Origin of the sequence: Streptomyces sp. NPDC003720 (assembly GCF_042875075.1) — a bacterium.
Classification (GTDB): domain Bacteria; phylum Actinomycetota; class Actinomycetes; order Streptomycetales; family Streptomycetaceae; genus Streptomyces.
The window spans coordinates 257,439-314,870 of the sequence record NZ_JBIANZ010000003.1 but is presented as its reverse complement, the minus strand read 5'-3'; the positions used below and the strand labels follow the sequence as shown (position 1 = coordinate 314,870).

46 protein-coding genes and 1 pseudogene (1 of these 47 cut by a window edge) are annotated in these 57,432 nt (G+C 74.0%); 33 read left to right on the top strand and 14 right to left on the bottom strand.

Annotated elements, in window-relative coordinates; genetic code table 11:
- The 3 genes from ACFYU0_RS10325 to ACFYU0_RS10315 form a co-directional block, all read left to right on the top strand.
- Positions 1-690, top strand: partial view of a TauD/TfdA dioxygenase family protein gene (locus ACFYU0_RS10325; protein WP_389299467.1) — the 3' portion only. The gene continues 201 nt to the left of window position 1, outside the view; only the last 690 of its 891 coding nucleotides appear in the window; its start codon lies beyond the left edge, outside the window; it ends in the stop codon at positions 688-690.
- A 118-nt stretch (positions 691-808) separates the two neighbouring features.
- The gene (locus ACFYU0_RS10320) at positions 809-2,191 is read left to right on the top strand and encodes an amino acid permease (RefSeq protein WP_389299465.1); all 1,383 of its coding nucleotides are present in this window, start codon (positions 809-811) and stop codon (positions 2,189-2,191) included.
- A 126-nt stretch (positions 2,192-2,317) separates the two neighbouring features.
- Positions 2,318-2,965 carry a superoxide dismutase gene (locus ACFYU0_RS10315; protein ID WP_351659255.1) on the top strand — a complete coding sequence of 216 codons (648 nt, stop codon included), beginning with the start codon at positions 2,318-2,320 and terminating at the stop codon, positions 2,963-2,965.
- A gap of 110 nt (positions 2,966-3,075) precedes the next feature.
- Here the strand turns inward: ACFYU0_RS10315 and ACFYU0_RS10310 are convergent, their stop codons facing one another.
- Positions 3,076-3,738, bottom strand: a complete 663-nt coding sequence (locus tag ACFYU0_RS10310) for a DsbA family protein (RefSeq protein ID WP_389299461.1) — start codon at positions 3,736-3,738, stop codon at positions 3,076-3,078.
- 164 nt (positions 3,739-3,902) lie between these two features.
- Between ACFYU0_RS10310 and pepN (ACFYU0_RS10305) the strand changes: the two genes are divergently transcribed.
- Positions 3,903-6,485 carry an aminopeptidase N gene (gene pepN / locus ACFYU0_RS10305; RefSeq protein WP_389299459.1) on the top strand — a complete coding sequence of 861 codons (2,583 nt, stop codon included), beginning with the start codon at positions 3,903-3,905 and terminating at the stop codon, positions 6,483-6,485.
- A 207-nt stretch (positions 6,486-6,692) separates the two neighbouring features.
- Positions 6,693-7,730, top strand: a complete 1,038-nt coding sequence (locus ACFYU0_RS10300) for a hypothetical protein (RefSeq protein WP_389299456.1) — start codon at positions 6,693-6,695, stop codon at positions 7,728-7,730.
- A gap of 57 nt (positions 7,731-7,787) precedes the next feature.
- Here ACFYU0_RS10300 and ACFYU0_RS10295 read toward each other — a convergent pair whose 3' ends face one another.
- From ACFYU0_RS10295 to ACFYU0_RS10275, 5 genes are all read right to left on the bottom strand, one after another.
- On the bottom strand, positions 7,788-8,942 hold the full coding sequence (locus ACFYU0_RS10295) for a serine hydrolase domain-containing protein (RefSeq protein ID WP_389299453.1): 1,155 nt from the start codon (positions 8,940-8,942) through the stop codon (positions 7,788-7,790).
- A 93-nt stretch (positions 8,943-9,035) separates the two neighbouring features.
- Positions 9,036-10,811, bottom strand: coding sequence for a TIGR03767 family metallophosphoesterase (locus ACFYU0_RS10290; protein WP_389299450.1), 1,776 nt, complete (start codon positions 10,809-10,811; stop codon positions 9,036-9,038).
- 200 nt (positions 10,812-11,011) lie between these two features.
- Complete coding sequence (locus ACFYU0_RS10285) at positions 11,012-11,500, bottom strand: NUDIX hydrolase (protein ID WP_389299448.1); 489 nt, start codon at positions 11,498-11,500, stop codon at positions 11,012-11,014.
- Positions 11,501-11,509: 9 nt separating this feature from the next.
- The gene (locus ACFYU0_RS10280; protein WP_389299445.1) at positions 11,510-12,397 is read right to left on the bottom strand and encodes a pyridoxamine 5'-phosphate oxidase family protein; all 888 of its coding nucleotides are present in this window, start codon (positions 12,395-12,397) and stop codon (positions 11,510-11,512) included.
- Positions 12,398-12,408: 11 nt separating this feature from the next.
- Positions 12,409-12,858: a VOC family protein gene (locus tag ACFYU0_RS10275; protein ID WP_351659231.1), complete on the bottom strand. Its 450-nt coding sequence runs from the start codon at positions 12,856-12,858 to the stop codon at positions 12,409-12,411.
- A 126-nt stretch (positions 12,859-12,984) separates the two neighbouring features.
- Between ACFYU0_RS10275 and ACFYU0_RS10270 the strand changes: the two genes are divergently transcribed.
- Both ACFYU0_RS10270 and ACFYU0_RS10265 read left to right on the top strand, forming a co-directional pair.
- Positions 12,985-13,527 (top strand): CGNR zinc finger domain-containing protein, encoded by a 543-nt coding sequence (locus ACFYU0_RS10270; protein WP_389299441.1) that lies wholly within the window; start codon positions 12,985-12,987, stop codon positions 13,525-13,527.
- A gap of 156 nt (positions 13,528-13,683) precedes the next feature.
- Entirely contained in the window at positions 13,684-16,992 is a 3,309-nt protein-coding gene (locus ACFYU0_RS10265) for a S8 family serine peptidase (RefSeq protein WP_389299439.1), read from the top strand.
- A gap of 249 nt (positions 16,993-17,241) precedes the next feature.
- Here the strand turns inward: ACFYU0_RS10265 and ACFYU0_RS10260 are convergent, their stop codons facing one another.
- Together ACFYU0_RS10260 and ACFYU0_RS10255 are read right to left on the bottom strand one after the other, a co-directional pair.
- Positions 17,242-18,294: a hypothetical protein gene (locus ACFYU0_RS10260; protein WP_389299436.1), complete on the bottom strand. Its 1,053-nt coding sequence runs from the start codon at positions 18,292-18,294 to the stop codon at positions 17,242-17,244.
- 1 nt (position 18,295) lies between these two features.
- Entirely contained in the window at positions 18,296-18,841 is a 546-nt protein-coding gene (locus tag ACFYU0_RS10255; protein ID WP_351660159.1) for a sigma-70 family RNA polymerase sigma factor, read from the bottom strand.
- Between the two features lie 340 nt (positions 18,842-19,181).
- Here ACFYU0_RS10255 and ACFYU0_RS10250 point away from each other — a divergent pair, with 340 nt between their 5' ends.
- The 3 genes from ACFYU0_RS10250 (at position 19,182) to ACFYU0_RS10240 (ending at position 23,505) form a co-directional block, all read left to right on the top strand.
- Positions 19,182-20,201: an aspartate-semialdehyde dehydrogenase gene (locus ACFYU0_RS10250; protein WP_389299434.1), complete on the top strand. Its 1,020-nt coding sequence runs from the start codon at positions 19,182-19,184 to the stop codon at positions 20,199-20,201.
- A gap of 125 nt (positions 20,202-20,326) precedes the next feature.
- Positions 20,327-22,897: an aminopeptidase N gene (gene pepN, locus ACFYU0_RS10245; protein WP_389299433.1), complete on the top strand. Its 2,571-nt coding sequence runs from the start codon at positions 20,327-20,329 to the stop codon at positions 22,895-22,897.
- A 128-nt stretch (positions 22,898-23,025) separates the two neighbouring features.
- Positions 23,026-23,505 carry a DUF1203 domain-containing protein gene (locus ACFYU0_RS10240; RefSeq protein ID WP_389299430.1) on the top strand — a complete coding sequence of 160 codons (480 nt, stop codon included), beginning with the start codon at positions 23,026-23,028 and terminating at the stop codon, positions 23,503-23,505.
- An 11-nt stretch (positions 23,506-23,516) separates the two neighbouring features.
- Here the strand turns inward: ACFYU0_RS10240 and ACFYU0_RS10235 are convergent.
- Positions 23,517-24,359 (bottom strand): annotated as a pseudogene (locus ACFYU0_RS10235) (EamA family transporter); the annotation flags it as partial.
- A gap of 108 nt (positions 24,360-24,467) precedes the next feature.
- On the opposite strand from ACFYU0_RS10235, the gene ACFYU0_RS10230 reads away from it, so the two are divergent.
- A complete protein-coding gene (locus ACFYU0_RS10230) occupies positions 24,468-24,974 on the top strand; it encodes a MarR family transcriptional regulator (RefSeq protein WP_351659210.1) in 507 nt (168 codons plus the stop codon).
- A 115-nt stretch (positions 24,975-25,089) separates the two neighbouring features.
- On the opposite strand, the gene ACFYU0_RS10225 is transcribed toward ACFYU0_RS10230, so the two are convergent.
- The 3 genes from ACFYU0_RS10225 to ACFYU0_RS10215 are packed head-to-tail and all read right to left on the bottom strand — an operon-like array spanning position 25,090 to position 27,748.
- Complete coding sequence (locus tag ACFYU0_RS10225; protein ID WP_351659207.1) at positions 25,090-25,365, bottom strand: hypothetical protein; 276 nt, start codon at positions 25,363-25,365, stop codon at positions 25,090-25,092.
- 58 nt (positions 25,366-25,423) lie between these two features.
- The gene (gene malQ, locus ACFYU0_RS10220; RefSeq protein ID WP_389299426.1) at positions 25,424-27,502 is read right to left on the bottom strand and encodes a 4-alpha-glucanotransferase; all 2,079 of its coding nucleotides are present in this window, start codon (positions 27,500-27,502) and stop codon (positions 25,424-25,426) included.
- Entirely contained in the window at positions 27,503-27,748 is a 246-nt protein-coding gene (locus ACFYU0_RS10215; protein WP_351659201.1) for a hypothetical protein, read from the bottom strand.
- A 150-nt stretch (positions 27,749-27,898) separates the two neighbouring features.
- On the opposite strand from ACFYU0_RS10215, the gene ACFYU0_RS10210 reads away from it, so the two are divergent.
- The 5 genes from ACFYU0_RS10210 (at position 27,899) to ACFYU0_RS10190 (ending at position 32,604) form a co-directional block, all read left to right on the top strand.
- Complete coding sequence (locus tag ACFYU0_RS10210) at positions 27,899-28,510, top strand: RNA polymerase sigma factor (RefSeq protein ID WP_351659198.1); 612 nt, start codon at positions 27,899-27,901, stop codon at positions 28,508-28,510.
- Positions 28,507-29,388, top strand: coding sequence for a zf-HC2 domain-containing protein (locus ACFYU0_RS10205; RefSeq protein WP_389299423.1), 882 nt, complete (start codon positions 28,507-28,509; stop codon positions 29,386-29,388). Before ACFYU0_RS10210 ends, ACFYU0_RS10205 begins: the two co-directional genes overlap by 4 nt.
- A gap of 521 nt (positions 29,389-29,909) precedes the next feature.
- Positions 29,910-30,671 (top strand): ATP-binding cassette domain-containing protein, encoded by a 762-nt coding sequence (locus ACFYU0_RS10200; RefSeq protein ID WP_389299938.1) that lies wholly within the window; start codon positions 29,910-29,912, stop codon positions 30,669-30,671.
- Positions 30,668-32,005, top strand: a complete 1,338-nt coding sequence (locus tag ACFYU0_RS10195; RefSeq protein WP_389299420.1) for a hypothetical protein — start codon at positions 30,668-30,670, stop codon at positions 32,003-32,005. Before ACFYU0_RS10200 ends, ACFYU0_RS10195 begins: the two co-directional genes overlap by 4 nt.
- The gene (locus tag ACFYU0_RS10190) at positions 32,002-32,604 is read left to right on the top strand and encodes a hypothetical protein (RefSeq protein ID WP_351659191.1); all 603 of its coding nucleotides are present in this window, start codon (positions 32,002-32,004) and stop codon (positions 32,602-32,604) included. Before ACFYU0_RS10195 ends, ACFYU0_RS10190 begins: the two co-directional genes overlap by 4 nt.
- Positions 32,605-32,648: 44 nt before the next feature.
- On the opposite strand, the gene ACFYU0_RS10185 is transcribed toward ACFYU0_RS10190, so the two are convergent.
- Positions 32,649-33,185: an HNH endonuclease gene (locus tag ACFYU0_RS10185; protein ID WP_199210575.1), complete on the bottom strand. Its 537-nt coding sequence runs from the start codon at positions 33,183-33,185 to the stop codon at positions 32,649-32,651.
- Between the two features lie 315 nt (positions 33,186-33,500).
- Here ACFYU0_RS10185 and ACFYU0_RS10180 point away from each other — a divergent pair, with 315 nt between their 5' ends.
- The 14 genes from ACFYU0_RS10180 (at position 33,501) to ACFYU0_RS10115 (ending at position 52,270) form a co-directional block, all read left to right on the top strand.
- Positions 33,501-34,604, top strand: a complete 1,104-nt coding sequence (locus ACFYU0_RS10180; protein ID WP_389299416.1) for a mechanosensitive ion channel family protein — start codon at positions 33,501-33,503, stop codon at positions 34,602-34,604.
- Positions 34,605-34,833: 229 nt separating this feature from the next.
- Positions 34,834-36,045 (top strand): ROK family transcriptional regulator, encoded by a 1,212-nt coding sequence (locus ACFYU0_RS10175; RefSeq protein ID WP_351659185.1) that lies wholly within the window; start codon positions 34,834-34,836, stop codon positions 36,043-36,045.
- Positions 36,046-36,128: 83 nt separating this feature from the next.
- On the top strand, positions 36,129-37,472 hold the full coding sequence (locus ACFYU0_RS10170) for an ABC transporter substrate-binding protein (protein WP_389299413.1): 1,344 nt from the start codon (positions 36,129-36,131) through the stop codon (positions 37,470-37,472).
- A gap of 2 nt (positions 37,473-37,474) precedes the next feature.
- On the top strand, positions 37,475-38,416 hold the full coding sequence (locus ACFYU0_RS10165) for a sugar ABC transporter permease (RefSeq protein ID WP_351659179.1): 942 nt from the start codon (positions 37,475-37,477) through the stop codon (positions 38,414-38,416).
- Between the two features lie 2 nt (positions 38,417-38,418).
- A complete protein-coding gene (locus ACFYU0_RS10160) occupies positions 38,419-39,312 on the top strand; it encodes a carbohydrate ABC transporter permease (protein WP_389299410.1) in 894 nt (297 codons plus the stop codon).
- Between the two features lie 7 nt (positions 39,313-39,319).
- A complete protein-coding gene (locus ACFYU0_RS10155) occupies positions 39,320-40,588 on the top strand; it encodes a 6-phospho-beta-glucosidase (RefSeq protein WP_351659173.1) in 1,269 nt (422 codons plus the stop codon).
- Complete coding sequence (locus ACFYU0_RS10150; RefSeq protein ID WP_389299407.1) at positions 40,579-41,559, top strand: N-acetylglucosamine kinase; 981 nt, start codon at positions 40,579-40,581, stop codon at positions 41,557-41,559. Before ACFYU0_RS10155 ends, ACFYU0_RS10150 begins: the two co-directional genes overlap by 10 nt.
- 169 nt (positions 41,560-41,728) lie before the next feature.
- Positions 41,729-43,162 carry a hypothetical protein gene (locus ACFYU0_RS10145; protein WP_389299404.1) on the top strand — a complete coding sequence of 478 codons (1,434 nt, stop codon included), beginning with the start codon at positions 41,729-41,731 and terminating at the stop codon, positions 43,160-43,162.
- 14 nt (positions 43,163-43,176) lie between these two features.
- Positions 43,177-44,214 carry a glutamate ABC transporter substrate-binding protein gene (locus tag ACFYU0_RS10140; RefSeq protein WP_389299401.1) on the top strand — a complete coding sequence of 346 codons (1,038 nt, stop codon included), beginning with the start codon at positions 43,177-43,179 and terminating at the stop codon, positions 44,212-44,214.
- A gap of 45 nt (positions 44,215-44,259) precedes the next feature.
- Positions 44,260-45,567, top strand: a complete 1,308-nt coding sequence (locus ACFYU0_RS10135) for a hypothetical protein (RefSeq protein WP_389299399.1) — start codon at positions 44,260-44,262, stop codon at positions 45,565-45,567.
- The gene (locus ACFYU0_RS10130) at positions 45,564-48,041 is read left to right on the top strand and encodes a tetratricopeptide repeat protein (protein ID WP_389299398.1); all 2,478 of its coding nucleotides are present in this window, start codon (positions 45,564-45,566) and stop codon (positions 48,039-48,041) included. The genes ACFYU0_RS10135 and ACFYU0_RS10130 overlap by 4 nt, the downstream gene beginning before the upstream one ends.
- A gap of 3 nt (positions 48,042-48,044) precedes the next feature.
- Entirely contained in the window at positions 48,045-49,382 is a 1,338-nt protein-coding gene (locus ACFYU0_RS10125) for a PP2C family serine/threonine-protein phosphatase (protein ID WP_389299395.1), read from the top strand.
- Between the two features lie 101 nt (positions 49,383-49,483).
- Positions 49,484-50,830, top strand: a complete 1,347-nt coding sequence (locus ACFYU0_RS10120) for a VWA domain-containing protein (RefSeq protein ID WP_389299392.1) — start codon at positions 49,484-49,486, stop codon at positions 50,828-50,830.
- A 78-nt stretch (positions 50,831-50,908) separates the two neighbouring features.
- Positions 50,909-52,270, top strand: coding sequence for an FHA domain-containing protein (locus tag ACFYU0_RS10115; protein ID WP_389299389.1), 1,362 nt, complete (start codon positions 50,909-50,911; stop codon positions 52,268-52,270).
- A gap of 6 nt (positions 52,271-52,276) precedes the next feature.
- On the opposite strand, the gene ACFYU0_RS10110 is transcribed toward ACFYU0_RS10115, so the two are convergent.
- Positions 52,277-53,254 carry a methyltransferase domain-containing protein gene (locus tag ACFYU0_RS10110; protein WP_389299386.1) on the bottom strand — a complete coding sequence of 326 codons (978 nt, stop codon included), beginning with the start codon at positions 53,252-53,254 and terminating at the stop codon, positions 52,277-52,279.
- Positions 53,255-53,348: 94 nt separating this feature from the next.
- Here ACFYU0_RS10110 and ACFYU0_RS10105 point away from each other — a divergent pair, with 94 nt between their 5' ends.
- The 3 genes from ACFYU0_RS10105 (at position 53,349) to ACFYU0_RS10095 (ending at position 57,423) form a co-directional block, all read left to right on the top strand.
- Positions 53,349-53,753 carry a globin gene (locus tag ACFYU0_RS10105; RefSeq protein ID WP_351659144.1) on the top strand — a complete coding sequence of 135 codons (405 nt, stop codon included), beginning with the start codon at positions 53,349-53,351 and terminating at the stop codon, positions 53,751-53,753.
- 159 nt (positions 53,754-53,912) lie between these two features.
- The gene (locus ACFYU0_RS10100) at positions 53,913-57,275 is read left to right on the top strand and encodes an FtsX-like permease family protein (protein WP_389299384.1); all 3,363 of its coding nucleotides are present in this window, start codon (positions 53,913-53,915) and stop codon (positions 57,273-57,275) included.
- 1 nt (position 57,276) lies between these two features.
- Entirely contained in the window at positions 57,277-57,423 is a 147-nt protein-coding gene (locus ACFYU0_RS10095; RefSeq protein ID WP_389299381.1) for a hypothetical protein, read from the top strand.
- Positions 57,424-57,432 lie beyond the last annotated feature (9 nt).

Genomic DNA, 57,432 nt, shown 5'->3' with positions numbered 1-57,432 from the left:
GCCCATCCGACGGTCGGCGCCGTCGAGGGCTCCCCGAACGTGCTGCCGGTGGACAGCGAGCGGGGCCGCGCCAACCACTGGCACACCGACGTCACCTTCGTCCTCAACCCGCCGCAGGCCAGCACCCTGCGCTCGATCACCGTCCCGCCGTACGGCGGCGAGACCCTGATCGCCAACGCGGCGGCCGCCTACCGCGACCTGCCCGAGCCGCTGCGCCGGCTCGCCGACACGCTGTGGGCCGAGCACACCAACGACTACGACTACGCGGTGCCGGACGAGGCGATCGACGAGGAGAAGGCCGCCCAGCGCGCCCAGTTCACCTCCATCAAGTACCGCACCGCCCACCCGGTGGTCCGCGTCCATCCGCTGACCGGGGAGCGCGGGCTGTTCATCGGCGGGTTCGCGCAGCGGATCGTGGGGCTGTCGGTGGGCGAGTCCCGCAAGGTCCTCGACCTGCTGCAGGCGTACGTCACCCGCCCGGAGAACGTGCTGCGCCACCGCTGGTCGGAGAACCAGCTCGTGCTCTTCGACAACCGCATCACCCAGCACTACGCCATCGACAACTACGACGGGCAGCCGCGCCGGCTGCACCGGGTGACCGCCGCCGGTGACGTCCCGGTCGGCGTCGAGGGCAAGGAGAGCTACTCCATCGAGGGCGACGCCTCGCACTACACCCCGGTCGCCGCGTAACCGGAGTCTCACCCTTCGTACAGCGCGCGTCCGGATGCTGGGCGGCCCCTTCGCGGGAGCGAACGGGCCGCCCAGACTGGCTTGGTTTTCGCCGCCGACGACTGGACGAGCCGCGCCCATGCCCCACAGCACCCTCGAGACGCCACCGCTGCAGCGGTCCGGCGACTCCCTCTCCCACGGCCTCAAGCAGCGCCACCTGTCGATGATCGCCCTCGGCGGGGTGATCGGCGCCGGCCTGTTCGTCGGCTCCGGCGCCGGCATCGCGGCCGCCGGTCCCTCCGTCGTCGTCGCGTACGCGGTATCCGGCCTGCTGGTGATGCTGGTGATGCGGATGCTCGGCGAGATGTCCGCCGCCTACCCGTCCTCGGGCTCGTTCTCCGCGCACGCCGAGCGGGCCATCGGCCCGTGGGCCGGGTTCACCGCCGGCTGGTCCTTCTGGGTGCTGCTGTGCACCGCGGTGGGCCTGGAGGGCATCGGCGCCGCGAACATCGTGCAGGGCTGGCTGCCGGGCACCCCGCAGTGGGTCTGGGTGGCCCTCTTCATGCTGGTGTTCTGCGGTGCGAACCTCACGGCCGTGAAGAACTTCGGCGAGTTCGAGTTCTGGTTCGCGGCACTGAAGGTCGGCGCGATCGGCCTGTTCCTGGTCCTCGGCGTGCTGGCCATCGCCGGCGTCCTGCCCGGCACCCACTCCCCCGGCGCCTCCCACCTCGGCGACTTCCTGCCCCACGGCAGCGAGGGTCTGGTGATCGGCCTGCTGGCCTCGGTCTTCGCCTACGGCGGCCTGGAGACGGTCACCATCGCGGCGGCCGAGTCCCAGGACCCGGTCAAGGGCGTGGCGAGGGCGGTGCGCACCGCGATGTGGCGGATCGCCCTGTTCTACATCGGCTCGATGGCCGTCATCGTGACCCTGGTCCCGTGGAACGCGAAGTCGGTGGTGACGGACGGCCCGTACGTCGCCGCCCTGCGGCAGATCGGCCTGCCCGGCGCCGACCAGGTGATGAACGTGGTCATCCTGGTGGCCCTGCTGTCGGCGATGAACGCCAACATCTACGGCTCCTCGCGCATCGCCTACTCGCTGGTCGAGCGCGGCCAGGGCCCGAAGGCGCTGGCGAAGGTCTCCGGCGGGGTGCCCCGGATCGCCGTCCTCGTCTCGTCGGTCGTCGGCTTCGGCTGCGTGCTGCTCAGCTACTGGCGGCCGGACGACGTCTTCGCCTGGCTGCTGAACATGATCGGCGCGGTGATCCTGGTCGTCTGGATCTTCATCGCGGTCTCCCAGCTCCTGCTGCGCCGCCGCATCGAACGCGAGGCGCCCGAGAAGCTGGTCGTGCGGATGTGGGCGTTCCCCTACCTCACCTGGGTCGCGCTGGCCGGCATGGCGGCGATCTTCGTCCTCATGGCCCGGGAGCCGGACACCCGCCTGCAGCTCCTGTCGACGGGCGGCATGACGCTGTTCCTCGCGGCCGTGGGCTACGCCTGGCAGCGGGCCCGCGCCAAGCGCTGACCCGTCCCCGCCCCGGCGCCGAAGGCCCCCGCGTGCGACACGCGGGGGCCTTCGTGCGTCCCCGCCTTGTTGTTGCTAGCGTGTAGTTGCAAGAGACTTGCAATAAGGTTCGGAGGGGAACCGCCCATGCCCGTGTACTCGCTGCCCGACCTGCCCTACGACTACGCCGCGCTCGCGCCCGTGATCAGCCCCGAGATCATCGAGCTGCACCACGACAAGCACCACGCGGCCTACGTGAAGGGCGCCAACGACACCCTGGAGCAGCTCGCCGAGGCACGGGAGAAGGAGAGCTGGGGGTCGGTCAACGGCCTGGAGAAGAACCTGGCCTTCCACCTCTCCGGGCACATCCTGCACTCGATCTACTGGCAGAACATGACCGGCCCGAAGGAGGGCGGCGGCGAGCCCCTCGCGGCCGACGGCGTGGGCGAGCTGGCCGAGGCGATCAGGGAGTCGTTCGGCTCGTTCGCCGCGTTCCGGACCCAGCTGTCCAAGGCCGCGGCCACCACCCAGGGCTCGGGCTGGGGCGTGCTCGCGTACGAGCCGCTGAGCGGCCGGCTGATCGTGGAGCAGGTCTACGACCACCAGGGCAACGTCGGTCAGGGCTCGACCCCGATCCTCGTCTTCGACGCCTGGGAGCACGCCTTCTACCTGCAGTACCGCAACCAGAAGGTGGACTTCGTCGAGGCGATGTGGCGGGTCGTGAACTGGCAGGACGTGGCCGGGCGCCTCACGGCCGCCAGGTCCCGCGCGGACGTGCTGCTGCTCGCCCCCTGAGAACGCCCCGCCTCGTGATCGTCTTCTCACCCTTCACGGCGGCGGGCGAATGAGAGGAGGGCCCCCGCGAGGACGTGACTCGCGGGGGCCCTCCGGGCTGAACGCGGGCTCTACAGGTTGCTGAAGTCCGGGCCCTTGGTGCGGGTCCGCTTGATCTCGTAGAAGCCGGGGACGGAGGCGACCGCGAGGGTGCCGTCCCACAGACGGGCCGCTTCCTCGCCCTTGGGGGCGGGGGTGACGACCGGGCCGAAGAAGGCGATCTGCTCGCCGTCGGGGCCCGGCACCGCGATGACCGGGGTGCCGACGTCCTGGCCGACCTTCTCGATGCCCTCCTTGTGGGAGGCGCGCAGCTCGGCGTCGAACTCGAAGTCCTGCTGCTCGGCGTAGTCGATCAGCTCCGCGGGCAGGCCGACGTCCGCGAGCGCGCCCGCGACGGCCTCCAGGGTCGGGCCCTCGCCGTTGTTGTGGATGCGGGTGCCGAGCGCGGTGTACAGCGGGCCGAGGACGTCCGCGCCGTGCTTCTGCCAGGCGGCGGTGACCACGCGCACCGGCTGCCAGGCCTTGGTGGCGAGCATCTCCCGGTACTCCTCGGGCAGCTCGTCCAGCCGGTTCTCGTTGAGGACGGCGAGACTCATGATGTGCCAGCGGACCTCGATGTCCCGGACCTTCTCGACCTCCAGCACCCAGCGGGAGGTCATCCAGGCCCAGGGGCACAGCGGGTCGAACCAGAAGTCCACGGGGGTCTTGCCGGAGGGGGCCGCGGTCTCGGACATGCTTCTCCTCAGCGAAGGTCTTTTGAAGCGGCAACAGCACCGCCGCTCCCGCCATTCCCGCACCGGCCGTGTCGAGGGGATTCCCTGATGTGCCGTGTCAGGTGCGCATGGCAGGATCGGTCCTGTTGTGAGGTGTCCAAGCGACCACAAGGGAGTGCCACGACGTGCCCGGTGAGAATCTGACCCGCGACGAGGCCCGGGAGCGGGCCGCCCTGCTGTCGGTCGACGGCTACGAGGTGGCGCTGGACCTGCGGTCCGCCGTCGGGGACGGGGGCGCCGAGCCGCGCACCTTCCGTTCGGTGACGGTGATCAGGTTCCGCTGCAACGAGCCGGGCGCGTCGACCTTCGCCGACCTGATCGCGCCGAGCGTGACCGCGGTCACGCTCAACGGGCGGGACCTGGACCCCGGCGCGGTCTTCGACGGCTCCCGGATCCTGCTGGAGGACCTGGCCGCGGAGAACGAGCTGACGGTCGACGCCCAGTGCGCCTACTCGCGCACCGGCGAGGGCATGCACCGCTTCGTCGACCCCGAGGACGGCGAGGTCTACCTCTACACCCAGTACGAGCCCGCCGACGCCCGCCGGGTCTACGCCAACTTCGAGCAGCCGGACCTGAAGGCGCCGTACCGCTTTGAGGTACGGGCGCCCGAGGGCTGGACGGTGTGGAGCAACGGAGCCGGCGAACTCGCCGACGGCGTCTGGCGGTTCGCGGAGACCAGGCCGATCTCCACCTACATCACCTGCGTGGTGGCGGGGCCGTACCACTACGTGACGGACCACTACGAGCGGGTCTTCGAGGACGGCACGAAGCTGGAGATCCCGCTGGGCGCGATGTGCCGCAAGGGGCTCGCCCCGTACTTCGACGCCGAGGACGTCTTCCTGGTCACCAAGCAGGGCCTGGACTTCTTCCACGACCACTTCGACTACCCGTACCCGTTCGGGAAGTACGACCAGGCCTTCGTCCCCGAGTACAACCTGGGGGCGATGGAGAACCCGGGTCTGGTGACCTTCCGCGAGGAGTACATCTTCCGCGGCAAGGTGACGCAGGCGTCGTACGAGGCGCGGGCCAACGTGATCCTGCACGAGATGGCCCACATGTGGTTCGGCGACCTGGTCACCATGGAGTGGTGGGACGACCTGTGGCTGAAGGAGTCCTTCGCGGACTTCATGGGCACGTTCGCGAACGTCGGCGCGACCCGCTTCACCGACGCCTGGATCACCTTCGCCAACCGCCGCAAGGCCTGGGCCTACCGCGCGGACCAGCTCCCCTCCACGCACCCGATCACGGCGGACATCCGCGACCTGCAGGACGCCAAGCTCAACTTCGACGGCATCACCTACGCCAAGGGCGCCTCGGTGCTCAAGCAGCTGGTGGCGTACGTCGGCCGGGACGCCTTCCTCGAGGGCGCCCGCCGCTACTTCAAGCGCAACGCCTACGGCAACACCCGCCTGGGCGACCTGCTGTCGGTGCTGGCGGAGACCAGCGGCCGGGACATGACGGTGTGGGCGCGCTCCTGGCTGCAGACGGCCGGCGTCAACTCGCTGACCCCGCAGGTGCTGCTGGACACCGAGGGCGGCCGGATCGCCGAGCTGGCCGTCCTCCAGGAGGCCGCGGAGACGCACCCGGAGCTGCGCCCGCACCGGGTCGCGGTGGGTCTGTACCGGCGCACGCCCGAGGGCGCGCTGGAGCGGTACGCGCGCCTGGAGACGGACGTCGAGGGCCCGCGCACGGTCGTGGCGGAGCTGGCCGGCGCCGAGGCGCCGGAGCTGGTGCTGGTCAACGACGACGACCTGACGTACTGCAAGGTCCGCTTCGACGAGACCTCGCTGGCCACCCTGCGCGAGCACCTGGGGGCGCTCACCGACCCGCTGGCCCGCGCCCTGTGCTGGTCGGCGCTGTGGAACCTCACCCGGGACGCCCTGCTGCCGGCCCGGGACTTCATCGGCCTGGTGCTGCGGTTCGCGGGCCGCGAGTCCGACATCGGCGTGCTGCAGATGCTGCACGCCTGGGCGAACTCGGCGCTGGTGCACTATGTGGCGCCGCAGTGGCGCGCGACCGGTGAGCGGCTGGTGGCGGAGGGGGCCCTCGGCGAGCTGCGGGAGGCCGAGCCGGGCAGTGAGCATCAGCTCGCGTGGGCGCGGTTCTTCGCGACCGTCGCCGCCGCCGACCACGATCTGCTGCTCCTGAAGGACCTGCTGGATGGCGCGGCGGAGATCGACGGCCTGGTGGTGGACCAGGAGCTGCGCTGGGCGTTCCTGGAGCCGCTGGCGGCGCACGGCATGGCGGACGAGGCGGTGCTGGCGGCCGAGCTGGCCCGCGACGACACGGCGTCCGGCAAGCGGCACCAGGTCCGGTGCCTGGCGGCCCGCCCGTCGGCGGCGGTGAAGGCGCAGGCCTGGGCGCAGGTGGTGGAGTCCGACGCGCTGTCCAACGCGCTCGTGGAGGCGACCATCGCGGGCTTCGGCCTGCCCTCGCAGCGGGAGCTGACCGCGCCGTACGCGGAGAAGTACTTCGCGGTGATCGAGCGGGTGTGGCGGGAGCGGTCGATCCAGATCGGCATGGACGTGGTGCGCGGTCTGTACCCCTCCTACCAGGACCGGCCGGAGACGCTGGCGGCGACCGACGCCTGGCTCGCGGCGCACACGGAGGCGGCCCCGGCGCTGCGCCGGCTGGTGCTGGAGGCGCGGGACGACCTGGCGCGGGCGCTGCGCGCACAGGAGTGCGACGCGGCGGCGGCCGGCCGCTGAGCATTGGCCAGGGATTCCGCTTTCGGTGACCGTTACGGAATTCAGTCAATAGCAGCCGTAACCCCTGGTCCGCACCCGATGGGACCAGGGGTTTCCGGCCCCTACTCGGCACCCGAACACCCGTCCTTTAATACCGTGTTGTCCGCATTCCTCGACGAGCGTGTAACAGCGGTTACAGGGGGGACGAAGCGCGGGAACGTCGAGGCCATGACGCACGACACCCCCCTCTCGCCCCGCACCCTGCGCCACCTTCCGGACATCCGCCGGCGCATCATGACGCCCGCTCAGCTCCGCTCCCACGGCGTCTCCACCGCCGAGCTGAACGAGCAGTGCCGTCCCGGCGGCGCCTGGCAGCTCCTGCTGCCGAACGTGGTCCTGCTCCACTCCGGCCCGCCGACCAGCGAGGAGCGGCTGCACGGCGCGCTGCTGTACGCGGCGCGGGAGTCGGCGCCGGGCGTCCCCACCCAGCCCACGGCCGGCGACCCGCACCGCCCGGTGTACCCGGAGACGATGATCACGGGTCTGGCGGCGCTCACCCTGCACGGCTTCTCCTGCACCCCGCCGCTGCTCTCCCTCGACAGCGTCGAGGTCCTGGTCCCGCGGCTGCGCCGGCTGCGCACCACGGGCTACGTCCGCGTGCTGCGCGCCCCCGACCTGCCCACGCCCGTCGCGGTGACGGGCCTGCCGGTGGCTCCGGTGCCGCGCGCGCTGGCGGACGCGGTGGCGGGGCTGACGGACGCGGGCGCGGTCCGCCGGCTGCTGACCGAGGCGGTGCGCGACGGCCACTGCGAACCCGCCGCCGTGGTGCGCGAGCTGACCCGGGCGAAGCTGCTGAACCGGCCGCACGTGGTGGGCGCGGTGGACTCGCTGGTGGCCGAGGGACGGTCGGTCGCGGAGACCCGGCTGTACCGGATGGTCGGCGAGCACGGACTGCCGGACCCGGTCTGGAACGTGGACCTGCGCCTGCCCGGCGGTCCGCACCTCGGCGGAGTGGACGCCTACTGGCCCGAGCAGGCGGTCGCGGTGGAGCTGGACACCCGCGGGCCCCGGCAGGACGAGGACGCGACGTGGTCGGAGTACGCGCGCAGGCGGGAGCACCTGGAGCGGCTGGGGATCACCGTCGTCCACATCACGCCCCGCAAGCTCAGGGAGTCCATGGAGCAGCAGGCGGCGGTGGTCCGGACGGCCCTGATGGCGTCCGGCGACCGTGATCCGGCCGCGTACGTCGTGGTGCTGCCACGGTAGGGAGGTCCGGCCGGGGCCGGGGGCGAACGGCACGGCCGGCGGAGGACGGGCGGAGGACTAGCCGCCGCAGAACTCCTTCTCGATCACGGCGCCGGTGCCGCCCGACCAGTCGCCGTTGAAGTCGACCGCGAGGGAGTGCCGGCCGTCGGCCGTGGTCACCGCGGAGGAGGCCGAGCCGTGGATGGCGCCCTCGTGGCCCCACACATGGACGCCGCAGCCCAGCCTGGTGTCCATCAGGCCAAGCCCGTAACCGGTGTTCGGCGAGCCGGGGACGCGCACGGTGGTCTTCATCTCCTTGAGCTGACGGGCCGGGAGCAGTTTCCCGCCCAGGAGGGCGGAGTAGAAGCGGTCGAGGTCCGCCGAGTCGGAGATCATCTCCCCGGCCGCGGAGGCGAGGGAGGGGTTGAGCTCGGTGACGTCGTACGTCGGGCCCGTCGTCGTCAGGGCGAGCTTGGAGTAGGCGCGGCTGCTGGGCCGGGGAACGGTGACCCGGGTGCCGGGCAGGGAGGTGGCGGTGAGCCGCAGCGGCCGGATGACGCGCCGCTCGATCTCGGTGGCGTACGAGTGGCCGGTCACCTTCTCGATCAGCATGCCGGCGACGACGTAGTTGGTGTTGGAGTACTTCCAGGACGTGCCCGGCGCGAAGTACGGCTCGTGCCGCATGGCGGTCTCCACCAGGTCGCGCGGGGTGAGCGTGTCGTAGCGGTGCCGGAAGAAGCCGTCCCTGAGGAAGTGGTCGCGGACGAAGTCCGCGTCGGAGGTGTAGTCGTAGACGCCGCTGGTGTGGTTCAGCAGTTGCCGGACCGTGATCTCCCGGCCGTCGTGGCCGTGGCCCCGCAGCAGCCCGGGCAGCCAGGTGTCCACGGTGTCGTCCAGGTCGAGCCGGCCCTCCGCCTGCAGTCGCAGCAGGACGGTGGCGACGAACGTCTTGGTGATGCTGCCGACCCGGTAGCGGTCGGCGGGCGAGCGCGGCGCGCCCGTGACGACGTCGCCCACGCCCGCGGTCGCCGACCAGGTGCCCCGGGAGTCCCTGGCGGTGGCGGTCACCCCGGGCACACCGGCCGCGACCGCCGCCTCCATCGCCCGGCGGGTGGCCTGGTGGCCGCCGGCGTCCCGGCCGGCCGCGGCGGGTGCGGCCGCGAGGGCCGGTCCCGCCAGGGCCGCCGACAGGAACAGGGCGGTGGTGCCCACCAGGGCGGTGCGGACGCGCATGCTGTCCCCCAACATGTGGTGTTCGGTGCCGTCGGGGGGTGATACCCGGCAGTGCGCGCGATCGTGCCTGACCGTCACTCGGTCGAGTGACTCTCAGCCCTTCTTGAGCACCAGCTCCGTGTTCCGGTCCACCGCGTCGCCGGCGAGCGCCTTGCTCGCGCCCGGGGCGTTGTACGACAGCTCACGGTAGAGGGCGGCCAGGCCGGTCTGCGAGAGGTCGGCGTGGTCGGCGCGGTGCGGGGCGGCGGACTCGACCAGGGTGGTGAAGACGGAGAGCGTGCCGTCCTTGTTGTCGACGAGTTCGACGACGCGGGCGAGCTGGGGGAAGTCGACGTGCGAGGCGGTGGAGACCTCCCAGAAGGCGCGGCCGCCGGAGGCCCGGTGCGGGGTGATGTCGTTGCGGTGGATGTGGCCGTTCACCCAGGCCAGCACGTTGGGGTGGGAGGAGAGCACCGAGACGACCTCGGCGCCGTTGTGGCGGCGCTCCCCCGGGCGGTCCGGGTCGGGGCGGGTGTTGGTCATGGTCTTGCTGGTGTGGTGGCTGAAGACGACGGCGTAGGAGTCCTTGTTGTCCTTGAGCGTCCTGTCCAGCCACTTGAGCTGGGCGGTGCCGACGGACCCCTCGTAGTGGCCGCCGGGGTCGGTGGTGTCGAGGCTGATGCCGATGACGTCCTCGGAGACGCGGAAGGCGTAGTACTGGGTGCCGGCGTCCAGGTTCGCCGAGGAGTAGCCGTGGCCGGCCGGGCCGAGGCCCTGGTGGGCGGGGTCCAGGTGGGCCTTCAGGTAGTCGGCCCGGGTGTACTGCGCCCGCCTCTCGTCCGGGGTGACCTGGCGCGCGGAGCGGGCGTGGGCCTTGAGGAAGTCGCGGTAGCCGACGCCCTTGGGGTCGGTCGCGTTCTTGATGGCGTCCTGCAGCTTCTTGGCGTCGGCGGCGGAGACGCTCATCAGCTTCCGGCCGCCGATGGCCGCCTCGGTGAGGTACGGGTCGCCGTGGGAGCCGTAGCAGCCGAGCGGGAGGGCGTCGTGGTTGCCGACGGTGGAGTACCAGGGCAGGTTGAGGCCGGGGCTGCGGACCTCCCGGGTCGCGGCGGCCAGGAAGCCCTTCAGGTACGGGAAGCCGAGCGCCTTGTCCCTGTCCCGGGCGGTGGAGCCGGGCTGCCAGTACTGCTTCAGGCCGCTGTTCTGCACGCCCTCGTAGTGGCGCGGGTCCCCGGAGTTCGGGGTGATGCGGCCGCCGCTCATCACCGTCATGAACCACTCCAGTTCGGAGTGGGCGTTGTTGTCGGTGTTGTCGCCGGTCGTCATCACGAAGTGCAGCGGCGCGCCGGTGACGGGGGCGCCGCGCAGCGCGTTGACCCGCTCGACGAGCGAGACGGCGCCGGGCACGGTGAGCGCCTCGTGCGGGCGCCAGGCGTGCGGGTCGTGGGCGCGCAGGAACTCCAGGCGCAGCGGGTGCTGCACGTCCATCAGGTGCAGGTCGGTGAACTGCACGAACGCCGCGAGGGCGGTACGGCGGCCCGCGCGGCCGGACTTGGGGGCCGCCAGCTCGTCCCGGACGACCCGCTTCCAGCCGGGGCCGTCGCCGAGCCGGCGGTAGCCGGAGCCGCTCAGCGGGGCGGCGACGGAGGCGAGGGTGGTGCCCTTGGTGTAGGGGGCGAGGGGTGCCGGGGCCGCCTTGCGGGAGGTGGCGACGGGCGTCTCGGCGGTGGTGGTCGCGGCCCGGCCGTCGGTGGCGGTGGCGGCCTGACTTTCGGTGGGGCGCAGGGCGTAGCCGACGCCCGCGGAGAGCGAGACGGCTCCGGCGGCGGCGAGCACGGTACGGCGGTGGACCCCCAGCGTGGAGGTGGCGACAGAGCGTATGCGCGACATGGCGCGGTCTCCCCGGGTGCGAACGCGTCGGCGGTGGTCGCGGGCCGTCGCAGGCGCCGACGCCCCGCTCGCTCTGGATGGTTCGCACCGGGGATGACCTGTGCGTGAACAGGGCGGCAACGCCCCACACCGATCACCGAACGTGGATCACGGTGTGCGCGGCGCGGTCACGGAGTCGAACGCGGGCGGCCGGGGGCCGGTCACTCCTCGTTCATCTGCCGGGGCAGGGGGTGGGTTCCGGGTCCGAGATGTCCGGTCTCCGGACGCTCGCGCCACAGCCGCAGCGCCACGTCGACGAGGCGGATCCGGGTGAGGCCGGACACCGCGTCGAGGTCCTGCCAGGCCGCGAAGTCGGTGGAGCCGCCGATCTCGTGGCGGAGTTCGCCGCCGGTGATCCCGGCCTCGTAGACGATCCGCACGCCCTGGTGGTCGGTGCGGCGCGGCGGCCGGCCGCCGCGGAAGACATGGCGGGAGGAGTCCACGCCGAGCAGCCGGGTCACCTCGACCCGGTAGCCGGTCTCCTCGGCGACCTCGCGCCGCACGGTGTCGTACGGGTCCTCGCCGTGCTCCATGCCGCCGCCCGGCAGCACCCACTCGTGGCCGCCGCCGGGGGCCGGTGAACGGGCCAGCAGGATCTGTCCGTCACGGACGCACACGGCGTAGGCCGCCACCCTCAACTTCTGTCGCATGAGGGGACGTTAGCGCGGGTTGTCCGGATTGGCGGGTGAGTATTCCGGCGCGGACCAGCGCAGCGGCAGGGCGGCCGGGGTGTGCACGGCGCCGGTGACGGTGAAGCGGACGGTCCGCTCGCCGCCGGCGCCGAACCGGGTGCGGGCCGAGCCGGTGAGCTGGAGGGTGGTGCCGGTCGTCCAGTCCAGGAAGAGCAGTCCGGCGCGCGGGTCGGCGTACAGGTTGCCGAGACTTCGGAACATGGCGTTGCCGGGATAGTCCGGCCAGGCCAGTTCGTCCGGTGAGACGACCCGGACGAATCCGGGGTTGCCTCCGCGGTGGCTGGCGTCGGCGCCGTCGGCGTGCACGGTGGCCAGGAAGAAGGTGTCGGCCGCCGCGACGAGCGCGGCCTGCTCCGCGCCCAGCCGGTCCAGGGTGCGGGGGGCGCCCGGCACGCGGTCCGGCACCCGCTCGCAGAGCTCCCGGCGTTGGATGTACTTGGGGCAGTTGGCGAACACCTGCTCCGCCTCGACGGCGAAGCCCCGGGGGGTGGGCCGCACCCGGCCGCCGAGGCGCATCCGGCGCCGGGTGCGCGGATCGAGGACGATGGCGCCCACGGCGGTGCCCGGGGTGGCCAGGGCCGTCGCGAGCGGGTCGGCCGGGGGCGGCCCGCCGGTGACGGACACCTGCCGGGGCCCGGTGGCCCGGACGAAGCCCGGGGCGCCGGCGAGCGGGGACGCCCAGACCCGGCCCGTGGCGGGGTCGGCGGCGCCCACGACGAGCAGCGGCTGGAGTTCCAGGAAGGCCGCCGCGACCGGTTTGAGGTCCGGCCCGAGGGAGCGGCCGACGTGGTCGGCGCGGTCCCGCACGCCGACCAGGTCCTGCACGGCGCGGGAACCGGCGTGATAGACGCTCATGGCACCGCCTTCTAGAAGAAACCGCAGGTCGGAGCGGATGCGTGCGGGGCGGGCGCATCCTCGGCGCCGTGCGGGACGGAGATCTCCAGGCGGGTGCCGTCCGGGTCGTGGAAGAAGATCCCGCCCGAGGCCGACCCCTCCCGGTGGGCCACCACGCCCTCGTGGGCGAACTCCACCCCGGCGGCCCGGAGCGCCGCCTCGTACTCCCGGACCCGGTCCACCGAGCCGGCCGTGAAGGCGAGGTGGTGCAGCCCGGCCCGGCCGCCGTCGTAGGGGCCGCCGGCCTGCTGCCAGAGGGTGAGGACGGGCCCGTCTCCCCCGGCCTCGCCGAGGAACGCGTACCGCCGGCCGTCCTCCTTGCCCTCGGCGAGCAGTGCGAAGCCCAGGACGTCCCGGTAGAAGGCGAGGGAACGGTCGAGGTCGGTGACGTTCAGGCCGGTGTGACCGGTGCGCAAGGTCATGGCTCTCCCTTCGGGGCTGTCCCGCGATCGGGACTCCCTAACCCCTATGGGCAACGTTAGAAGGTTAGAGAGCGTTGCGTCAACCGGTCACGTACGCTTGAGCGGTTAGCAGAGAAGGAGCCCGTCATGCCCACCGCCCGCGACCCCCGCCCGCTCACCGGCGAGCCCCTCGCGCTCGACCTGCTCAACACCCGGTGGAACAGGGACGGCGCGCCCCAGGACCTGCTCGACGGCACCGACGGCCTCGCGGTGTGGCTCGCGGACAACGGGCTGGACGGCGAGCACCCGGCCGACGAGGACGTGCTGCGCCATCTGCGGCAGGCACGCGAGGCGCTCGGCGCCGCGGTGGACGGGTCGCTGGAGGAGGGCGCCCCGCTCGTGGACGCCGTGCTGGCGCACGGGCGCATCCGGGCGCGGCTGACCGGCGAGGGCGCCTTCGAGGAGCCCGAGTTCGCCGACGCCTCCTGGGCGCCGGCCTGGCTCGCCGCCCGCGACTACCTGGACCTGCTCGACCGGGCCCCGGACCGGATCCGCCGCTGCGCCCACGAGGCGTGCGTCCTGCACTTCTTCGACACCTCCCGCAACGGCACCCGCCGCTGGTGCTCGATGGCGTCGTGCGGAAACCGCGCCAAGGCCTCCCGGCATTACGCCCGCTCCAAGGAGAGTTGAGCCAATCCGGGACGCGACGGGATTCATCCCGTCAAATCCCATCGCGGGTTTTCCCCATACATTGATTACGTTCAGGTCAACGGTCCCCAAATTCCTTTGCCTTGGGTAAAGCTGTGCGCTCGTCCGGCACTGGTTTCTCACCTGCAAGGGATGCCGATGACCCACACCCCCGAGCGCGACCCGATATCCGGCCCGAGACGCCTGGCCCGCATAGCCGTGGCCGTCGGCGTGGTGGCCGCCCTCTCCGCGGCCGGGCCGGTACCGCTGGCCCTCGGCGCGGACGCGCCCCCCGCCACGGCCGACCCCGCCGTCAAGTCCGCGCACGACAAGCTCGGTTCGGAAGACGCCGACCGGCTCGCCGAGGCCAAGGCGGACGGCGACAAGAACGTCACGATGATGATCGCCACGGCGCCCGGGCAGACCGAGCAGGTCGCCTCGGAGCTGGACGCGGTCAAGGGCGGCTCGGTGGGCCGCACCTACGACAAGCTCGGCTACGTCCGCGCCACCGTCCCGACGGCGAAGGCGGACTCCGCGATCGCGGCCGCCTCGAAGCTGTCCTCGGTGCACGCGATCGACCTCCGCCAGGAGATCCCGCTGGACGACCCGACGCCCGCCGCGGACACCGCCCAGGGCGCCAAGGGCCACGGCTCGGCGACCACTTACTCCGGACCGGGCAGGAACACCCCGGCCGAGAACCCGTACAACCCGTCCTTCGAGACCGGCGCCGTCGACTTCGTCAAGGACCACCCGAAGGCGGACGGCCGGGGCATCACCATCGGCATCCTCGACTCCGGCGTGGACCTCGGCCACCCGGCGCTGCAGAAGACCACCACGGGCGAGCGGAAGATCACCGACTGGGTGACCGCCACCGACCCGATCATCGACGGCGACGGCACCTGGCGCCGGATGACCAACCCGGTCAGCGGCCCGTCGTTCGCCTACGGCGGCGCGAACTGGAAGGCGCCCGCGGGCAGCTACCAGGTCAACCTGTTCCGCGAGTCGTCGACGGCCGGCGGCGACGCCAAGGGCGACGCCAACCGGGACGGCGACACCACCGACGTCTGGGGCGTCCTCTACGACCCGGCCGCCGGCACCGTGCGCGTCGACCTGAACAACAACTTCGACTTCACCGACGACACCCCGATGAAGCCGTACAAGGACGGCTACCAGATCGGGTACTTCGGCACCGACGACCCGAAGACCGACGTGGTCGAGCGCCAGCCGTTCGTCGTGCAGATCCGCAAGGACGTGCCGACCGACCCGTACGGCGGCGACTGGGTCGGCAAGACGGCCGACTTCGTCAACATCGGCGTCATCGAGTCCGAGCACGGCACGCACGTCGCCGGCATCACCTCCGCCAACGGGCTGTTCGGCGGCAGGATGAACGGCGCGGCCCCGGGCGCAAAGCTCGTCTCCTCCCGGGCCTGCACCTGGAGCGGCGGCTGCACCAACGTCGCGCTGACCGAGGGCATGATCGACCTCGTCGCCAACCGCGGTGTCGACATCGTCAACATGTCCATCGGCGGTCTGCCGGCGCTGAACGACGGCAACAACGCGCGCGCCGAGCTGTACACGCGGCTGATCGACACCTACGGCGTCCAGCTCGTGATCTCCGCGGGCAACTCCGGGCCCGGCGCCAACACGATCGGCGACCCCGGCCTCGCGGACAAGGTGATCTCCGTCGGCGCCACCATCTCCAAGGACACCTGGGCGGCCAACTACGGCTCGGCCGTCGCGACCAGGTACGCGATGATGCCCTTCTCCTCGCGCGGCCCGCGTGAGGACGGCGGCTTCACCCCGACCCTGAGCGCGCCCGGCGCCGCGATCAACACCACCCAGACCTGGCTGCCGGGCTCCCCGGTCGCCGAGGCGGGCTACTCGCTGCCGGCCGGCTACTCGATGCTCCAGGGCACCTCGATGGCCTCCCCGCAGGCGGCGGGCGCGAGCGCGCTGCTGCTGAGCGCCGCCAAGCAGAAGGGCATCGACCTGACGCCCGCGAAGCTGCGCACGGCCCTGACCTCGACCGCCGACCACATCAGCGGCGTGCAGGCCTACGAGGAGGGCGCCGGCCTCATCGACATCGTGGACGCCTGGGACGCCGTCCGCGACGGCGCCACCGCCCACGACTACACCGTGAAGGCCCCGGTCGACACCGCGATCGACTACGCGCTGAAGACCCCGGGCTTCGGCACCGGTCTGTACGACCGCGAGGGCGGCCTGAAGGCCGGCCAGCGCAAGACGTACGACGTCACGATCACCCGCACCTCCGGCCCGGACCGTGCCCTGCGGCACGAGCTGAGCATCGAGAACAACGCCGGCCGGACCTTCCGGATCCTCGGCGACGACGAGGTGCGGCTGCCGCTGAACCAGCCGGTGACGGTCAAGGTCCAGGCGGCTCCTGGCTCCGCCGGTCTGAAGAGCGCGATCCTGGACGTCGACGACCCGCGCACGGAGGGGGTCGACAAGCAGATCCTCACCACCGTCGTGGTCGCCTCCCCGGTGAACTACACCTACTCCGCGTCCGGTTCGGTGCAGCGCAACAGCACCCGGTCCTACTTCGTGACCGTGCCCGAGGGCGCGAAGTCGCTGGAGGTCGCGATCGGCGGGCTGAAGGACAAGAGCCAGACCCGCTTCATCTCGATCCACCCGTACGGCACGCCGGTGGACAACACCAGCACCCCGTACTGCTACAACAACTACCTCGACGGCAACGGCTGCAAGCCGGACGTCCGCTCCTACGCCGACCCGCAGCCCGGCGTCTGGGAGGTCGAGGTCGAGGCCCGGCGTACCTCCCCGCTGCTCGACAACCCGTACGAGCTGGACGTCACCGTGCTCGGCGCGGTCTTCGACCCGGAGACCGTGACCGTGCCCGAGGCCAAGGTCGGCACGCCGGCCGCCGTCTCCTGGAAGGTGACCAACAAGTACGCGGCGCTGGACGGCAAGCTGGTCGGCGGCCCGCTGGGCTCCTCCGAGTCGTCCCGCCCGTCCATCAAGGAGGGCGAGACGCACACCACCACGGTGGACGTCCCGGCCGGCGCCAAGTCCCTGGACGTCGCGATCGGCAACGTGTCCGACGCGGGCGCCGACCTGGACCTGACCGTGTACGACGCCAACGGCACGCAGGTCGCGCAGTCCGCGGACGGCGACTCGGAGGAGGCGGTCTCCATCCCGTCCCCTGCCGCCGGCACGTACACCGTCAAGGTCGTCGGCTACTCGGTTCCGGCCGGCTCGACCGACTACGACTACCGGGACGTGTTCTTCTCCAGCACGCTCGGCACCGTCTCGGTCGACGGCTCGGCCGCGGTCAAGCTCGGCACGGGCGACTCCGCCACGGTGACCGGTCAGGTCACGGCCGCCGCCGAGGCCCCCGCGGGCCGCGCGTTCTTCGGCCAGGTCCAGCTGGTGAACGGCCGCGGCACGGCCGCGGGCACCGGCAGCGTGAAGATCGAGAAGGTCACGCCGTAACGGGGTGATCCCGGCAGAGGGGCGGGTGTCCGGACACGGGCGCCCGCCCCTCTTGTCGTCTGCCGGGTCCCCCCCCCCCCGCGGGCGCAGGCCGTCCCGGCCGGCCCCGTCGTCCCCGTCGTCCCGCAGGCGGGATACGCGTCAGCGTGCCCTCGCTCCGAGACGACGAGGACGGCGACCGCCGCCGCGGCGAGCAGCAGCAGCGCCCCCACGACCACGGCCCACCGCCACCGCGTCACCGTGTCCCGCTCACGGCTCGTCGCACGGGGCGGGCGCGGACTCGGGCCCGGTCCCGGCGATCCGGGCGCGTTCGTCGGCCACGCGGGCGTCGCCGACGGCCCACAGGGTCGCCTCCCGGCCGCCCCGGACCACCCCGGCCAGCACGTGCTGCCCCTTGCGCGGGGCCGGGCTCGCGGCGTCGCCGAGGAGGAAGGCGACCTCCGACGGGCCGTGGGAGGGGCGGTAGGAGCGGGTCACGGTGAGCACGACACGGATCCGGGGGGCGTCCGTCCGCCGGTCCACCCCGGCCACGGTGCCCTCGGCGAGCAGCCGGTAGCAGGAGAGCGCCGCGCCGCTTCCTGCCTCGGCCGGGCCGTCCGCCCGGCTCTTCGCGTCGGCGCTCTTGTCCGAGCTCGCCGAGACACCGCCACCGGACCGCACCGCCACCCAGCCGAGCCCCGCCACCAGCCCGAGGGCCATCACCCCGGCCACCGAACCGAGCACCACCCGCGCCCCGCGCCGGACTCCGCCGGGCCGGCCCGGCCGCCGGACGCTCCGCGCCCGGCCGGGGGCCCGCGGCCCGCGGACCCCGGCGGCGCCGGGACCCCCGGCCCGGACACGACCGCCCCCCCGACCGCCCGCGGCGATCCCCTCCGCCGCGCCCGCGGCGGCACTCGCCGCCGGCCCGCCGTCGCCCTCGGACCCGGCCGGGTCCGCGCTGCGGGAAGACACGCTGCCCCCGCCCGGACCGTGCTGACCCGTGGCGGCCCCGGGCCCGGCCGGGCCGGTACCCGGACCGTCCGCCCCGCCCCGGCCGGGGTCGTGCGCGGCCGCCGAGGCCCCCGCCCGCCCGGCGTCCGTCGCCCCCGGTGCCGGTCGTTCCGTCTGGCGCTCCCCCGTCAGGGCCTCGGCGAGCCAGACCAGTTGGTCCCTCAGCACCGCCACGTCCGCCTCGGCCGACCGCCGCCGCGCGAGGAGGGCGGGGTCGTCGTGGGCGTCCGGCGGCAGCGGGTCGCCCGTGATCGCGGCCATCAGGGCGTCCATGCCGCCGTGCTCCCCGGTGTCCTCGTGTCCGGCGGGCATCTCACACCACCTCGTCCTCGTGCAGTCGCCGGCGCAAGGCGCGGACCGCCGTGTGCAGCCGGCTCTTGACCGTGCCCTCGGGAACGCCCAGCTCCTCGGCGATGCCGCGCACCGGCAGGTCCGCGAAGAAGCGCAGGACCAGGACCTGGCGCTGGGCGTCGGGCAGTTCGTCCAGCCCCCGGGCGACGGCGAGGGAGAGCACGCTGGTCTCCTCGCCCGACGGGTGCGCGGGCTCGCGCAGGGCCGCCAGCCGCTCCCCCAGCCGCTCCTGGCGCCGCTTGGCCCGGTGCCAGTCCATGGCGAGGTTGGAGGCGACCACCGCCGCCCAGGCCGACACGTCCCGCGGCGCCTCGCGCCCGCTCGCGGCCCGCTCCAGCAGCCGCAGACGGACCTGCTGCACCCCGTCCGGCAGGTCCGCCTGCGGCACCCCGCCGAGCGCGAGCACCGCCCGCACCCGGCGTTCCTGGGCCGCGTCCAGTGGGTCTCCGCCGGTACGGTCCGCACCGGCGTACGCCCCCTTGTCGCGGCGCGTCCTTCCGCGCAGCACAAGCCACCCCCTCACGCGTTTGCCCCTACGACGCACGAGGCGGCGGAAACGTTCGGCCGGACGCCGAGGACCCGGGAGGCGTACATCACACCACCGTGTGGGCGGTTCCCCGGCGGGCAGGGACCCCGCAGCACAGCTTCCGGCGCGGGGCCGCCGCCGGGGAAACATCTGCAGCTCAGCGCGGCGTACGACGGAGGTCCAGAACCGGACCCGGGGTGATCGCGTCTTACAGCGCGGGCAGGCGCCGCAAAGAATTGGACAGGTGGGCCGGGACTGGCCGCATGATGGAAAAGCCCCGGTCATGCGAAGGCAAGCAGCAACACACACAGAGGGAGTCGCCGTGAGGGTCGGAATCGTCGGAGCCACCGGTCAGGTCGGCACGGTCATGCGCAGGATCCTCGCGGAGCGGAACTTCCCGGTCACCACGCTGCGCCTGTTCGCCTCGGCCCGTTCGGCCGGGACCGTGCTGGACGGCGTGACGGTGGAGGACGCGGCGGCCGCCGACTACTCCGGCCTGGACATCGTGCTCTTCTCCGCGGGCGGCGCGACCTCCAGGGCGCTGGCCGAGAAGGTCGCCTCCCAGGGCGCCGTGGTGATCGACAACTCCTCGGCCTGGCGCCGCGACCCCGAGGTGCCCCTGGTGGTCGCCGAGGTGAACCCGCACGCCATCGCCGACCGGCCCAAGGGCATCATCGCCAACCCGAACTGCACCACCATGGCCGCGATGCCGGTCCTGAAGCCGCTGCACGAGGAGGCCGGCCTGGAGGCGCTGGTCGTCGCCACCTACCAGGCGGTGTCCGGCTCCGGCCTGGCGGGCGTGGCCGAGCTGCACGGGCAGGTGCAGAAGGTGGCCGCCGAGGCCGACAAGCTGACCCACGACGGCGCGGCGGTCGACTTCCCCGAGCCGCAGGTCTACAAGCGCCCCATCGCCTTCAACGTGCTCCCGCTGGCCGGCTCCATCGTCGACGACGGTCTGGGCGAGACCGACGAGGAGCAGAAGCTGCGCAACGAGTCCCGCAAGATCCTGGAGATCCCGGCCCTGAAGGTCTCCGGCACCTGTGTGCGCGTCCCGGTCTTCTCCGGTCACTCCCTCCAGGTCAACGCCCGTTTCGCCCGGCCGCTGAGCCCGGAGCGGGCGACCGAGCTGCTCGCGGGCGCCCCGGGCGTGGCCCTCTCCGACATCCCGACCCCGCTCGAGGCGGCCGGCCAGGACCCCTCGTTCGTCGGCCGCGTCCGCCGCGACGAGACCGTGGACAACGGCCTGGCGCTGTTCGTCTCCAACGACAACCTCCGCAAGGGCGCCGCGCTGAACGCCGTCCAGATCGCGGAGCTGGTGGCGGCCGAGCTGTCCGAGAAGTAGGCGCCCGTCGCACAGGGGGCGGTCACGTGCGCGTGACCGCCCCTTTCGCGTGCCCGGGCTCATCGCTTTCCCCGTGGCCGCCATGGAAGGATGGCGCAACCCACACATAACGAGGAGATGACCGCGTGCCTGGCACAAACCTGACTCGCGAAGAGGCGCGGCAGCGGGCGAAGCTGCTCACCGTTGACTCGTACGAGATCGATCTCGACCTCTCCGGCGCGCAGGAGGGCGGCACCTACCGGTCCGTGACCACGGTGCGCTTCGACGTGGCCGAAAGAGGCGCCACGTCCTTCATCGACCTGGTGGCCCCGGCCGTCCACGAGGTGACGCTGAACGGGGACTCGCTCGACCCCGCCGAGGTGTTCGCCGACTCGCGGATCGCGCTGCCCGAGCTGCTGGACGGGCGCAACGTCCTGCGTGTCGTCGCCGACTGCGCCTACACCAACACCGGCGAGGGCCTGCACCGCTTCGTGGACCCGGTCGACGAGCAGGCGTACCTATACACCCAGTTCGAGGTGCCGGACGCCCGCCGCGTCTTCGCCTCGTTCGAGCAGCCCGACCTGAAGGCGACCTTCCAGTTCACCGTGAAGGCCCCGGAGGGCTGGACGGTCATCTCCAACTCGCCGACGCCGGAGCCGCAGGAGAACGTCTGGGTCTTCGAGCCGACGCCCCGCATCTCGTCGTACATCACGGCGCTGATCGTCGGCCCGTACCACTCGGTGCACAGCGTGTACGAGCGGGACGGGCAGAGCGTGCCGCTCGGCATCTACTGCCGTCCCTCGCTGGCCGAGTTCCTGGACTCGGACGCCATCTTCGAGGTCACCCGGCAGGGCTTCGACTGGTTCCAGGAGAAGTTCGGGCTGGCGTACCCGTTCAAGAAGTACGACCAGCTCTTCGTGCCCGAGTTCAACGCCGGCGCGATGGAGAACGCGGGCGCGGTCACCATCCGCGACCAGTACGTCTTCCGGTCCAAGGTGACCGACGCGGCGTACGAGACGCGCGCCGAGACCATCCTGCACGAGCTGGCCCACATGTGGTTCGGCGACCTGGTCACCATGGAGTGGTGGAACGACCTGTGGCTGAACGAGTCGTTCGCCACCTACACCTCCATCGCCTGCCAGGCCGCCGCGCCCGGCTCCCGCTGGCCGCAGGCGTGGACGACGTTCGCGAACTCCATGAAGACCTGGGCGTACCGGCAGGACCAGCTCCCGTCCACGCACCCGATCATGGCCGACATCCGCGACCTGGACGACGTGCTCGTCAACTTCGACGGCATCACGTACGCCAAGGGCGCGAGCGTGCTCAAGCAGCTCGTCGCGTACGTCGGCGAGGACGAGTTCTTCAAGGGCGTGCAGGCCTACTTCAAGCGGCACGCGTACGGCAACACGCGCCTGTCCGACCTGCTGGGCGCCCTGGAGGAGACCTCCGGCCGCGACCTGAAGACCTGGTCGAAGCAGTGGCTGGAGACGGCCGGCATCAACGTGCTGCGCCCGGAGGTCGAGACGGACGCGGACGGCGTCATCACCTCCTTCGCCGTCCGCCAGGAGGCCCCGGCGCTGCCCGCCGGCGCCAAGGGCGAGCCGGTGCTGCGCCCGCACCGCATCGCGATCGGCGTGTACGAGCTGGACGGCGGCGGCAAGCTGGTGCGCACCGACCGGATCGAGCTGGACGTCGACGGCGAGCTGACGGCCGTACCGCAGCTCGCGGGCCGGCGCCGGCCGGCCGTCGTGCTGCTCAACGACGACGACCTGTCGTACGCGAAGGTCCGGCTGGACGAGGAGTCGCTGCGGACCGTCACCGAGCACCTCGGCGACTTCGAGGCCTCCCTGCCGCGCGCCCTGTGCTGGGCCTCGGCCTGGGACATGACCCGCGACGCCGAGCTGGCCACCCGGGACTACCTGTCGCTGGTGCTGTCCGGCATCGGCAAGGAGTCCGACATCGGTGTCGTGCAGTCGCTGCAGCGCCAGGTGAAGCTGGCGATCGAGCTGTACGCCGACCCGGCCGCCCGGGAGACCCTGCTGGCACGCTGGACCGACGCCACGCTGGCCCACCTGCGCTCGGCCGGCCCCGGCAGCGACCACCAGCTCGCCTGGGCCCGGGCGTTCGCGGCGACGGCCCGCACGCCGGAGCAGCTCGACCTGCTGGACGCGCTGCTGGACGGCTCGCAGACCATCGAGGGCCTGGTCGTCGACACGGAGCTGCGCTGGGCGTTCGTGGAGCGGCTCGCGGCGGTCGGCCGCTTCGACGAGGCGGAGATCGCGGCGGAGTACGAGCGGGACCGGACCGCGGCCGGTGAGCGGCACGCCGCCACCGCCCGGGCGGCCCGTCCGACGCCGGAGGCCAAGGCGGAGGCGTGGGCGTCGGTCATCGACTCCGACAAGCTGCCGAACGCCGTGCAGGAGGCCGTGATCGGCGGCTTCGTGCAGACCGACCAGCGGGAGCTGCTGGCGCCGTACACGGAGCGGTACTTCGAGGTCCTCAAGGACGTCTGGAACGCCCGTTCGCACGAGATGGCCCAGCAGATCGCGATCGGCCTGTACCCGGGGGTGCAGATCTCCGAGGACACGCTGGCCAGGACGGACGCCTGGCTGGCCTCGGCGGAGCCCGGCGCGGCCCTGCGCCGGCTGGTCTCGGAGTCCCGCTCGGGCGTCGAGCGCGCGCTGAGGGCCCAGGCGGCGGACGCGGCCACCGCGTAACGCCGAACGGCCACGAGGGCGCCCGGTCCGGCACCGGGCGCCCTTTTCCGGGCCAGCGTCCGCGGGCGGCGGGTTCGACGTCCGGATTCCGCCGGTGCGCGGTACGCCCGGCGGGCCACGCTGGCCGTATGACGACCTACACCGCACGGCCCCTGCCGGCCGCGGTCCTCGCGGAGCTGCGCGTCTCGGACGACGCGGGCCGCCCCATGACCGCCTTCGAGGACACGGAGGGCGGCGCACCGCTGCGCTGCTGCCTGCGCCGCAGCGCGCCGGGCGAGCGCGTCGCCCTGGTGTCGTACGCGCCCCTGCGCCGCTGGGCGGCCGCGACGGGCGCCGACCCGGGGGCCTACGACGAGCAGGGGCCGGTCTTCGTGCACGCCGGGGACTGCGCCGGGCCCGAGGACGGCGACGCGCTCCCCTTCACCGGCGCCCACCGCACGCTGCGCCGCTACTCCGCCGACGGCCGCATCCTCGGGGGCCGCCTCGTCGCGGACCCGGACGGCTTCGGACCGGCGTTCGCGGAGGCCTTCGCCGACCCGGAGGTGGCGCTGGTGCACGTGCGGGCGGTGGAGTACGGGTGCTTCCTGTACGAGGTGCGGCGTCCGTAGACCGCTGCGCTCCCGAGCTGCCCGGCCGCCGTCGCCGCGAACGCCAGGGCCATGCCGAGCGTCTGCACGGGGGTGAGCGCCTGCCCCAGGGCCGCCCAGCCGGTCACGGCGGCGGTCAGCGGGGAGAGCGGGCCGAGGAAGCCGGCCCGGGTGGCGCCGAGCCGGCCGATGCCGCGGAACCAGAGCCAGTAGGCGACCGCCGTGTTCGCCAGCGCCAGGTAGAGGTAACCGCCGACCGCGCGGCCGTCGAGCGCGGGCGGGGCGCCCTCGGCCAGCAGGGCGACCGGCGCGATGAGCAGGCCGCCGGCGGTGAGCTGCCAGCCGGTGAGGGCGAGCGGTCCGACGCCCTCGGGCCGGCCCCAGCGCCGGGTCAGCACGGTCCCCGCGGCCATCGAGGCGGTGGCGGCGACGGCGGCGAGCACCCCGGCCGCGTCCAGGGCGCCGGCGCCCTTGAGCACGACGAGGCTGACGCCGAGCGCGGCCACGGCTCCCGTGACCAGGGTGCGGGCGGTCGGCCGCTCCCGCAGCAGCAGTGCCGACAGGCCGACCACGAACAGCGGCCCGGCCGAGCCGACCACGGCGGCCATCCCGCCGGGCAGCCGGTACGCCGACACGAACAGCAGCGGGAAGAAGGCGCCGATGTTCAGCGCGCCCAGCGCGGCCGCCTTGGCCCACCAGATGCCGCGCGGCAGCACCCGGGTGAGGGCGAGCAGCAGCAGCCCGGCGGGCAGGGCCCGGACGAGGGCCGTGAACAGGGGGCGGTCCGGCGGCAGGAACTCGGTGGTGACGGCGTAGGTGGTGCCCCAGGAGACGGGGGCGAGGGCGGTGAGCAGGACGGTCGTGGGGCGCTTCATCACGGGCCCTTTCGCGAGTTCAGCAAGTGATAAGTAGCTTAGTCGCAAGCTACTTATCGTCAAGCTACTTTCTTGCCGACGACTGTCCCCTGCGGCGATACTCGGCACATGAACGCAGGCCGGCAGCAGCCCCACGACCCCGTCGACGCGATCATCGACCAGTGGGCGGCCGTCCGCCCCGACCTCGACACCCGGGCGATGGAGGTCTTCGGGCGCATCCACCGCCTGTCCCGCGCCATGGGCGACCGCATGGAGAAGGCCTACGAGCCCTTCGGCGTCTCCCGCGGCGAGTTCGACGTGCTGGCCACCCTGCGCCGCTCCGGCGAGCCGTACACCCTGTCCCCGCGGCAGCTCTCGGCGACCCTGATGCTCACCACCGGCGGCATGACCGGCCGCCTCGACAAACTGGAGCGGGCCGGGCTGCTGCGCCGCTCCCCCGACCCCCACGACCGCCGCGGGCTCCAGGTGACCCTGACCGAGAAGGGGCTGGACGTCATCGACCGGGCGGTCGGCGCGGGGCTCGCCGTCCAGACGGAGGCCCTGGCCCACCTGGACGACGAACAGGCCGGCCAACTGGCCGGCCTGCTGCGGGAGCTGCTCTCCGGGACACGGTAGGCGGGCGGGCCGCCGCCGGCGTGCCCGGAAACGCCGAGGGCGCCGGCCTCACCCGGGTACGGCGGTGTGCGCGTACCGGGGGAGAGCGGCGCCCTCGGCGGGACGGGGAGGCCGGTCAGGCCTTCGCCTCGCCCTTCACGTTGATGTTGGACGTCGTGCGGTCCTTCTTGGCGTGGGACTTGTCCAGCACCATGACCAGGCCCGCGATGACCACGAACAGGGCGATGGGCAGGAGCACATAGAGGCCCAGCGTCTGGATGACGCTCAGGCCGGGGCCGGGGTCGTCACCGTCGTCGCGGGTCAGCGCGAGCGCGGGGGACGACATGAGCAGCATCATCAGCGTCGTACCGGCGGCCAGGGCGCCGGCGCGCAGGGCGTTCTTCTTGTCCACACTCCCAAGTTAGCGAACCACCCGAACGGACGCGCGCCCGGGGTCCCCTACGCGGCCCTCACCGCCCCACCCCCTGCCTGAGCACGTCCAGCAGCGCCCGCAGCCGGGGCGAGGCCGCCAGCTCCTCCAGCGTCACCGGGCGGCCGTCCGAGTCGGCGACGGGCAGCCGCCAGTTCGGGTACTCGTCCCAGGTGCCGGGCAGGTTCTGCGGGCGGCGGTCGCCGACGCCGTCCGGGAGCCAGACGCCGACCAGCCGGGCCGGGGTGCGCAGCAGGAAGCGGTGGACGCCCTGGATCTCCGCCTCCTCGTCGCTGCCCGGCGGCCCGGCCGCCGGGCTGTCCAGCAGGCCGAGGCTCCCCAGCAGGGCGAGCCACTCCGCCGTGTCCGCGGCCGCCTCGGCGCTCTCCTCGGCGACGGAGCGGGTGAGCAGGCCCAGGCGGTCGCGCAGACCGACGTGGTCGCCGGTGAGCCGGGCGGCGGTGGGCGGCAGGTCGTGGGTGGTGGCGGTGGCCAGGCAGTCCGCGCGCCACCGCTCCGGGGGCAGCGGGCGGCCGTCGCCCTCCCAGTCCCGTTCGAACCAGAGCACGGAGGTGCCGAGCACCCCGCGCCGCTGCAGCCGCTCGCGCACCCCGGGCTCCACGGTCCCCAGGTCCTCGCCGATCACCACCGCCCCGGCCCGGAAGGCCTCCAGGGCGAGCAGGGCGAGCATGGCCTCGGCGTCGTGGCGGACGTAGGTGCCCTCGGTGGGCGGGCGGCCCTGCGGCACCCACCACAGCCGGAACAGGCCCATCACGTGGTCGATGCGCAGGGCGCCGGTGTAGCGGAACAGGGCGCGCAGCAGGTGGCGGTAGGGGGCGTGGCCGGAGGCGGCCAGCCGGTCGGGCCGCCAGGGCGGCAGCCCCCAGTCCTGGCCGTGGGCGTTGAAGGCGTCGGGCGGGGCGCCGACCGACATCCCGGCGGCGAAGTGGTCCTGCTGCGCCCAGGCGTCCGCGCCGTGGGGGTGCACGCCGACGGCGAGGTCGTGGATGATCCCGACGGTCATGCCGGCCTCCAGCGCGGTGCGCTGCGCGGCGCGGAGCTGACCGTCGGTGAGCCAGGCCAGGCGGGAGTGGAAGTCGACCCGGTCGGCGAGCTCGGCGCGGGCGTGAGCGGTCTCGGCGGAGCGCGGGTCGCGCAGGCCCGCGGGCCACAGGTGCCAGTCGGAGCCGTGCGCCTCGGCGAGCGCGTACCAGGTTGCGTGGTCCTCCAGGGCCTGCCCCTCCTCGGTGCGGAAGGCGTCGTAGGCGGCCTGCCGTCCCGGTCCGAGGGGCACGGCGAGGACCAGTTCCAGCGCCTCGCGCTTCAGCTCCCACACCGCGTCCCGGTCGATGAGGGCGCCCTTGTCGAGGACGTCGGCGCGCAGCCGCGCGGCGCGGTCCAGCAGGTCGCGGACCCGGTCCTGGTCCTCGACCTGGGCGAACTCGTCGATCAGCTCGACGCGCAGATGCACCGGGTCGGGGAAGCGGCGGGAGGAGGGCCGGTACGGCGAGGGGTCGGTCGGAGCGCCGGGCACGGCCGCGTGCAGCGGGTTGACCTGCACGAACCCGGCACCGGCGGTGCGTCCGGCCCAGCCGGCCAGCTCGGCGAGGTCACCGAGGTCGCCCATGCCCCAGGAGCGCCGGGAGAGCAGCGAGTACAGCTGGACGAGCAGGCCGTAGGAGCGGGTGGCCGGGGTCGGCAGCCGGTCGGGGGCGACGACGAGATGGGCGTGCCCGGTGCGGCCGTCGGGCGCGACGGCGGTCACCCGGTGCGCTCCGAGCGGCAGTCCCTCGGCCGTGTCCCGCGTCTCGCCCTGTTCGGTCTCGACGGTGAGGCGGGTGCCGGCGGGCAGCGCGGCGAGGGCGGCCGGGCCGCCCGGGTCGCCGGACCAGTGCACGACCGTCGGTGGGAGCAGCCGCTCGCGCAGCTCGCGCTCCCGTTCGGCGAGCGCGGCGCGGACCGCGTCCGGGGTGCCCGCTTCGACGCCGAGGGCGGCCAGGGCGGCCACCACGGCGGAGGCGGGGACGTCGACCGTGCGGTCGGGGGCGGGGCGGTAGGACGTGTCCACCCCGTGCAGTGCGGCGAGCCGGGCCAGCTCCTCGTCGGCGGCCGCGGTCATCTACAGTCCCGCGCCGAAGAAGTCGGGGATCGGGTCGGACTCGCCGGTCAGCGGGGCGGCCTCGGCGAGCGGGGGCTCGCTGGTCAGGGGTTCGGCGTCGGGCAGGGGCGGCTCGCTGGTCAGCGGAGCCTCCACGCAGGCGCTCTCCGCGCTGAAGACGCACAGCCGCGCGTCGTCGGTCTCGGCGGACTGCTCCGCCAAGGGTTTCCACTGGGCCGGAATGGTGGGATGAGCCGGTGCGGCCACGGGGGCCTCCTTCTCTCTCGGTCGCTTGCCGCGGCTAGCGGTGGTCAGGGCAGGCCTACCCCGCGAGGCCGAAGCCACTCGCCCCGCCGCCCGGGCACGCGTGTGCGCGTCCGGTGAACCGATGCCGGGCGCGTGATCGATAGAGGGAGTGTGAGACTGTTCCGCCCCGTGGGGGGCCAGCGGGAGAAGGACGGGGACGCGGCGCTGCTGCGGGCCGTCGCGGCGGGCGACGCGGCCGCCATGGCCGATCTGTACGACCGGCACGCCGGCTGGGTGCACGCGCGATTGAGCAGGCGCTGCGCCGATCCGGAGGTCGTCCGGGAGGTGCTGCAGGACACGTTCGTCACCGTGTGGCGGTCGGCGGCCGGGCACCGCGGCCAGGAGACCGGCGGCTGGCTGTGGACGATCGCGGCACGGCGGCTGGTCGACGCGCGGCGGGCGCAGGAGCGGGCCGCGCGGGTGGCGGGCGCGCCGCTGGAGTCGGCGGACGGCGTCCACGAGCCGGCCGCCGCGCCCTCCGCCGAGGACAGGGTGCTGGCCGGTCTCGAGTACGGGGACGTCGGCGCCGCGCTGGACCGGATCTCCCCCGAGCTGCGCGAGGTGCTGCGCGCGACCGTCGTCGACGGGCTGAGCACCCGGGAGGCGGCCCGGCTGCTCGGCATACCCGAGGGCACCGTCAAATCCCGCGCCCGGCGCGCCCGTACGGAGCTGCGGTCCGCGCTGGCCCATCTGAACCCGTCCCCGCTGGGAGGCACGGCATGACCCACGGCGACCCGCACGTCTGGCACGCCTCACCCCGCCTCGTCGCCCGTTACGCCGACGGCTCCCTGGCCGAGCCGGACGCGTGGTCCCTGGAGAAGCACTTGGAGGACTGCCCCGGCTGCGCGGCGCTGGTGTCGCGGGCGGTGCGCGGCACGGCGGCCGGCGCGGTGCTCGACGAGGTCCGCGGGGCGGTGCTGGCAGCGGCGCCCGCGGGGGAGGCCCGCTCCGTGGCGCCCCCGGCCCCGGCGCTGCCCCGGATCGCCCGGCTGCTCTGGGCCGCCGGGCCGGCCGTGCGGGGAGCCTGGCTGCCGGCCGTGCTGCTCGTCGCGGTGGCGGCGATGGCCCTGGGGTACGGGGGCGGCGTGCCCGGCGCGCGGGCGCTGCTGCTGGCGATCGCGCCGGTGGTGCCCGTGGCCGGGGTCGCGCTGTCCTACGGGCCGCACGCCGACCCGCTGTACGAGGTGGCCGCGGCCAGTCCGGCCGGCGGGCTGCGGCTGGCGCTGACCCGGACGGCCGCCGTGCTCGCGGTGAGCCTGCCGCCGCTGACCCTGACCGGGCTGCTGCTGCCCGCATCCGGCGCCCCGGCCGCCGCGGCCTGGCTGCTGCCGGGGCTGGCCCTGACCCTGGGCACGCTGGCCCTGGCCTCCTTCGTCGGCTGCCGGGCGGCGTCCGGGGTCACGGCCGGGGGCTGGCTGTGCGCCGTCGGCGCCCCCGTGCCCGGCGCTCCGGGCGGCGAGGTCACCACGCGCCTGGCCGAGCAGCTCTCGCGTTGCTTCGACGGCGCGGCGGCACAGGGCGCGTGGGCGGCGGCCGCCGTCCTGAGCGCCGCCCTCCTCACCGCCCGCCGCCAGGCCTACGACCGACCGCTTCACCGCTGAAGCCCGCCCCTGCCGCGTCACCCGGCACGTGACGGCGTCGCCCACGACCGCCTGATCCACGCGGCAGCAGGAGTCCCCGGCCGGACGGCCGGGCCACCAGGCCGGGAGCGCTCCCGGCCTGGTGGCCCCGTCGCCGCCGGGCCCCTGCGCCCCGACCGCCCGACCGACCGAACCACCCCGAGCACCAGGACCCACGACCCCGCCGACCGGCATGACCCGTGGCCAGACAGCCGCCCTCACCGGAACGGCCCGCGACCGCCGGGCCGTCCCGAAAGCCACCGGCCGGCCGGACCGACGCCCCACCCGCAACCAACCGAACCACCCGGGCAACAGGACCCGCGACCAGCCGAGCCGCCCCGGCGGACTCAGCCGGCCCGCACCCGGCCCGGCACGCGGCCCCCGCCGCACCGCCCGGCGCCGTACGCGCTCACGACCGTCCGATCACCCCACCCCCCGGTGACCACCGCCACCCGTGGCCGTCACCGGCAGCCATCTCTGGAGACCTCTTGAGTTCCATACTCGTGTCCGGCCTGTGGGTCCGGCATCGGAAGCATCTCGCGCTGGACGGCGTGGATCTGGACCTCGGCACCGGTGTGCACGGGCTGCTCGGGCCGAACGGCGCCGGGAAGACCTCGCTGATCCGGGTTCTGGCCACCGTGGCCCGGCCGTCCGCCGGGCGGGTGGAGATCCTCGGCCAGGACACCGCCGGGCACCGCGGACGGTCCGCGGTCCGGCGGGACCTCGGCTATCTGCCGCAGGAGTTCGGCTACTACCCGGGCTTCACGGTGCGGGAGTTCGTCGGGTACGTGGCCTGGCTGAAGGAGATGCCCGCCGCGCGGGTCCCGGCCGCCGTGGCGGAAGCGGTGGCCCGGGTCGGCCTCGCGGACCGCGCCGACGCGAAGATCCGCACCCTCTCCGGGGGCATGGTCCGCCGGGTCGGCATCGCCCAGGCGATCGTCAACGAGCCGGGCGTGCTGCTGCTGGACGAGCCCACCGCCGGTCTCGACCCCGAGCAGCGCGTGGAGTTCCGCGAACTGCTGCGCGAGCTCGGCGCCTCGGCCACGGTGGTGGTCTCCACCCACCTGGTGGAGGACGTGGCCGCCGCCTGCACGGAGGTCACCCTGCTCGACGGGGGCCGGATCGCCTACCGCGGCACCCCGCGCACGCTCACGCTGCTGGGCGAGACCTCGGGCGGGCCGGGCGACCACCCGATCGAGCGCGGCTACACGGCCGCGCTGCGGGCCCACCGCGACGGCGCGCGGACGAGGGAGTCGGTGCGATGAGCCTCGTGACCGACCGCGGAACACCGGTTCCCGCCCTGCGGGCCCCCCGTCCGCTGCGCGCCGAGGCCGTGCGCGGGTTCGCGCCCTTCGCCGGGGCCGCCGTACTGCTCACCGTCGGCGTCCTGCTGGCCGGCTCGGCCGCCCGCTGGCAAGGCGGCTGGGCGGAGACCGCCGCCCAGACGCACATCACCGTCCTGATCGCCGCGCCGCTGGCCGCCGCGGCGGGCTGCTGGCAGGGCGGGCGGGAGCGGCGACGCCGTACCGAGGAGCTGTGGGGGACGGTCGTCCGGTCGCCGCTCGCCCGTTTCCTGGCCTCGGCCCTGCCCGTCGCGCTCTGGACGGCGGCCGGCTACCTGGCCGCGGCCGGCCTGGCGATGCTCGCCACCTGGCGGTACGCACAGGGCGACCGCCCGCACCCCGGCCTGCTGCCGGGGGACACCGTCGTGGTGGCGGCGGCCGCGCTGCTCGGGCACGTGGTGGGCCGCGTCGTCCCCACCCGGCTGGCCGCACCGCTGCTGGCGATCGCGGGGTACGCCGGGCTCGGCCTCGCGTCGATGAGCCGCTCGGGTTCCGCACGGCATCTCAACCCGGCGTTCTCCGTCACGACCACCGGCGTCCCGGTGTGGTGGCAGCCGGTGTCGATGGCCGTATGGACGGCGGGCCTGGCGTTCGCCGCCGTGCTGGCGTACGCGGCGCGGCGCCGGGTGACGGCCCTGCTGCCGCTGGCCGCCGCCGTCGCGGCGGGGGCGGTGCTGACGCAGACCGGGGACGGACTGTGGCGCGAGGCGCCGCTCGCGCACCGCCAGGTGTGCGACACCTCCACCACCCCGGCGGTCTGCGTGAACGCCCGGTACGCGGGGATGCTGCCGCAGGTCACCGAGGCCCTGTCGGGGATCACGGGCAGGCTCGAAGGGGTGCGGAACCTGCCGGTGCGGTGGGAGGCGCGCGACCAGGAGTCGCACGGCGCCGAGGCGCAGCTGCCGGCTTTCACACCGCTCGGCTGGTCGGTGGTACGGGGCCGGCTCACCGATCCGCGGCAGTTCGCGTGGGAGGCGACGGCGGCCCTGCAGCGGCGCCCCGACTGCTCGCACCCCACGGAGCGGAAGTCCCTGGCCGACGACGCCGTGGAGACCTATCTCGCCCCCAGCCCGGCGCAGAAGCACTTCGACGACATGGACGCCCGTGGCGACGCGGCTCACCGCGCCGGGCTGCGCAAGCGCCTCGCCGCCCGGGCCGCGCTGGCCGCCATGGGCGCGCAGGAGCGCCGGGACTGGCTGTCGGCGTACTTCGCGACGGCGGGCACCTGTGACGTGAAGGGGGTGCCAGCGCTGTGACCGGTCCCCTCCTCTACGCCCGCTCCCGCGCCCTGCCCCTCACCCTGCTCGCGCTGGCCGGCACCACCGCCTTCGCGGTGTGGGCCGCGGGCAGCCTGGACGCCTACCTCGACCCCTACCGCCGGGTGCCGGTGGTCGCCCTGGCCCCGCTGCTGGCGGCCGCCGTGATCGGCACCAGCCTGTACTCGGCGTCCGACGAGCTGGACCGGACGGCCGTACGGCCCTGGTGGCCGCGGCGGCTGGCGCAGCTCGGGGCGCTGACCGCGCTGGCGGCGGTGCTGCTGCCGCTGGCGGTGCTGGGGCACGCGGAGACCTTCGGGCCGCCCGCGGTCGTCCGCAACACGCTCGGCTGCACCGGCGTCACGGCCGCGGCGGCCGCCGTGCTGGGCGCCCGGCTGAGCTGGCTGCCCGCGTTCGGCTATGTGACGGCCGTCTATCTGGCCTCCTCGGGGGCGCGCGGACGAGCGGTCACGGTGTGGGCGTGGCCGATGCAACCCGGTGCGCAACCGGGCGCCTGGGCCGCGGCGCTGACCGCTTTCGTGGTGGGCGCCGCGCTGTACGCGGTGCGCGGGGCGCGTGCCGAAGGGCCCCGCGGCTGAACGAGGAGCCGTCCGGCCGCGGGGTGCGCGAAGGCCCGGAACCGTCAGGCTGAGATGCCGTCGATCCGGGCCATGGCGTCGTCCGCGCCGTACGGCTGCAAGTAGGGCAGCCAGCGCGGGTCCCTGTGGCCGGTGCCGATGATGCGCCAGGCCAGACCGGTGGGCGGGGCGGGTTTGTGGCGCAGCCGCCAGCCGATCTCGACGAGGTGCCGGTCGGCCTTCACGTGGTTGCAGCGGCGGCACGAGGCCACCACGTTGTCCCAGACGTGCTTGCCCCCGCGGCTGCGCGGGATGACGTGGTCGACGCTGGTTGCGACGCCACCGCAGTACATGCACCGGCCCCCGTCGCGCGCGAACAGCGCGCGGCGGGTGAGAGGAACGGGCCCCCGGTAGGGAACCCGCACGAAACGCTTCAGCCGGACCACGCTGGGCGCGGAGACTGTGACGGTCGCGCTGTGCATAAAGGCGCCGGATTCCTCGAGGGAGACGGCCTTGTTCTCCAGGACGAGGACGAGCGCGCGGCGGAGCGGTACGACGCCGAGCGGCTCGTACGACGCGTTGAGGACCAGGACGTGCGGCACGGGTGCCTCCTTGGGCGTCGGCGGCGCGTGGCTCGCGCCGGGACGATCTGCAGTCAGTCTCCCCTCATGCCTGGTGAACGCGCCACCATGTCCCGGTAACGGGCTGGGAGTGTTTTCGACCACACCTGATGTGTCCCCCGGATCATGGCGTGTTCAAGCCCAGGTGAGACCCGTCTCCCTTGGGCGGAACGGCGCGGAGCACACACGATGCCCCGTTAGTGTGTTGGTTCTGTCCGCCCGGTGACCTTTTCGTGATCGCGAAGACCTTGACCGCCCCGCCGGAGCGGACCGCGCAGCACCATGGAGGTACCCGCCGTGTCCTTGCCCGCCGTCCTCACGGCCGCCGGTGCGACTCCCTCGCCGTCCCCCTCGGGTTCGGCGACGCCGGCCGTTCCCAGCCTGCAGGACGCCCAGGAGCACGCGACGAACGCCGCGAGCTGGGTGGAGCAGAACTGGTCGACCTGGCTGGCGATGGGCCTGCAGATCGTGCTCGTCGTGGTCGTGGCCGTGGCGCTCAGAGCGGTGGTGCGGCGGGCGATCACCAAGCTGATCGAGCGCATGACCCGGACCGCGCAGGCCGCGGAGGGCAGCGCGCTGGGCGGGCTGCTGGTCAACGTCGAGCGGCGCCGTCAGCGGGCGGCGGCGATCGGCTCCGTGCTGCGCTCGGTGGCCAGTTTCCTGATCCTCGGCACGGCCGCGCTGATGGTGCTGTCCACCTTCAGGATCAACCTGGCGCCGCTGCTGGCCTCGGCCGGTGTGGCGGGCGTGGCGATCGGTTTCGGCGCCCGGAACCTGGTCACGGACTTCCTCTCCGGTGTCTTCATGATCCTGGAGGACCAGTACGGCGTCGGCGACGTCATCGACGCGGGTGTGGCCGCGGGCGAGGTGATCGAGGTCGGGCTGCGGGTGACCAAGCTGCGCGGTGACGGCGGTGAGATCTGGTACGTCCGCAACGGCGAGGTCAAGCGGATCGGCAACCTCTCGCAGGGCTGGGCCACCGCCGGGGTCGACGTGACCGTGCGGGCGAGCGAGGACCTGGACCGGGTGAAGGCCGTCCTGGACGAGGTCGCCGAGAAGATGAGCAAGGAAGAGCCCTGGAACGAGCTGCTCTGGGGTCAGGTCGAGGTGCTGGGCCTGGACAGCGTGCTGATCGACTCCATGGTCATGCGGCTCACCGCGCGGACCATGCCCGGCAAGTCGGTCGCCGTGGAGCGCGAGCTGCGCTGGCGGGTCAAGCGGGCCTTCGACGCGGCGAGCATCCGCATCGTGGGCGGCGCGACCGCCGTGGAGGACGTCGAGGACGCCCCGGACCCGGCCGCGGCGGTGGCGGCGCCGTCGGTGTACGCCAACGCCGAGTCCCCGCAGTCCGTGGCCGCGGCCCCGATCGCCACCCAGCGCCCGGCCCCTCCGGGCAAGTAGCGCGGCGCCGCAGGCGCCCTGCCCCCTCCTGACTCCCGCCCCCGAGGCGACGACTCCGTCGCCTCGGGGGCGTCGTCTATTGACGCCCTCTTCGTCCTGGGCTTACGTTCCTCCCACGCCAATAGGAAAGTTTCCTAACAGTGATCTTCCGGGCGCCCGTTGATCAAGGCTGGACGTCATGCCCAGGTCACTGAAAAGCTGGGCAGTTGGAAAGGCAGGTGTCGACCGCATGGCAGGAACCGCCGGTACGCCGGGCACCCCGCGGGTCCTGCGCGCCATGAACGACCGCGCCGCGCTGGACCTCCTCCTGGAGCACGGCCCGCTGTCCCGCACCCGCATCGGCAAGCTCACCGGCCTGTCCAAGCCGACCGCGTCCCAGCTCCTGGCCCGGCTGGAGGCGGCCGGGCTGGTCCGGGTCACCGGCACCAGCGAAGGGCGGCCGGGCCCGAACGCCCAGCTCTACGCCGTGAACCCGGGCGCCGCGTACGCGGCCGGGCTCGACGTCACCCCGCACCGCATCCGCGCCGCCGTCGCGGACGTCACCGGCCGCACGGCCGGCGAGTACGAGCTGCCCACCCCGGGCCGGCGTCCGGCCCGGCCCGTCGTGCAGCAGGTCACCGAGGCCCTCGACGGCGCCGTTAAGGCCGCGGGCCTCGCCCGGTCCGACGTGCACCGGCTGGTCATCGGCACCCCGGGCGCCTTCGACCCGGGCACCGGCCGGCTGCGCTACGCCTCGCACCTGCCCGGCTGGCACTCCCCCGCCCTCCTGGACGAACTCGCCGCCGCGCTGCCGATGCCGGTCGAGTACGAGAACGACGTCAACCTCGTCGCCATCGCCGAACAGCGGCTCGGCGCGGCCCGCGGCCACACGGACTTCGTCCTGCTGTGGAACCAGGAGGGCATGGGCGCCGCCCTGGTCCTCGGCGGCCGGCTGCACCGCGGCTGGACCGGCGGCGCCGGCGAGGTCGGCTTCCTGCCCGTGCCGGGCACGCCCCTGGTGCGCCAGGTGACCAAGGCCAACAGCGGCGGCTACCAGGAGCTGGCCGGCTCCCAGGCCGTACCGAAGCTGGCCCGCGAACTCGGCGTCGGCGACGTGCCGGCGGGCCCGTACCCCGAGGTGGCCGCCGCCCTCCTGGCGCGGGCGGCCGACCACGCCGGCGGGCCGCACCGGGAACTGCTGCGGACCTACGCGACCCGGCTGGCCACCGGTCTCGCCTCGCTGGTCTCCGTCCTCGACCCCGAACTCGTCGTCCTCAGCGGCTCCGCCCTGACGGCCGGCGGCGAGGTGCTGCGCGCCCTCGTCCAGGCCGAGCTGGAGGAACTCGCCGCGGCCCGCCCCCGGCTGGCCGTCGGCGACGTGACGGAACACCCCGTGCTGCGCGGCGCGCTGGAGTCCGCGCTCGCGACCACCCGCGACGAGGTCTTCGACACCTCGCGCTGAGCGCCCGAGCCCCACCGAAGCACTCCCCCGAGCCCCACCGAAGCACTCCCTCCTCACCCACCCCGTCCCCGGGAGACCCCGCCATGCCCACAGCCGTACCCGGAACCGCCCGAAAAGCGGCCTTCGCCCTGACCGCCTCGCTCGCCCTGCTCACCACCGCCTGCACCGGCCAGTCCGGCTCCGGCGCCTCCGACGACGCCTCCAAGGAGACGACGATCAACTTCTGGCACGCCTGGAGCGCGCCGAACGAGGTCAAGGCGGTGAGGTCCCTGGTCGCCGGGTTCGAGAAGGCGCACCCCAACATCCATGTGAACGTGGTCGGCAACATGACCGACGACAAGATCAACCAGGCGCTGCGCACCGGCGGCGACCGGGCCCCCGACGTGATCTCCTCGTTCACCACCAACAACGTCGGCAAGTTCTGCTCGTCGGGCGCGCTCATCGACCTGAACCCGTTCTTCGAGAAGGCGGGCATCGACCCGGAGACGACCTTCCCGAAGGCCATGAACGAGTACACCCGGTTCGAGGGCGACCGCTGCACGGCGCCGCTGCTGGGCGACGCCTACGGGCTCTACTACAACAAGACGGCGTTCCGGAAGGCCGGCATCACGGCCCCGCCGAAGACCTGGTCGGAGTTCGAGGCCGACGCCAAGAAGCTCACCGTCTCCCGGGGCGGCACCTACGAGCAGCTCGGCTTCATGCCGGACTACCACGGCTGGGAGTCGACCACCGAGCACTACTTCGGGCAGTTCTCGCCGACCTACTTCGACAAGGACGGCAAGTCGGCCCTGGCGAAGGACCCCGCCTTCGAGAAGGGCTTCACGCTGCAGAAGCGGCTCGTGGACGAACTCGGCGGATTCCAGAAGCTGGAGAGGTTCCGGGCCACCCTCGGCGACGAGTGGGGCGCACGGCACCCCTTCCACACCGGGCAGGTCGCCATGCAGCTCGACGGCGAGTGGCGGCTGGGCATGGCCGAGGAGGCCAAGCCAGGGTTCGAGATCGGGGTGGCCCCGCTGCCGGTCCCGGACGATCAGGCCGACCAGTACGGCAAGGGCTACATCACCGGCACCATCACCGGCATCGCCGCCACCAGCCACAAGCAGAACGCGGCCTGGGAACTGCTGAAGTACATGACCACGGACACCGACGCGGTGGTCGGCTTCGCCAACGACATCCACAACGTGCCCTCCACCCTGGCCGCGCTGAAGTCGCCGAAGCTCCGGTACGACCCGCGCTTCAAGACCTTCCTGGACATCGCCGCCGACCCGAACTCCACCACCACCCCCGCCTCGGTCAACGGCGGCGTCTACCTGGTGACGATCCAGCAGTTCGGGTACGACTACGAGAGCGGCAAGGTCACCGATCTGAAGGCCGGCCTGAGGAAGACGGCCGCCCAGATCGACACGGACATCGCGCAGGCGAAGTAGCCATGGCGACCACCACGCTGGGCTCCAGGCGCCGCAGGGCGGCGCTGCGCACGGCGGCCTTCATGTCGCCCTGGCTGATCGGCTTCGCGGTCTTCTTCGCGTACCCGCTGATCTCGACGGTCTACTTCTCCTTCATGCACTACGACGGCTTCCGGCCGCCGACGTGGAGCGGCACGAAGAACTGGACCTACGTCTTCGAGCACTACCCGCTGTTCTGGCCGGCGCTGCGCAACACCCTGTGGCTGGTGGTGGTGATGGTGACGCTCCGGGTCGTCTTCGGGCTCGGGGTCGGGCTGCTCATCACCAGGATCAGGACGGGGGCCGGCGTCTTCCGCACCCTGTTCTACCTGCCCTACCTGGCCCCGCCGGTCGCCGCGACCATGGCCTTCGCCTTCCTGCTCAACCCCGGCACGGGCCCGGTCGACTCCATCCTGGAGCGGATCGGCGTCCCGGCGCCCGGCTGGTTCGGCGACCCGGCCTGGTCCAAGCCGGCCCTGACCCTGCTCGCCCTGTGGGGCATCGGCGACCTGATGGTCGTCTTCATGGCCGCGCTGCTCGACGTGCCGGCGGAGCAGTACGAGGCGGCCGAGCTGGACGGCGCCTCGGCGTGGCAGCGCTTCCGCTACGTCACCCTGCCGAACATCTCCCCGATCGTGATGTTCGCCGTGGTCACCGGCGTGATCCAGACGATGCAGTACTACACGCAGCCGCTGATCGCGGGAAAGGTCGCCTCGGGCGTGATCCAGGGCGCGGGCACCCAGTTCGAGCCCGGCTACCCGGACAAGTCCACCCTCACCCTCCCCCAACTCGTCTACAACCTCGGCTTCCAGCGCTTCGACTACGGCTCGGCGTGTGTCGTCGCACTGGTCCTGTTCGCCCTGTCGATGGCGTTCACCGCGCTGTTGATGCGGCGCCGGGGCGGCCTCGTCCAGGCAGGTGACTGACCATGACCCAGGTACTGGAGAAGCCGGTGCGGACGGCCCAGGCCGTCCCGGGCGCCGAGCGCGCGGCACGGCGCCGGGCGCTGCTGGAGTGGATCGCGGTGCACTCCCTCGGCGTCGCCGCGGCGCTCTTCTTCACCCTCCCCTTCGTCTTCGTGTTCCTCACCTCCCTGATGAGCGACAGCCAGGCACTGAGCCGGGACCTGATCCCGCACACCTGGGAGTGGGGCAACTACCGCCAGGTCCTCGCCACCCCGGGCTTCCTCACCTGGTGGAAGAACACGCTGATCTACGCCGGGCTCGGCACCGTGCTCACCGTGGCGTCCTCGATACCCGTGGCGTACGCGCTGGCCAAGTTCCGCTTCCGGGGCCGGAATCTGTCCCTCATGCTGGTGATCTCGATGATGATGCTGCCCCCGCAGGTGGTCGTCATCCCGATGTACCTGTTCTGGGCCAAGCAGCTCGGCCTGTCGGGCACCCTGTGGCCGCTGATCGTCCCGATGGCGTTCGGGGACGCGTTCTCCATCTTCCTGCTGCGCCAGTTCCTGATGACGATCCCGAACGAGTACGTGGACGCCGCGAAGGTGGACGGCTGCGGCGACCTCAGGACCCTGGTGCGGGTGGTGCTGCCGATGGCGAAGCCCGGCATCGCCGCGGTGGCCCTCTTCCAGTTCTTCTACGCCTGGAACGACTACTTCGGCCCGCAGATCTACGCCTCCGAGAACCCCGGCGCCTGGACGCTGAGTTACGGCCTGGAGTCCTTCAAGGGCGCCCACCACACCGACTGGAACCTCACCATGGCAGCCACCGTGCTGGTCATGGCCCCCGTGATCCTCGTGTTCTTCTTCGCGCAGAAGGCGTTCGTCGAGGGCGTCACCCTCACCGGAGTAAAGGGTTGATCCACGTATGAAACTCACCGTGGTCGGCGGCGGCTCGACCTACACCCCCGAACTCGTCGACGGCTTCGCCCGGCTCAGGGACACCCTGCCGGTCGAGGAACTCGTCCTCGTGGACCCGGACGCCGGACGCCTGGAGCTGGTGGGCGGCCTGGCCCGCCGGATCTTCGCGAAGCAGGGCCACACCGGCCGTGTCGTCACCACCGCCGACCTGGACGCGGGCGTGGACGGCGCCGACGCCGTACTGCTCCAGCTCCGGGTCGGCGGTCAGGCCGCCCGGCAGCAGGACGAGACGTGGCCGCTGGAGTGCGGCTGCATCGGCCAGGAGACGACCGGCGCGGGCGGCCTCGCCAAGGCGCTGCGCACGGTCCCGGTCGTGCTGGACATCGCCGAGCGCGTGCGCCGTGCCAACCCGCGCGCCTGGATCATCGACTTCACCAACCCGGTCGGCATCGTCACCCGCGCCCTGCTGGAGGCCGGGCACCGGGCGGTCGGACTGTGCAACGTGGCGATCGGGCTGCAGCGCAAGTTCGCGGCCCTGCTGGGCACCGACCCCAAGGACGTGCACCTGGACCACGTGGGCCTGAACCATCTGACGTGGGAGACGGGAGTGCGGCTCGGCGGACCCGAGGGCGCGGACGTCCTGCCCGAACTGCTCGCCCGGCACGGCGACGCCGTCGCCGCCGACCTGCGCCTGCCCCGGCCCCTGCTGGACCGCCTCGGCGTGGTCCCGTCCTACTACCTGCGCTACTACTACGCCCACGACGAGGTGGTGCGGGACCTGCGCACCAAGCCCTCCCGGGCGGCGGAGGTCGCGGCCATGGAGCGCGAACTGCTGGAGATGTACGCCGACCCGGCGCTGGACGAGAAGCCGGCGCTGCTCGCCAAGCGGGGCGGCGCCTTCTACTCGGAGGCGGCCGTCGACCTGGCGGCGGCCCTGCTGGGCGGCGGCACGGGAAGCCCGTACCAGGTGGTCAACACGCTCAACCGGGGCACCCTGCCCTTCCTCCCGGACGACGCGGTGATCGAGGTGCAGGCGGCGGTGGGCCCGTCCGGCGCCACGCCCCTCGCGGTGCCGGACCTCGACCCGCTGTACGCCGGCCTGGTGGCGAACGTGACGGCGTACGAGGAACTGGCCCTGGAGGCGGCCCTGCGGGGCGGCCGCGACCGGGTCTTCCGCGCCCTGCTGGCCCACCCCCTCGTCGGCCAGTACGAGTACGCCGAAGCCCTCACCGACCGGCTGGTCGCGCACAACCGGGAGCACCTCGCGTGGGCCTGATCCCGACCGTCCTCGCCATCGACGCGGGCAACAGCAAGACCGACGTGGCCGTGGTCACCGCCCGGGGCGAGGTGCTGGCCACGGCCCGCGGCGGCGGCTTCCGCCCGCCGGCGGTGGGCGTCGAGGCGGCGGTGGACGCCCTCGCCGAGCCGGTCGCGCGGGCGTTCGCGGCCGCGGGCGCGGCCTCCGCCTCGCATGTCTCCGCCTGCCTCGCCAACGCCGATCTGCCGGTGGAGGAGGAGCAGTTGGCGGCCGCGCTGCACGCGCGCGCGTGGGGCGCCTCGGTGGAGGTGCGCAACGACACCTTCGCGATCCTGCGGGCGGGCGTGCGCGAGCCGCGGGGCGTGGCCGTGGTGTGCGGCGCGGGCATCAACTGCGTCGGGATGCGCCCCGACGGCCGCACCGCCCGCTTCCCGGCCATCGGGCGCATCTCCGGCGACTGGGGCGGCGGCTGGGGCCTAGCCGAGGAGGCCCTGTGGCACGCGGCCCGCGCGGAGGACGGCCGGGGCGAGGCGACCGAACTGGCCCGCACGCTGCCCGCGCACTTCGGCCTGCGCTCCATGTACGCCCTCATCGAGGCCCTGCACCTGGGGCACGTCGAGCACGGCCGCCGGCACGAGCTGACGCCGGTGCTGTTCCGCACGGCCGCGCACGGGGACCGGGTCGCCCGCTCCCTCGTGGACCGCCTCGCCGAGGAGGTCGCAACGATGGCCACGGTGGCGCTGACCCGGCTGGACCTCCTCGGCGAGCAGACCCCGGTCCTGCTGGGCGGCAGCGTGCTGAGCGCCGGTCACGCCCGGCTCGACGACGGCGTGCGCGACCTGCTGGCGTCGCGCGCACCCAAGGCGGACGTCCGCGTGGTCACGGCCGCCCCGGTGCTCGGCGCGGCCCTCCTGGGCCTGGACCGTCTGCGCGCGGGGGAAGCGGCCCTGGAACGGGCCCGGGCCCACTGGGAGACCGGCCGGCGCTGAGGCCGGCCGGGCCGCTCCGGGGCAGGCGGCGAGGGAACCGAACAGGTGCCCACGGCGTATTCATGGGCAGGGGACGCCGCGATCCCATCAAGATCCAGCGAAGGCCGGTGCGGATGTCGGTCCGGGCCGCAATACTTGGCGGCGAACGGATGACCATGGGGGAGGTCAGGTGACACACCTGCCGAGGAGCAGCACGGCACCGCCGCCGGCGGGCTCCGCCGTGCCCGCGATCCCCTCGCAGCCCCTGCCGCCGGCGCCGGCCGCCCGGCCGGGCCCGCCCCCGGCGCCCCGCCGTACCGCCTTCGCCGAGGGCGTCGACCGGCTCCGGTCCGCGGCGACCACCGAGCCGGGGCGGCTGCGCATCATCGGCGCCGTACTCGCCGTGCTGGTCGTCGCGTTCGGCGCGGTCACCGCCTGGCAGACCGCCGAGCGCGCGGCCGCCGCCGACGACGTGCTGCACAGCAGCCAGCCGCTCAGCTCCGGCGCCGCCGACATATACCGCTCACTGGCCGACGCCAACACGGCGGCCTCCAGCGGCTTCCTGGCGGGCGGCCAGGAGACCGCCGACTCGCGGGACCGGTACGAGAAGGACATCCGCACCGCGGCCGCCGGCCTCGTCACCGCCGCCGCCAACTCCGAGCCGGGCTCGCCGTCGGAGGCGGCCGTCGCCAGGCTGAACAAGCTGCTGCCCGAGTACAAGGGCCTCGTGGAGCGCGCCCGCACCTACAACCGGCAGGGCTATCCGGTCGGCGGCGCCTATCTGCGGTACGCGAACGAGAAGATGCAGAAGGAGATGCTCCCGGCGGCGGAGGACCTCTACAAGAAGGAGAACCAGCGGCTGAACGCCGACTACGGGGACGCGACGCCCTACCCGTGGGCGGCGATCGCGCTCGGCGTGCTCGCCCTGGCCGCGCTCGGCTGGGCCCAGCACCGCACCTACCGGCGCACCAACCGCGTCCTCAACCACGGCCTGGTGGCCGCCTCCGCCGCCACCGCGGCGGCCCTGCTGTGGCTGGTGGTCGGGCACACGGTCGCCAGGTCGGGGCTCAACGGGTCCTACGACAACGGCGTCCGCTCGCTGAACGTCCTGCACGACGCCCGCATCGCCTCCCTGAAGGCGCGGGGCAACGAGAACCTGAGCCTGGTGGCGCGCGGCGCCGAGACCGTCACGGTGGGCGGGCAGACGTACGACGCCTACTACTACGACTTCGACCGGGACATGGGCGTGCTCGCCAAGGGCCTCAGCGACGCCCGCGGGCTCGCCGACGACAGCGCGGGCACCGGTCCGGTCAAGGCGGCCGAGGGCAACATGGCGGTGTGGAAGCAGCGCCACGCCTCGGCCCGCACCGAGGACGAGAACGGCAACTACCAGCAGGCGCTGGACAAGGTGATCGGCGGCGCGGACGCCACCGGCGCGTGCTTCGACAGCGTGGACCGCAACATCGCCCTGGCCATCGGCCACGAGCAGACAGAGTTCCGGCAGGCCGCCGGCGACGGACGCGACGCGATGACGGGGCTGCCCGTCGGCGCCGCCGTGCTGGGTGTGCTCGGCGCGGCGGGCGCGGTGGCCGGCGTCGGACGCAGGCTTTCGGAGTACCGGTGACAGGGGGCGTGACGATGTACGCGAGCCGTGTGCGGGCCTCCCTGCGGGGCTGGGGCGGGGTCGGCTCGATGGCCGTGCTGTGCGCGCTCGCGCTGGCCTTCGCGCTGCTGCTGCCGTGCACGCGGCCGCGGCACGACGACGGCGGCGTGCGGGCCGCCGGCCCGGGCGTCGCCCACGGCAGCCAGGCGCGCGCCGGCGACTGCAAGGACTCCGAGGCGCAGAAGCAGACGCTGTCCCCGTCCGGCGCGGACGGCCGGACCATCGACGCCATCAAGTCCCGTACGGGCGCCAAGCGCAAGCTGGTCGTCGGCGTCGACCAGAACAGCTACCACTGGGGCTACCGCAACCCCAACACCGAGACCGCCCAGCTCGAGGGCTTCGACATCGACCTCGTCCACAGAATCGCCGAGGACATCCTCGGCGACCCGGACGCGGTGCAGTTCAAGGCCATCCCGACCAGCCAGCGCATACCGGCGATCAAGGACGGCCGGGTGGACATGGTGGTCCGCACGATGACCATCAGCTGCGAGCGCCTGGACGACGTGGCGTTCTCCGCGCCCTACTTCAAGACCGGCCAGCAGGTGCTGGCCCCCAAGTCGTCCTCCGTGAAGGGCTACGACGGCACGCTCGCGCACAAGAGGATCTGCACGGCCTCCGGTTCCACCGCCTACGGCAAGCTGAAGGCCGACCGGGACGCGGGCGACCTGCCCGCCTCCACCGACATCTCCACCACCGTCCCCAGCCAACTCGACTGCCTGGTACGGCTCCAGCTCGGCGAGGTCGACGCGGTGGTCACCGACGGCGCCCTCGCCGCCAGCCAGGCCGCGCAGGACCCGACGGTCGCCCTGAAGGGTGACGCGTTCACCACCGAGTACTACGGCGTGGCGATGAAGAAGGACGCCGACGATCTGGTACGCCGGGTCAACCGCATCCTGGTCGACTACCGCGCGGACGGCTGGCAGGCGTCGTACAACAGGTGGCTGTCGGCCACACTGGGGAAGGACTCGGCCCCGTCCGAACCGCCCGCGCCGCAGTACCTGCGCAAGAGCTGAACCCGACCCGATCCAGGCCAACCACACAGCAGCGAGAGGTGATCGATGGGCGTCACGGACCCCGCCGGGCCGTTGATGGACCGGGACGAGGTGGACCGTGCGCTGGCGCGGCTCGGCGCGGAGCACGAGGCGATCGAGACCTCGCTGCTCGCCCTCCAGGACCACGCGGGCCGCAGACTCCTCGAAGGCGCCGAGCTGACCGGCGTCACCCGGCAGCGCTGGCAGGCCGCGGAGGCGTCGATCACCCTGCTGTGGGCGTACTTCGACGCCTACACGGCGGCGCTGCGCTCCGCCCGGGAGATCCGCGCCCGGCGCCGCTGGTCCAGCCGCGAGGACCTGGCGGAGCTGACCGAACTGCTGCGCGGCGCGTCCGTCACGGTGCCCGGGGGCGCGGACCCCGCCGGCGCCGCGAAGCTCAGCGAGAGCTTCTCGCTCACCACCATGGTCGACCGGATGAACGAGCTGTACGCCTCCTCGCTCGACCTGGTCGTCACCGCCGACGCGGTCTGGTCGGCGCTGCCCGCCCGGATCGATTTACTCGCCGCGGAGCTCCAGCGCACCCGCAGGCTCGCGCACTCGGTCGGCGTCCGCCCGGGCGAGCACGCGGCCGGTGACGACCTCGAGCGCATCACGCGCACGCTGACCGCCCTGCGCGCGGACGTGGTCTCCGACCCGCTCGCCTTCTGGGTGCGGGCCGAGGGCAGTTCGGCGCCCGGCGGCGGCCGCCCGGACACCACGGTGTACGACCGGGAGGCCCGCGCCCTGGAGGACGTGCGGCGCGAGATCGACGCGGTGCTGACGGTCCGGCAGGACGCCGAGGCGCGGCTGATCCGGCTGCGGGACGTGCTCTCCCGTGCGGACCGCACCCTCGCCGAGGCGCGCACCGCGCGCGGCGAGGTGCTGGCGAAGATCGCGGCGACCGAGGTGCCGGTGGTCAGCGGCCCGCCGACCGCGCTGCAGGAGCAGCTCGCCGCGGCCGCCGAGTACCGGCGGCACGCGCAGTGGCACCGGCTGTCCCCGCTGCTGGAGTCCCTGGAGCGGAAGGCCGAGGACGAACTGCTGCGCGCGCGTGAGTCGCTGACCGCCGTCACCGCGCCGCTCGCGATCCGCGCCGAGCTGCGCGGCCGGCTGGACGCGTACCGGGCGAAGACCACCCGCAACGGCCTCGCCGAGGACCCGCTGCTGGTCGAGCGGTACGACGCGGCCCGGCGGATGCTGTGGAGCGCCCCCTGCGACCTGCGTGTCGCCGAGCAGGCCGTGCTGCGCTACCAGCAGGCGGCGGCCGAACTGCTCGGCGCGCCGGGCGTCCCCCGCCAGGGCGGACCCGAGGACCGTAGAGGTGAGTCGTCATGAGTCAGGCACAGCGGACGTGCCAGCGGCCCGGCTGCGAGGGTTCCTACGAGGACGTCGGCGGCGGCGAGCTGTACTGCGACACCTGCGGCCTGGCCCCGGTCGTGGCGTCCGGGGGTCCCGGCTCCGGTGCGGGCATGGTCGGCTCGCCGGCCACGGGCGTCACGAAGGGCTCGGGGACGGGCGCCGGCGGCCGCAGTTCGCGCACCTCCTCGCAGTCGTCGAGGTCGCGCCGCTCGGTGTCGGGGCGGCTCTCGCGCGACCTGTCGGGCGGCTCCAGCGCCCGCTCGGTGTCGGTGCGCAGCTCCGGTTCGTCCTCCGGCGCCTCCACCCGCGGGCGGCTCGGCGCCGGACTGGTCTCGGTGCCGCAGGTGCCCCGGCCGGACCCGCGCGCGATGGTGCTGGAGAACCCGGAGGTGCCCGAGCGCAAGCGGTTCTGCTCGCGGTCCGACTGCGGGGCGCCGGTCGGGCGCTCCCGGGGCGAGCGGCCGGGGCGCACGGAGGGGTTCTGCACCAAGTGCGGGCACCCGTACTCGTTCGTGCCGAAGCTGAAGGCCGGGGACATCGTGCACGGCCAGTACGAGGTCGCGGGCTGTCTGGCGCACGGCGGCCTCGGCTGGGTCTACCTCGCCGTGGACCGGGCCGTGTCCGACCGGTGGGTGGTGCTCAAGGGCCTGCTGGACACCGGCGACCAGGACGCGATGGCGGCGGCCATCTCCGAACGTCGGTTCCTCGCGGAGATCGAGCACGCCAACATCGTGCGGATCTACAACTTCGTCGAGCACCTCGACCAGCGCACCGGTTCCCTCGACGGCTACATCGTCATGGAGTACGTCGGCGGCAAGTCGCTGAAGGAGATCGCCAACGCCCGCCGCACGCCCGACGGCAGGCGTGACCCGCTGCCGGTGGAGCAGGCCTGCGCGTACGGCATCGAGGCGCTGGAGGCGCTCGGCCACCTGCACAGCCGCAACCTGCTGTACTGCGACTTCAAGGTCGACAACGCCATCCAGACCGAGGACCAGCTCAAGCTGATCGACATGGGCGCCGTGCGCCGCATGGACGACGACGAGTCGGCGATCTACGGCACGGTCGGGTACCAGGCGCCGGAGGTCGCGGACGTCGGCCCGTCGGTGGCCAGCGACCTGTACACGGTGGGCCGTACGCTCGCCGTCCTCACCTTCGACTTCCAGGGCTACACGAACGTCTTCGTGGACTCCCTGCCCGACCCGGACAACATCGAGGTCTTCCACCGCTACGAGTCCTTCTACCGGCTCCTCGTCCGCGCCACCGACCCCGACCCGGCCCGCCGGTTCGCCTCCGCGCAGGAGATGTCGGAGCAGCTGACCGGCGTCCTCCGGGAGGTCGTCTCACTGCAGACCGGGCAGGCCAGACCGGCCCTGTCCACGCTGTTCGGGCCCGAGGTGAAGGTCGTCGACACGGAGCTGTTCCCCCGGGCGCACGGGGACGTGTCGCTGCTCGGGGCGCGTCCGGCGCGCGGCGCCGCGCCGGCGCCCGCGCTGCCCGCCCCGGCCGTCGTCAGGCCCGTGGACACGCCGGCCGCCGCCCTGGCGCTGCCGGTGCCGCTGGTCGACCCGAACGACCCCAACGCCGGTTTCCTGGCCGGGCTCATGGCGTCCGCGCCGGCCGAGCTGATCAGCGCCCTCGACGCGGCGCCCGCGCCGAGCGTGGAGTCGCGGCTGCGGCAGATCAGGGCCCGGCTGGAGAACGGCGAGCACCGGGCCGCGCTCACGGCCCTGGACGAGCTGGAGGGCGAACGGCCCGACGACTGGCGGGTGGTCTGGTACCGGGGCGTGGCGGCGCTGGTCACGGGTGACTTCGAGGGCGCCGCGCTCGGCTTCGACGCGCTCTATGACGCCTTCCCCGGCGAGGCGGCGCCCAAGCTGGCGCTCGGCCTGTGCGCCGAGGTGCTGCACCAGTTGGACAACGCGGCCGAGTACTACCGGCTGGTGTGGTCGACCGACCCGAGCTTCGTCAGCGCCGCCTTCGGACTTGCCCGGGTGCGGCTCGCGGCAGGTGACCGGCGCGGCGCCGTCGACACCCTGGAGTCGGTGCCCGAGTCGTCCATCCACTACACGGCCGCCCGGGTCGCCGCCGTCCGGGCCCGGCTGCGCGGGCGTACGCCGAGCGCCGGCGACCTGCCGTTCCTCGACGACCTGACGGCCGCCGCCGGGCAGGTCGAGGCGCTGGAGGCGTACGGTCTGGACCCGGCGCGCCGCGAGCAGTTGTCCGCCGAAGTGCTCGGCAGCGCGCTGGACTGGGTACTCTCCACAGGCCGGGACACCGCTCCGCCGGCCGCCGGCGGACGGAAGGTGCTCGGCAGCGGTCTGGACGAACGGGGCCTGCGCTTCGGCCTGGAACGCGCGTACCGCACGCTGGCCAGGGTGGCGCCCGGCGGCGAGGAGAGGATCGAGCTGGTGGAACGGGCCAACCGTTACCGCCCCCGGACGTGGGTGTAGTTGATGTCGCAGATGCCCCAGCAGGCCGCACTGGAGAAGTGCCCGAGCTGTGCCGAGCCGCTCGAGTCGGGTGACCTCTTCTGCGGCGCGTGCGGATACGACCTGTCCGTCGTGCCCGCCGTGCCGCAGGACCACCCGACCCTCACCATGACCGGCTCCGCCGGGCCGGGGGACGGCGTGGACTGGCCGGCCCCCGAGCCCGCCGGCTCCGACAGCACCCAGCCGGCGGCGCACTCGTCGACCGACGTGCCCGGCACCGACTCGGGCGGCAACGCGCTGCACCACGAGGAGCCGGCCGCGCCCGGCGTCCGCTTCGACCGGCGCCCGGAGCCCGACGAGTACCCGCTGCAGGCCCCCGACCCGCGCGCCTCGGCCGGTCCCGCCGCGCCGCCGGCACCTGCCGCTTCCGACCCGGCCGCCGCTCCCGCGCAGGTCTGCGTGGCCTGCCGGGCCGGCCGGGTGGACGACGACGGCTACTGCGAGAACTGCGGGCACGCCCAGCCCCGGGAACGCGACCGGATGGAGCGGGAGTCGGGCCCGGTGGCCGCGGTCAGCGACCGCGGCCTGCGCCACCACCGCAACGAGGACGCCTTCGGTGTCGCCCACACCGTGCTGCCCGACGGCTCGCCCGCGGCGCTGGCCATCGTGTGCGACGGCGTGTCCTCGGCGACCCGGCCGGACGAGGCGTCGATGGCCGCCTCGCAGGCGGCCGTCGACACCCTGCTGGCCGCCCTGCCGCGCGGCACCCACCCGCAGGCGGCGATGCACGAGGCGATCGTCGCCGCCGCACAGGCCGTCAACTCCCTGGCCGAGGAGCCCGAGGCGGCGCGCGAGCACGACCCGCACCAGAACTCCCCGGCGTGCACCATCGTCGGCGCGATCGTCACGGGCGGGCTGCTGGTGGTCGGCTGGGTCGGCGACAGCCGCGTCTACTGGGTGCCGGACGACCGCTCCGCTCCCCCGGCCCGGCTCACCGAGGACGACTCCTGGGCCGCGCAGATGGTCGCGGCCGGCCTGATGAGCGAGGCGCAGGCGTACGCCGACGAGCGCGCCCACGCGATCACCGGCTGGCTCGGCGCGGACGCCTACGAACTGGAGCCGCACACCGCCGCCTTCAAGCCGGACCGGCCCGGAGTCGTGCTGGTCTGCACCGACGGCCTGTGGAACTACGCCGAGACGGCCGAGGAGATGGCCGAGGCCGTGCCCGCCGACGCGGCCGCCCGTCCGCTGCACAGCGCCCGCGTTCTGGTGGGCCACGCCCTGGACGGCGGGGGCCACGACAACGTAACAGTGGCCGTCGTGCCGTTCCCCGCGGCGCCGCAGGGGGCAGGATCGGCCTGAGGCCGCACCATCACGGGGAAGCCCGGCGGACCGGAGGGGACCGGTCCGTCCACCGGCACTGCCTCGCGCCAGCGGGGCGTCACAGGGGGATCCGAACAGTCATGGCCAATTTCGCCAAACCGAGCGTGCCGCAGTTCTCGGTCGACGTGTACCAGAACGAGTACCTGCCCGAGGGCGGCCGCGAGGTCAACGCCATCGTCACCGTGACCGCCACCGGCGGCGGCACGGTGGGCGGCGCCGTCACGGCCCCGCATCCGTACCCGGCCGGCCAGGGACCCTCCGCGGCGGTCGCCGTCATGGTCGACTGCTCGGGCTCCATGGACTATCCGCCGACGAAGATGCGCAACGCCCGGGACGCCACGGCCGCCGCGATCGACACCCTGCGCGACGGGGTGCGCTTCGCGGTGGTCGGCGGCACCCACGTGGCCACGGAGGTCTACCCGGGCGGCGGGCGGCTCGCGGTCGCCGACGCCGGCACGCGCGAGCAGGCCAAGCAGGCGCTGCGCCGGCTCGCCGCGGGCGGCGGCACGGCCATCGGCACCTGGCTGCGGCTCGCCGACCGGCTGCTGTCCTCGGCGGACGTGGACATCCGGCACGGCATCCTGCTGACCGACGGCCGCAACGAGCACGAGTCGCCGCAGGACCTGCGGGCGGCGCTGGACGAGTGCGCCGGGCGGTTCACCTGTGACGCGCGTGGCGTGGGCACCGACTGGGAAGTGAAAGAAGTCACAGGCATCGCCTCCGCGCTGCTCGGCACCGCCGACATCGTCGCCGACCCGGCGGGGCTGGCCGCCGACTTCACGCGGATGATGGAGGCGGCGATGGGCAAGGAGGTCGCCGACGTGGCGCTGCGGGTGTGGACCCCGGTCGGCGCGAACCTCCGGTTCGTCAAGCAAGTGGCGCCCTCCGTCGAGGAGTTGACCGGCCGCCGCACCGAGGCGGGGCCCCGGGCCGGGGACTATCCCACCGGGTCCTGGGGCGACGAGTCCCGCGACTACCACCTGTGCGTGGAGGTCCCGGCGGCCGGTCTCGGCCAGGAGATGCTGGCCGCCCGGATCTCCCTGGTCGTGCCGCAGCCGGACGGCCAGGTGCGCAACCTCGGCGGCCAGGGCCTGGTCAGGGCGGTGTGGACGGACGACATGGCGGCCTCCACCTCGATCAGCCCCCAGGTCGCCCACTACACCGGGCAGGCCGAGCTGGCGCAGGCCATCCAGCAGGGCCTCGACCTTCGCAAAGCAGGCGATTTCGAGCGGGCGACGGCCAAACTGGGGCGCGCCGTCCAGCTCGCGAGCGCCTCGGGCAACGCCGATACTGCGAAACTCCTTTCGAAGGTGGTGGACGTGGTCGACGCCGCGACAGGTACTGTGCGGTTGAAGGCGAAGGTCGCGGAGGCCGACGAGATGACCCTCGAGACCCGGTCCACGAAGACTGTTCGTGTAAAGAAGTGACCCGCGGGAGACCGCGGGGACGACCAGGAAGAGATCCGGACGTACCGGAGGACCCTCAGGAGAAGGGGAAGCGCCGACATGCCGACCTGCCCGAACGGACACCAGTCGGGTTCCGACGACTGGTGCGAGGTCTGCGGTCACCGCATGGCCGGTGCCGTACCTCCGCCCCCTCCGCCGCCCCCGCCGGGCGGTGGCTACGGCTTCCCGCCGCAGGGCGCGCAGCCCGGCGGCCGCCCGTCCGCGCCCGGCGGCCACGAGCCGGAGCTGTGCCCGCAGTGCCGCACGCCCCGCGAGGGCGGCGCCCCGTTCTGCGAGGAGTGCCGGTGGAACTTCCTGACCAACACGGCCACTTCCTACACCCCGGCCGCCCCGCGCCCGCCGCAGCCCCGCTTCGAGCCGCCGAGCTCGACGTACGGCGGCGGTGACTCGTACGAGTACCAGGGCTCGCGGCCCTCGCAGGTGAACCGGCCCGCCGAGCCGATCCCGTCCTTCGGCAGCGAGCCGTCGGGCCCGACGCCGTTCGCCGGCGAGCGCGGCCAGTCCGGCTTCGGCGGCGGCCGGCCGCCGGCCGGTCAGCCGCCCTTCGGGGGCGTACCGGGGCAGCAGGGGCCGGGCGGTCCCGCGGGCCCCGGCGGTCCTTCCGGCTTCGGCGGCGGTCCCGGCGGCCCGGGCGGTCCGGCCGGCGGTCCGCCGCCCTTCGGCCGTGAGCCCGGTGGTCCCGGTCCGTCCGGCTTCGGCCCCGACCCCTCCCGTCCGGTTCCGCCGCCGCCCGGCCCCACCCCGCCCGCGGGTCCCGGCGGTACGGCCGGCGGTCCGCCGCAGGCCTTCCAGCAGGCCGGGGCACCCCCCTTCCCGCAGGAGACCCGCCGGCCCCCGGCCGGCGGCGGCCCCTTCGGCGGCGGTGAGGACGACTGGGTGATCTCCCCGCCGTCCGCCGGCGGCCCGGGCGCCCCGGGCGGCGGCTACGGCTACCCGCAGCCCGGCGCCACCCAGGCCCCGCCCGGTCACGGCTTCCCGCAGGCCCCGCAGGGCCCGGCCACCTGGACCGCGACCATCGGCCCGGACCGCGACTACTTCATGGCGATGATGCAGCGCTCCGGCCCCGAGGCCGCGGGCCTGAACCTGCCCGCCTACTCGCCCGAGCAGCAGCGCACGCTCACCGGCAACCAGATCACCATCGGCCGCCGTCGGCACTCCACCGGCGACACCCCCGACATCGACCTGTCGGTGCCGCCGGAAGACCCCGGCGTCTCGCACCAGCACGCGGTGCTGGTGCAGCAGCCGGACGGCAACTGGGCGGTCGTCGACCAGAACTCGACCAACGGCACCACGGTCAACGGCTCCGACGAGCCGATCCAGCCGTTCGTGCCGGTGCCGCTGCAGGACGGCGACCGGGTGCACGTGGGCGCCTGGACGACGATCACCGTCCGCAGGGGCTGAGGCGCCTCACGGGAGGGGCCAGGTGTACGGCCCCTCCGGGTCGTCCAGCCAGGCCCAGGTGCGGCCGCCGCCGACCGTGACGCCGTAGCGCTCCCGGTCGGGGCAGCCCTCGCGCTCCCACAGCGCGTGGGCCTCCCGCGGGTCCAGCACGCCCCTGGTCAGGTCCAGCAGGAAGCGGAACGGCTCCTGCTCGCGGGCCCGGCCCGGCAGCCCGCTCAGCGACACCGCCTCCGGCTCCGCCCGTCCCGCGCCGCGCAGCGGCACGAAGTAGGCGGCCGTGGGCAGGAAGCGGCCCTCGGCGTGGCCGGGGCCGCGGACGGTGAGGGCGAGCAGGCCGGTGGCCAGCGGGGTCAGGATCCGGCCCCCGGGCCGGCACTGGGCGAGCCAGGCGCCGGGCACCGTGGGCAGCCCGCACGTGGCGATGATCCGGTCGAAGGGCGCGCGATCCGGCACTCCCCGCGCGCCGTCGCCGGTGACGACGGCCGGGTGGTGGCCGGCCGCGGCCAGGTGCTGCCGGGCCGACTCGGTGATCTCCGGGTCGAGGTCGACGGTGGTGACGAGCACGTCGTCGCCGAGCCGGTGGGCGAGCAGGGCGGCGTTGTAGCCGGTGCCGGCGCCCACCTCCAGGACCCGGTCGCCGTCCTCGACGCCCAGCGCGGCCAGCATCATCGCCATCAGGGAGGGCTGACTGCTGGAGGAGAGCAGTTCGCCGTCGCGCAGCCGGGTCGCCAGCGGGGCGTCCTCGTAGGCGCCGCACACCCAGCGCTCCCGGGCCCCGGGGTCCGGGCTCTGGCCCCAGCGGCGTTCGTAGCCGCCCCTGACGCCGACGTAGTAGTACGGCACGAACAGGTGCCGGGGCACCGTCGCGAACGCCTCCCGCCACACTGGGTCCTCCGCCCAGGCGCCCTCGGCGTCGATCTCCCGCACCAGCGCGGCCCGCGCCTCGGCGGCCAGCCGCTCGATCCCCGCGTCGTAGGCGCACATACCCCCACAGTAGGGGCGCGGGGCGTCCGGGAACCCCAGGCGGAGGGGTCCTGGGCCTCGGGTCCTCGGTCACCGGGTCTGAGAGCATGGACGGGTGAATGAGATTCGGCGCGGCACGCTTCAGGAGCAGACGTTCTACGAGCAGGTCGGCGGGGAGGAGACCTTCCGTCGGCTCGTCCACCGTTTCTACGAGGGGGTCGCCGAGGACCCGCTCCTGCGGCCGATGTACCCGGAGGAGGACCTGGGCCCGGCCGAGGACCGGCTGACCCTGTTCCTCATCCAGTACTGGGGCGGCCCCAGCACCTACAGCGAGAACCGCGGCCACCCGCGGCTGCGCATGCGGCACGTGCCGTTCACGGTGAACCGCGCCGCGCACGACGCCTGGCTGAGGCACATGCGGGTCGCCGTCGACGAGCTCGGCCTGGCCGAGGAGCACGAGCGGACGCTGTGGAACTACCTGACGTACGCGGCGCAGTCGATGATCAACACCCCCGAATGACCGTCTGAATCCCGGATTCCGGTCGTTCCGCGCCGGATTCCGGTCACGATCCGGTATAGACCGGTCGGCAACCGGTTACCCGTGACCGTCCCCCTCTGCGAGCATCACCGGGATCGATCGACAGAGCGCTTGCGGAAGTCCGGACGACACGGGGGTCGGGTGACGGGGTTCGTCGTGTCACGCGCGCGGGCACACCGCCTGCTGCTCGGCTCCGCCCTGCTCACGGTCCTGCTGACCACCGCCGTGCTGGCCACGCTCACGGCGTACTCGGGCGCGATCGGGGACGCGGCGCTGCGCCATGTGCTGAACGACCCGCGCAACGCGGCCGCCACCGCCCTGATCGTCAAGGCCGACGTCCCCGCCGAGGAGCAGGCCGGCGCCGGCACCGCCGTACGGCAGGGCGCCCGGACGGCCTTCGACGGGCTGCCGGTCACCGTGCGGACGCTGCGCCGCTCCGGCCCGTACGCGCTCCCCCTGTCCCTGCGGCCGGCCGCGCGGCGCTCCGGAGACCCGGACCTGACCTACTTCGCGGCGCTGGACCACACCCAGGTGCGGACCACCGCCGGGCGGCTCCCGGGCCGGAGGGCCGGCGAGATCGAGGTGGCCCTCCCGCAGGCCGCCGCCCGGCCGCTCGGTCTCGAGCCCGGCGACCGGCTCACCCTCGCCGACCGGCTCGGCGACCGCCGGGTCCGGGTGCGCGTCACCGGGCTGTACCGGCCCGCCGCCACCGGCGCGCCGTACTGGCGGCTGGACGACCTGCTCGGCCGCGGTGTGAAGAAGGCCGGCTTCACCACGTACGGTCCGCTGCTCGCCGATCCCTCGGTCCTCGCCGGCGGGCGGGTGAGCACCGGCGCGACGGCCTGGCTGGCGTCGGCCGACTTCGGCGCGATGACCACCGGGCGCACGGGGGAACTGCGCGAGGCCGCGGGGGCGGGCGGCGGGAAGCTGCGCAAGGCCGCCGCCCTGCGCGGTGCGACGGCGGTGACGACCTCGCTCCCGGACGTGCTGGACCGCGTCGACCGCTCGCTGCTCGTCGCCCGCTCCACGCTGCTGATCGTCGCGCTCCAGCTGGTGCTGCTCGGCGGGTACGCGCTGCTGCTGGTGGCCCGGCTGCTGGGCGCAGAACGGGCCGCGGAGACCCGGCTGCTCAGGGCGCGCGGCGCGTCCCGCCCCAGGATCGCGGCCCTCGCCGGGGCCGAGGCGCTGCTGCTCGCCCTCCCCGCGGCCCTCTGCGCGCCGTTCCTCGCCGGACCGCTCACCGCCCTGCTCACCGCACACGGCCCGCTGGCCCGTCTCGGCCTGCGCCTCGACCTCCCGCCCGCCGGGAGCCCCGGGGTGTGGCTGGTGGCGGTGGCGGTGGCCCTGGGCTGCGCGCTGACGGTGACCCTCCCGGCGCTGACGGGCGCCGGCACGGAACCGTCCGGTCGCCGCGGGCGGCGCGGCGCGGAGTCCGGCCGGACGCGCGGTCCGCGCGCCCCCCGCTTCCGTGTGCGCCGTTCCGCGGGCCCGCCCGGCGCCCGGCCCCGCCGCGCGGGCGGCGGTCTCGTCCCCACCCCGCTCCGCGCGGGCGCCGACCTGGGTCTGCTCGCCGTGGCCGGGGTCGCCTACTGGCAGTTGCGGCAGCAGGGCTCCGGGGGCGTCGCCACCGACCGGTCGGGATCGCTCGGGGTGGATCCGCTGCTGGTCGCCGCGCCCGCGCTGGCGCTGCTCGCCGGGACGGTCCTCACCCTGCGGCTGCTGCCGCCGGTGGCACGGCTCGCGGAACGGTGGGCGGCGGCCGGGCGCGGGCTGCCCGCGGCGCTGGCCGGCTGGCAGTTCAGCCGCCGCACCGCGCGCGCGGCGGGGCCCGTGCTGCTGCTGGTCCTCGCCGTCGCGCTCGGCATCCTGGCCATCGGCCAGAGCGCCTCCTGGAACCGCTCGCAGGACGACCAGGCCGACTTCCGCGCCGGGGCGCCGGTGCGGGTGCTGGACGCCGGGCAGGGCGGACCCGGCCGTACGGACGCCTACGCGGCCCTGCCGCACGTCCGCGGGGCGGTGCCCGTCGTACGCGCCGAGCAGGGCCTGTCCGGTGACCGTACGGCGACCGTGCTGGCCCTGGACACCGCGCACGCGGCGAACGCGCTGCTGATGCGCCCGGACCTGGCCGACGAACCGGTGCGGTCGCTGATGGCCGGGCTGACGCCGAAGGACACCCCGGTGGGGGCCCGGGTGCCGGCCCGCACCGCCCGGCTGCGGCTGACGGCGAGCCTGCGCAGCTCCACCGGCCCCGGTACGACCGCCGAGGCGTCGGTCCGGCTGGAGGACGCGGCCGGGGTGCCGTACTGGTTGCCGGCCGGGCTGCTGCCCGCCGACGGCCGCCCGCACGCCCTCGTCCTCGACCTCGGCTCCGCCGACGGCCCGGCGCTGCTCACCGGGCTCCGGCTCGACATGCCCCAGCCCGCCGAGCGCGCCGAGCGGCACCGGTTCACGGTCCGCGACCTGACCGCCGAGGGCACCGACGGCACCAGGCGCCCGCTCACCCTGCCGACGTCCTGGACCACGGCCGTGGAGACCGGCGGCATGGCCGTCCCGTCCTCGCGCACCGACCCCGCCCGGCCCCGCACCGTCTCCACCCGTCCGCCGACGTTCTCCTACGGCACCGGTTACCTGCCGGACGCCGACATCTGGACGGTCGCCACGGTGTCCGTGCGGTTCCAGGTGACGCGGCCCGCGCCGCCCGAGGTGCGGGCCGTCGCGACCGACCGGTTCCTGGCCTCCGCGGGCGCCCGCACCGGACAGCGGCTGGACGTCGTCATCGGCGGCGAGAGCCTGCCGGTGCGGATCGTCCGTTCGGTACGGGCGCTGCCCTCCACCGGAACGCCGGCCGCCTCCGCCGACCACGACGGCGGCGCGGTCCTGGTCGACCTGCGCGCCGCGAACCGGGCGCTGCAGGCGCGGTACGGGGAGAGCGCCACCCCGAACGAGTGGTGGCTGCGGACCGCGCCCGGCGACGCGGCCCGGGTGGCCGCCGCGGTGCGGGCGCTGCCGGACGTCGACCCGGAACAGGTGGTGGTCCGCGACGAGATCGCCGCCGAGCTGCGCGACGACCCCTTCGGCGCCGGACCCACGGCCGCGTTCACCGCGGCCGCCGCGGTGGCGGCCGCGCTCGCCGCCGTCGGCTTCGCGGTGGGCGCCGCCGGGTCGCTGCGGGTACGCGAGACGGACTTCGCCGTGCTGCGCGCCCTCGGCGCCCCGCGCCGCCGGCTGGCCCGGACGGTCGCCGCCGAACTCGCCGTACTGGTGGGCCTGGCGCTCGTGGTGGGCGCCGTCCTCGGCACCGTACTGGCCCGTGGGGTGCTGCCGTTGATCGTGCTGACCGGCGAGGCCACTCGGCCCGTGCCCGGGCTGCTGGTGCTCCTGCCTCCCGGGCAGGTGGCGTTGCTGCTGGCCGGCGTCGCCGCCGCGCCCCTGGCGGTCGCCGTCGTGACCGCCCTGCGCCGGAGCGATCCGGCCCGGGCGCTGCGTGAACAGGGGGGTGAGTGACGTGCGTTCCGCACCGGCCGTCGTCGCGCCCGGGCAGGTGGCGTTGCTGCCGGCCGGCGTCGCCGCCGCGCCCCTGGCGGTCGCCGTCGTGACCGCCCTGCGCCGGAGCGATCCGGCCCGGGCGCTGCGTGAACAGGGGGGTGAGTGACGTGCGTTC

Coding starts and splice junctions, on each gene's coding strand:
- ACFYU0_RS10230 (WP_351659210.1), top strand. CDS start 24,468: ATGAACGCAGGCCGGCAGCAGCCCCACGACCCCGTCGACGCGATCATC.
- ACFYU0_RS10260 (WP_389299436.1), bottom strand. CDS start 18,294: ATGCCCGCCGGACACGAGGACACCGGGGAGCACGGCGGCATGGACGCC.
- ACFYU0_RS10115 (WP_389299389.1), top strand. CDS start 50,909: ATGCCGACCTGCCCGAACGGACACCAGTCGGGTTCCGACGACTGGTGC.
- ACFYU0_RS10320 (WP_389299465.1), top strand. CDS start 809: ATGCCCCACAGCACCCTCGAGACGCCACCGCTGCAGCGGTCCGGCGAC.
- ACFYU0_RS10110 (WP_389299386.1), bottom strand. CDS start 53,254: ATGTGCGCCTACGACGCGGGGATCGAGCGGCTGGCCGCCGAGGCGCGG.
- ACFYU0_RS10285 (WP_389299448.1), bottom strand. CDS start 11,500: ATGCGACAGAAGTTGAGGGTGGCGGCCTACGCCGTGTGCGTCCGTGAC.
- ACFYU0_RS10130 (WP_389299398.1), top strand. CDS start 45,564: ATGAGTCAGGCACAGCGGACGTGCCAGCGGCCCGGCTGCGAGGGTTCC.
- ACFYU0_RS10165 (WP_351659179.1), top strand. CDS start 37,475: ATGGCGACCACCACGCTGGGCTCCAGGCGCCGCAGGGCGGCGCTGCGC.
- ACFYU0_RS10155 (WP_351659173.1), top strand. CDS start 39,320: ATGAAACTCACCGTGGTCGGCGGCGGCTCGACCTACACCCCCGAACTC.
- ACFYU0_RS10240 (WP_389299430.1), top strand. CDS start 23,026: ATGACGACCTACACCGCACGGCCCCTGCCGGCCGCGGTCCTCGCGGAG.
- ACFYU0_RS10120 (WP_389299392.1), top strand. CDS start 49,484: ATGGCCAATTTCGCCAAACCGAGCGTGCCGCAGTTCTCGGTCGACGTG.
- malQ (WP_389299426.1), bottom strand. CDS start 27,502: ATGACCGCGGCCGCCGACGAGGAGCTGGCCCGGCTCGCCGCACTGCAC.
- ACFYU0_RS10280 (WP_389299445.1), bottom strand. CDS start 12,397: ATGAGCGTCTATCACGCCGGTTCCCGCGCCGTGCAGGACCTGGTCGGC.
- ACFYU0_RS10315 (WP_351659255.1), top strand. CDS start 2,318: ATGCCCGTGTACTCGCTGCCCGACCTGCCCTACGACTACGCCGCGCTC.
- ACFYU0_RS10310 (WP_389299461.1), bottom strand. CDS start 3,738: ATGTCCGAGACCGCGGCCCCCTCCGGCAAGACCCCCGTGGACTTCTGG.
- ACFYU0_RS10195 (WP_389299420.1), top strand. CDS start 30,668: ATGAGCCTCGTGACCGACCGCGGAACACCGGTTCCCGCCCTGCGGGCC.
- ACFYU0_RS10270 (WP_389299441.1), top strand. CDS start 12,985: ATGCCCACCGCCCGCGACCCCCGCCCGCTCACCGGCGAGCCCCTCGCG.
- ACFYU0_RS10125 (WP_389299395.1), top strand. CDS start 48,045: ATGTCGCAGATGCCCCAGCAGGCCGCACTGGAGAAGTGCCCGAGCTGT.
- ACFYU0_RS10295 (WP_389299453.1), bottom strand. CDS start 8,942: ATGCGCGTCCGCACCGCCCTGGTGGGCACCACCGCCCTGTTCCTGTCG.
- ACFYU0_RS10275 (WP_351659231.1), bottom strand. CDS start 12,858: ATGACCTTGCGCACCGGTCACACCGGCCTGAACGTCACCGACCTCGAC.
- ACFYU0_RS10290 (WP_389299450.1), bottom strand. CDS start 10,811: ATGTCGCGCATACGCTCTGTCGCCACCTCCACGCTGGGGGTCCACCGC.
- ACFYU0_RS10135 (WP_389299399.1), top strand. CDS start 44,260: ATGGGCGTCACGGACCCCGCCGGGCCGTTGATGGACCGGGACGAGGTG.
- ACFYU0_RS10175 (WP_351659185.1), top strand. CDS start 34,834: ATGGCAGGAACCGCCGGTACGCCGGGCACCCCGCGGGTCCTGCGCGCC.
- ACFYU0_RS10160 (WP_389299410.1), top strand. CDS start 38,419: ATGACCCAGGTACTGGAGAAGCCGGTGCGGACGGCCCAGGCCGTCCCG.
- ACFYU0_RS10300 (WP_389299456.1), top strand. CDS start 6,693: ATGACGCACGACACCCCCCTCTCGCCCCGCACCCTGCGCCACCTTCCG.
- ACFYU0_RS10140 (WP_389299401.1), top strand. CDS start 43,177: ATGTACGCGAGCCGTGTGCGGGCCTCCCTGCGGGGCTGGGGCGGGGTC.
- ACFYU0_RS10170 (WP_389299413.1), top strand. CDS start 36,129: ATGCCCACAGCCGTACCCGGAACCGCCCGAAAAGCGGCCTTCGCCCTG.
- ACFYU0_RS10265 (WP_389299439.1), top strand. CDS start 13,684: ATGACCCACACCCCCGAGCGCGACCCGATATCCGGCCCGAGACGCCTG.
- ACFYU0_RS10205 (WP_389299423.1), top strand. CDS start 28,507: ATGACCCACGGCGACCCGCACGTCTGGCACGCCTCACCCCGCCTCGTC.